Consider the following 55456-nt stretch of genomic DNA (forward strand, 5'->3'; position numbering starts at 1 on the left):
GACGCTGACGCCGCCAAGAAGCACCTGCGTCCAGTGGCACGCCAGCCGCTGGAAGCGGTACGCGCCAAACTGGCTGCTGTCAGTGCCTGGACGCCGGAGAACGTGCATGACGCCATTCAGGGTACCGCTGATGAGCTGGGCGTAGGTATGGGCAAGGTGGGCATGCCGCTGCGCGTAGCGGTCACCGGCGCCGGTCAGTCACCGGGTATGGACGTGACCGTGCATGCTATCGGCCAGGCGCGTTCTTTGCAGCGTATCGACCTGGCGCTGGCCTACATCGCCGGGCGTGAAGCCTAGGCCTGATAGATTGGCTGCGTGTTGCCAGGCTGTCAGCACGCGGCCGGTAGCAAGATGACGCGATAACAGATAAAGCCTTGTGGAGCGATCCGCAGGGCTTTTTTTATTCCTGGCTGATTTTTATCCGCAATGGCGATTTTTTAGCGCTAAACGCGCTGATTTGGCGGCTTTTTCAGCGCTTGATCGACTAATTCAATTTAGCCGTTGACAGTGTTTCGGGGGTTTCATATTATGCGCCCCGTTCACAGGATTTTGTGATTGTGGATTGGGGCTATAGCTCAGCTGGGAGAGCGCTTGCATGGCATGCAAGAGGTCGACGGTTCGATCCCGTCTAGCTCCACCAACCTTTATCTCAGTAAGGTTGGGGATTACCGTAACGCCGGTTAAAGCGTACCACTTTTGTGGGGCTATAGCTCAGCTGGGAGAGCGCTTGCATGGCATGCAAGAGGTCGACGGTTCGATCCCGTCTAGCTCCACCAACCTTTAAAAAGCCGACCTCAGGGTCGGCTTTTTGCTTTCTGTCTTTCCTGCTTTCTACACTGCGGGCAATAAAAAAGGCCGCCGAAGCGACCTTTCCGTTGTTGCCGTTTCGGCTTAGCCCAGAACCAGGCCCGCGATGGACGCAGACAGGAGGCTGACCAGCGTTGAACCGTAAACCAGCTTCAGACCAAAGCGGGAAACTACGTTGCCCTGATTCTCATTCAGCCCTTTAATCGCACCGGCCACAATACCGATGGAAGAGAAGTTGGCGAAGGAAACCAGGAACACCGACAGAATGCCCAGGCTGCGTGGCGACAGTTCGGCAGAGACTTTCTGCAGTTCCATCATGGCCACGAACTCATTGGAGACCAGCTTGGTCGCCATGATGCTGCCCACCTGCAAGGCTTCGTGCTTAGGAATACCCATAATCCAGGCGAATGGATAGAAGAAGTAGCCCAGGATTTCCTGGAAGCTCAGACCGAAGATGGCGCTGAACAGACCGTTGAGCGCAGCGATCAGAGCGATAAAGCCGATCAGCATTGCGGCAACGATAATAGCTACTTTGAAACCTGCCAGAATGTATTCACCCAGCATTTCGAAGAAGCTCTGGCCTTCGTGCAGATTACCCAGATGCAGTTCTTCTTCTTTACTGGTGTCATACGGGTTGACCAATGACAGCACGATAAAGGTGCTGAACATGTTCAGTACCAGCGCCGCAACCACAAACTTGGCGTCCAGCATGGTCATGTAAGCACCCACGATGGACATGGAAACCGTAGACATCGCGGTTGCCGCCATGGTGTACATGCGTTTTTCCGACATCTTGCCCAGGATATCTTTATAGGCAATGAAGTTTTCAGACTGGCCCAGGATCAGCGAGCTGACGGCGTTAAACGACTCCAGCTTGCCCATTCCGTTTACTTTTGACAGCACGGTACCAATAATCCGGATGATAAACGGCAACACTTTGATGTATTGCAGAATACCGATCAGCGCAGAGATGAAGACGATTGGGCACAGTACCTTCAGGAAGAAGAAGGCCAAACCTTTATCGCCCATACCGCCGAATACAAAATCAGTCCCTTGCCCCGCAAACCCGAGCAGCTTGTCGAACAGCGCCGCGAATCCTTTTACAAAGCCTAAACCCGCTTCCGAATGCAGGAAAAAATAGGCCAGCAGTACTTCAATAACCAACAGTTGAATAACGTAGCGAATGCGGATGCTTTTACGATCGCGGCACACTAACAGTGCCAGGATCGCAACCACCACCAACGCTAACGCAAAGTGCGCAATATGGGACATGTTTGCTCCAAACTTGAGGCAGGCTGAATTTCGGATGTCATTTTATGTAACGCCACGTTTAAAAACGAGAGGTCCATTGCAAATATGGAAAGTCGTAATGGGAAATGTCTTAAATTATCAGGTTAAAGCATAAAAAATCAATGGGTTACTGAATCCATATGAAATTCCTATTCTTGTGCTAATTTGATTATCAGGCGTATTTCGTTTGGAATATGCCTCGTTGGAGGGCCGAAAAGTGTCATCTGCACGTTACACCCTTCGTTAAAACCTGAGTTATCCCCGATTACAGAGATAAGTTTTACCGTTACAAATGCGCTTGATAATTATTATCATTTGCATAAGATAACCCTTAGTTTATCAGACGTAAGGGTTCAGGGTATGCCAAACAGTCGCGTGGTTGAGAACACCCGTCGCCCGTCCAGAAAAATCAAACTGTCGCTGATGGGGCCCGCATTTATCGCGGCCATCGGTTATATCGATCCCGGCAATTTCGCCACCAATATCCAGTCCGGCGCCTCTTTGGGTTACAGCCTGCTGTGGGTCGTGGTCTGGGCCAACGTCATGGCCATGCTTATCCAACTGCTGTCCGCCAAACTCGGCATCGCTACCGGCAAAAACCTGGCGGAACACATCCGCGATCGCTTTCCACGCCCGGCCGTATGGGCTTATTGGGTGCAGGCGGAAATCATTGCGATGGCTACCGACCTGGCGGAGTTTATCGGCGCGGCGATAGGTTTCAAACTGCTGTTGGGCGTTACGCTGCTTGAGGGCGCCATCCTGACGGGTATCGCCACCTTCCTGATCCTGATGCTGCAAAAACGCGGGCAAAAACCGCTGGAGAGGGCGATCGGCGGGCTGCTGCTGTTTGTTGCCGCTGCCTATATGGTGGAGCTGGCGTTTTCCCAGCCGCAGCTTGGCCCGTTGTTAAAAGGCATGGCGATCCCGGATCTGCCGAATGGCGATGCGGTATATCTGGCCGCCGGCGTGCTGGGCGCGACCATCATGCCGCACGTGATTTATTTGCATTCATCCTTAACCCAGACTGCCGGCGAGAATTCAAAGGCGGATCGGTATGCGTCCACCAAGGTCGATGTCGCCATTGCCATGACCATCGCCGGTTTTGTTAACCTGGCAATGATGGCAACCGCCGCCGCCACCTTCCACTTCAATGGGCACAGCGGCGTGGCCGATCTTGATCTGGCCTATCTGACGCTGCAGCCGGTGCTGGGCCAGGCGGCGGCGACGCTCTTCGGGCTGAGCCTGGTGGCCGCCGGTCTGTCTTCCACCGTCGTGGGGACGCTGGCGGGGCAGGTGGTGATGCAGGGATTTGTACGCTTTTACATTCCGCTGTGGGTGCGCCGGGTGGTCACTATGCTGCCGTCGTTTATCGTCATTATGCTGGGGATGGATGCCACGCGTATTCTGGTACTGAGTCAGGTGCTGCTGAGCTTCGGCATTGCGTTGGCGCTGGTGCCGCTGCTCACCTTTACCGGTAACCGGGAACTGATGGGGGAGATGGTGAACAGCCGGAGCATACAGACGCTGGGCAAGCTGATTGTGTTGGTGGTCGTCGGCCTGAACGGCTATCTGCTGGTCAGCAGCATGTCGTGATCGAAAAGGCCAGCGTTACGCTGGCCTTTTGGCATCAATCATCGTCGTGATGGCGACGACCGCGATCGTCGTCATGGTGATTTTTCTTCCAATGATGTTTTTCGTGGTGCTTGTAGTAATGCTTATCGAATTTGCGATAGCGGCCATCATGATAGTAATAATTTTTGCGCCAGTAATCGTTATCGCGCCAGCGATAACCATCCCAGTAATAGCCCCGGCGGCTGCGATCGCCCAGGTAGCGGCCCTGATGGCCTTGCCACCAATCGCGGTCGCGCCAGTCGTAGCCGTCCCAATAACGGCCGCGGTTATCTTCCTCGCCAATGCGCAGCGATACGCCCGGCATCAGATTGATACTGAGGCCATCCGCATGCGCCTGCTGGATGGTGGGTACCGTCGACGCCACCAACAAGGCGGCCAATAACAGAGGTTTAAACATGGCTTCTCCTTTCCGCCGTAGCGGGTTGGCCAGTTAATGAAGCGCGTTCATCATTAACCGGCCTTATTATTTTTTTACTGCAATATCGCCATATTAGCGCCTGCGGATAGGGTTGAATCTTAGTGGGATTCTGAAAAGCGGCGATGGGATGAGGATTTAAGATTTGTCTGGCGCTGCGGAGGTTATCGCCGGCCATGCGCCCAGCGATAATTGTAAGCGATTACATTAATATCCGTTCGATATGGGCGATTTCGTCGCTGCTGAAAGTGCGGTTAGCCAGCATGCCGACGGCATCTTCAATCTGGCTGGTCTTGCTGGCGCCAATCAGCACGGAAGTCACGCGATCGCCGCGCAATACCCAGGCCAGCGCCATCTGCGACAGCTTCTGCCCACGCTGTTGCGCCAGGGCGTTAAGCTGGCGCACTTTTTCCAGTTTTGCGTCGGTGAGCTGATCAGGTTGCAGGAACTGGCTGCCGCTGGCTGCGCGTGAATCTTGCGGAATGCCGTGCAGGTAACGATCGGTCAGCAGGCCGCCGGCCAGCGGGGAGAATGCAATGGAGCCGACGCCATGTTCTTCGAGCGTATCCAGCAGCTCCGGCTCAACCCAGCGCTCGAACAGAGAGTACTTAGGCTGATGGATCACGCAAGGCGTGCCTAGCCGGTGCAGAATCTCGAATGCCTGGCGCGCGCGGTCGGCCGGGTAGTTGGACAGCCCGACGTACAGCGCCTTGCCCTGGCGTACCAGCAGATCCAGCGCGCCCATGGTTTCCTCCAGCGGCGTATCCGGATCCGGGCGATGGTGATAGAAGATATCCACATATTCCAGCCCCATGCGTTGCAGGCTTTGATCCAGGCTGGCGACCAGATACTTCTTCGAACCCCAGTCGCCGTAAGGGCCAGGCCACATGGTGTAACCGGCCTTCGAGGCGATGATCAGTTCATCGCGCCAGGGTTTCAGATCTGCGCTGAGGATGCGGCCAAAGTTTTCCTCGGCGGAACCGGGTGGCGGGCCATAGTTATTGGCCAGATCGAAATGGGTAATACCGCGATCGAACGCGCAATGAATCAATTTGCGCGCATTGTCATACAAGGAGGTGTCGCCAAAGTTGTGCCATAAGCCGAGCGAAACCGCGGGCAATTTCAGCCCGCTGCGTCCGCAGCGGCGATATTCCATATTTTGATAACGCGAAGAATCAGCCTGGTAAAGCATACAAACCCTTTTCGGCAGAGGTGAGAGTGAGCTTTAGTGTATGCGCTTTCACTCCCGTTGTCAGAGCCCAGGATCACGCTAAATCACCTTCAATTTTTTAAATGCTGCCCATGAGGCAGGTAAATGATCGTGGCGAGTGCGGTGATGTAACGTAGGGTTTCCATCCGCTTTTTAAACACAATGCTCGACATTTTCATAACATATTTGATACTTAAAACTAACAATTGCAACCTTTTGCAGGTGATGATCATGAGTAAAAGCTATACGGTGGCCGATTACCTACTCGATCGTTTAGCCCAGATCGGCATCCGGCACTTCTTTGGCGTGCCCGGAGACTACAACCTGCAGTTTCTCGACCACGTGATTGCTCACCCGCAGATCGCCTGGGTGGGGTGTGCCAACGAACTCAATGCCGCCTATGCCGCAGACGGTTACGCGCGCTGCAAACCGGCCGCCGCTTTACTGACCACCTTTGGCGTGGGCGAACTGAGCGCGGTAAATGGTATTGCCGGCAGCTACGCCGAATACTTACCGGTGATCCACGTGGTTGGCACCCCGGCGCTGCGCGCGCAGCGGGCCGGCGATTTACTGCACCATTCGCTGGGGGACGGGGATTTTGGCCACTTTGCCCGCATGGCCAAAGAAGTGACCGTCGCCCAGGCGAACCTCACCGCCGCCAACGCCGAGGCGGAAATCGATCGCCTGCTGACCACCGCGCTGTTTGAACGCCGCCCGGTTTACCTGATGTTGCCGAGCGACGTGGCGGAAGCGCCGCTGGCGTCGCGGCCGGCGCCGCTGATGCTGCGACAGGCCCATCTTTCACAGGCGTCGTTGCAGGCGTTTATCGCCGCAGCGCGAGAAATGCTGCTGCCGGCACGGCGGGTTTCTCTGTTGGCCGATTTCCTGGCTGAACGCTTTGGCGCCGAAAGGGTGCTGGAACAGTGGATGAATGAGGTCGACATGCCGCATTCGACGATGCTGCTCGGCAAGAGCGTCTTTGATGAAACCCATGCCTGTTTTACCGGCACCTACGCCGGTGCGGCCAGCGATCCGCAGGTGAAGCAGCTGATTGAGAACGCCGACGTGGTGATTACCGTCGGCGTGCGCTTTACCGATACCATTACTGCCGGTTTCAGCCATCACTTGCCGACGGAGAAGTGTATCGATATCCAGCCTTTTGAAGCGCGGGTCGGGCAGCAGGTATTCAGCCAGATCCCGATGCGTGACGCGGTACAAGCGTTGCACCAGTTGACGTTGCCACTGGCGTTGCAATGGCAGTTGCCGGCGATCAAACGGCCGGCATTGCCGGCGCCGAGCGGCAGCGGTTTGGACCAACACGGCTTCTGGCAACAGATCCAGGACTTCTTGCGCCCGGGCGACATAGTGATCGCCGATCAGGGCACCGCCTGTTTTGGCGCTGCGGTTTTGAGCCTGCCGCAGGGCTGCCGATTTATCGTTCAGTCGCTGTGGGGATCTATCGGCTACACCCTGCCGGCGGCGTTCGGCGCGCAGACGGCGGAGCCGGATCGCCGGGTGCTGCTTTTGATCGGCGACGGAGCGGCGCAACTCACCGCGCAAGAGATTGGCTCGATGCTGCGCGACGGGCTGAAACCGGTGATCTTCCTGCTGAATAATGAGGGGTATACCGTCGAACGGGCGATTCATGGGCCGGAGCAGCGCTACAACGACATCGCCCAGTGGAACTGGACGCAACTGCCGCAGGCGCTGGCCGGCGAGCATCAGGTGAAAACGCTGCGGGTCACCGAACCGGAGCAACTGCGCCAGGCATTGCGCGAAGTGGGCGACAGCCGGCAGTTGGCCTTCGTGGAAGTGGTGCTGCCGAAGATGGACATTCCCGAATTGCTGGATACCGTTTCGCGCGCCATTCAATCACGCAACGCGGCGGCCTGATCTTCCGCGCTTTCCAGCAAGCGCTCCAGCAACCAGTACCCCGCCGGCCCCGGCGGGGACAACTTCGACCACACCGCATCCACGGAAATCAGCTTCGGCCAACCGCGCGGTTTCAGCTCGGCTAATTTGTCGTGGCCGTACTGTTTCACCAGCCAGTTTGGCAACGCGGCCCAGCCAAAACCTTGTTCCGCCATTTCCAGCAGCATCAGATAGCTCGGCGCGGACCATACCAACCCCTGGGGCCGTGCCGCGCTTGCGCCAGTGTAGGTATTCAAATACAGCTGGCGCGTGCTGGATAACTGCTCATGCGTTGGCGAGGCCGTTTGCGCCAGCGGGTGCGAGCGGGCGACGAACAGCCCCATTTCAGTTTGCTCCGGCAGCCGCGCGAAGGCGATATCCGGCGGATAACTGGGCTGAACCTCTACCATGCCAAGGTGCGCGCGGCCGCTTTGCAGCAGATCGAGCACGTCCCCGTCCTCGGCAATCATGCATTCGAGTTCAATATCCTGATAGCGCCGCTCAAAGTGCAGCATCAACCTGTCGTGGTGATTCGGCTGGTAGGTATCGGAAAATACGATGGTTAACCGGGGTTCTGTCTTGTCCGCCAGGCGGATGCTCAGCGCGTCAAGCCGTTCGCTGGCGGCGAGGATCTCCTGCACATGGCCGAGCACTTTACGGCCGGCGGCGGTCAAGACTGGCTGCCGTGCCTGGCGATCGAACAATTGCAAGCCGAGATCTGCCTCCAGGTTAGCGATGGCGGTGCTGATGGTCGATTGGCTTTTGCGCAGCTTGCGCGCGGCGGCAGAAAAAGAACCCAGAGCGGCGGCTTCGACAAATGCCTGCAGGGCTTCAGGTGAATAGCGCATGATGTATCTACTTTATCGATGGAACCTATTTTTAATCTACCCAAAAAATCGATGATAATCACCTGGCTTTAGTGGGGGGCGAATAAATCAGCTCCGATTAATGCGGGGCGGCTTGCCGCTCCCCGACAGATTCATAGGGTAAAAAAACAGGTGATGTATGCAACTGCAAAACAAGTCTTTCGTTGAACGTATCGTCCATGCCGTCGGTTTTGAAGCCATTGCCGTGATGATTTGCGCCCCGTTGGGTGCCTGGCTGCTCAACCGTTCTATGGTACAGATCGGTGCGTTGGCGGTGATGTTGTCGACCGTCGCCATGGTGTGGAACATGATTTATAACACGGTGTTTGACCGCCTGTGGCCGGTGGGCCGCGTGGTGCGCAATCTCAAGGTACGGGGGTTTCACGCCCTGGGCTTTGAGGCCGGGTTTGTCCTGATAGGCGTGCCGATTGCCGCCTGGATGCTGAATATTTCCTTCGCGCAGGCCTTTATGCTGGAGATCGGTTTCTTCCTGTTCTTCCTGCCGTACACCATGATCTATAACTGGGTGTACGACACGCTGCGTCAACGCTGGTTCGAAGCGCGTCAACCGGCCAGTTCCGGCGTGAAATAACGTATCGTCATCGCTGCGATTCTCCGGTAGTGTCGGAGAGATACGGTAACGAGGCGGAGAAAAAACGATGAAAGTGTTGGGTTTGTTGGGCGGTATGAGCTGGGAATCAACCCTCCCTTATTACCGCATGATCAATGAACAGGTGAAGGGGCGTCTTGGCGGCCTGCATTCGGCCAAGATCGTCCTCTACAGCGTCGATTTTCACGAGATTGAACGCCTGCAGCATCAGGGGGATTGGGACGGCGCGGGGCACCTGCTGGCCGCAGCAGCCGTGTCGTTACGAGCCGCAGGTGCGGAGGCCATCGTCATCTGCACCAACACCATGCACAAAGTGGCGGACGCGGTTGAACAGGCCAGCGGCCTACCCCTGATTCACATCGCCGACGCCACGGCGTTGCAGGTGCGGCAACAGGGGATCCGTCGCATCGGGCTGCTCGGCACGCGTTTTACCATGGAGCAGGATTTTTATCGCGGGCGGTTGCAAGAGCGGCACGGCATCGAGGTGGTTACGCCCACGGCGGCCGATCGCGATATCGTGCATCGCATTATTTATGAAGAGCTGTGTCTGGGGACGATCCGCGACGCGTCGCGCGATGAGTATCGCCGCATTATCGCTGATCTGGAACAGCAGGGCGCGCAGGGCATTATTTTCGGCTGTACCGAGATTGGCCTGCTGGTCAGCGCGCAGGATGCTTCGGTGCCGGTGTTCGACACTACCGCTATCCATGCGCGCGCCGCCGCGGAATACGCGCTGGCCTAATCGTCGTGCGGCGGTTGGCGTTTGCCTACCAACATCAAGGGTTTGCCCGCCAGCACCAGCCAGGCGGGCAGCATCACAATGCACAGCACCGGCAGCAGGTGCAGCTCCGGCACCACCGCGACGGCCATAAACAGGCTGAGCCAGCCGTCACGCGTGACCACCAGCACCAGCCCCATAATGGCGCAGGAGACGGTGATGGCCGCCGGCACCGCCGGGACGTGCTGATGCAGCATCAGGCCCAGCGCCACGCCGACGAACACCGCCGGGAAGATACGCCCGCCGCGAAAACCGCTGGCGGCGGCAATCACCAACGCCGCCAGCTTGGTCAGGGTAATCAGCAGTAGTTCCGTGACCGAGAAGTTCTCCCCGGCAGCCAGCCGCTTCATTTCGTCCAACCCTTTAAATAGCGTGATCTCCCCGCCGATCAGCGCCAGTACACCGAGCGCAAAGCCGCCCAGGCCCAGCATCAGCACCGGGTTTTTCAGCGAATGGAACAGGCGATGGAGATGGGGGAAGCTCCACAGCGCTACCATACCCAGCGCGATGGCGATCAGGGCGACGATGGAGCCACTGAAAATATCCGTCAGCCGGGTGGCGGCATAGGCGTCAATTTGCAGCGCGAAGTTCGGTGTGAAAAACAGCTGAGTGGTCACCGCGCCGGCCGCTGCCGCCATCAGCGGGGCAAACAACCGATCCCACAGCGGCACGTCGTTATTGCCGGCCAGCGTTTGCGAAAAGATCAGCGCGGCGGCAACCGGGGTGCCAAACAGCGCGCCGATGGTGCCGGCGGCGGCGAGAATAATCCAGTCCATGCGCGGCACTCTCGGCAACAGCCGCGAACCTACAGCGACCACCAACGCAATATTGATGGCAGTGATGGGGTTTTCCGGCCCCAGGCTCACGCCGCCCGCCAGACCAATGATTAACGCCAGCCCGAGGCCGGGCACGGCAGAAAGCGGCAACGGCATGCCGATCAGCGATTCGGTAGCCGGATCCGGTCCTGCGTGGCCGGGCATATAACGGATAATCAGCCCGACGGCGATACCGGCCAGCGTCAGGATGCTGAGCAGCCACCAGGGCGAGTGGGTATCGATATTCAAGGCTGCGGGTATGTTCACCCAAAGCAGCCGTTGCAGCGCGTCGGCGAATTTCATCACCAGAATAAGCACCAGGCTTGAGGCTGAACCGATAACGAGAGCGGGCAGGGCGAAAGCCAACATGGTATTGGCGCGCGGGTGCAGCATGCAAGGATCCCTTGTCAATGGCCCCCTGTGCGGCAGGGAGAATGGGTGATTGGGTTGTGCCCTGGCTTGCCAGACAAAAAGGGACGTCGGCACGTAAAGCAATAGCCGACAGGCAAAGGGCGCAGGTTGATTAATAGTGCCTCTCTGTTATGACGCTTAACAGCCGCCACGGCACGTTTTTTTGCCGCAATTTGTTTCAAACAGCGGCATAACCGCCAAGCTGAAACGTTTTTTGTGATCTGGATCGCTAATGGATGGCAGCGCGAAGGATGGTGATTGTTGTTTTTGCGGCGGGATTTTACAGTGTGGGCAGCTTTCTATTATTCATTTTGCGGAGAAGATACTGATGACCTATGCCCTCGTAGGTGATGTTGGCGGGACGAATGCCCGCCTGGCGTTGTGCACTGTGGCGACGGGTGAAATTACCCAGGCAAAAACCTATTCCGGCCTGGAGTTTGACAGCCTGGAGGCGGTGATCCGCCAATATCTGAAGGAGCAGGATATTCAGGTGCAGGACGCCTGCATCGCGATTGCCTGCCCGGTCACCGAAGATTGGGTGGCGATGACCAACCACACCTGGGCGTTCTCGATCAAAGAGATGCAAGCCAACCTGGGGCTTAACCATCTGGAAGTGATCAACGACTTTACCGCCGTCTCGATGGCGATCCCGATGTTGACGCCAGACGATGTGTTGCAGTTCGGCGGCGGCAGCGCGCAGAAAGACAAGCCGATTGCGGTGTACGGCGCCGGCACCGGCCTGGGGGTGGCGCACCTGGTGCACGTTAACCGCCGCTGGGTGAGCCTGCCGGGGGAAGGCGGCCACGTTGATTTTGCGCCGAACAGCGAAGAGGAAGATAGCATTCTGGAGGTGCTGCGGGCAGAAGTGGGGCACGTCTCCGCCGAGCGCGTGCTGTCCGGCCCGGGATTGGTCAATCTCTACCGCGCTATCGTCAAGTCCGATCAACGCCTGCCGGAAAAGCTAGAGCCAAAGGACATCACCGAGCGCGCGCTGGCCGACAGCTGCATTGATTGCCGCCGTGCCTTGTCGCTGTTCTGCGTTATTTTAGGACGCTTTGGCGGCAACCTGGCGTTGAATCTCGGCACTTTCGGCGGCGTTTACATCGCCGGCGGCATAGTGCCGCGCTTTATGGAGTTCTTCAAGGCATCCGGTTTCCGCGCGGCGTTTGAAGATAAAGGGCGTTTCAAGGATTACGTGCATGATATCCCGGTCTTTATGATCACCCATGCGCAACCGGGCTTGTTGGGCGCGGGCGCCCATCTGCGCCAGACGTTGGGTATGCATTTGTAATCTGCATCAGCGATAAAAAAGGGGCGCAACCCAATGGGTTGCGCCCCTTTTTGCTATTTAAAAATCAGGCTTTGACCAAGTCTGCCGGCTCGCGGCTCTCTTCTTCCTGCTCCACCGCTTTTGGCGCCTTGATGAACAGGGTAATCAGCAGGGAAGCGATGGACAGTACGCCAATGACCATGAAAGTGGCATGGAAACCGCCGAAGTATTTGGCGACGAACGAGCCGGCCAGCGCGCCCAGACCGAAGCCCTGATAAATGATGCCGTAGTTTTTGCTGTGGTTTTTCAGGCCGAAGAAGTCGCCGACAATCGCCGGGAACACGGTGATGTTGCCACCGAAGCAGAAGGCGACGGCGCCGACGCAGATAAAGAACAGCGTATGGTTCAGGGTGAGGAAGCTCAACGATACAATCGCCAGCACGGTAACCAGCATGGTGAAGCTGATGACGCGCATGCGGCCTACTTTATCCGACAGCGTACCCAGAATGATGCGGCCTGCGGTGTTGAAAATCGCTACGGCGGAAACGGTGTTGGCGGCAGTGGCTAAATCCATCCCGGCCAGCTGTACGCCCATGTCCTTCACGATGCCAATCAGGTACAGGCCACTCATGCAGGCGGCGAAGAAAATGATGAACAACAGGTAAGCCTCTTTGGTCGCCAGCATCTGGCGCACGCTGAAGTCGTTACCCAAAGTACCGGCCTTTTGCTGTGCGGACTGGCTGGCGAGCACCGGCTCTTTCAACAGCAAAGAACCCAGCACAATCAACGCCATCACAATCGCGCCCCAGTAGAAGAAGGCGGCGGACACGCCGACGTCGGCAATCAGCGCGGCGTTAACGTATTTGAACAGCAGGCTGCCGCTGCCAAATGCACCGACGGAGATACCGGAGATCAGCCCTTTATTGGCCGGGAACCACTTGATCAGGTTGGACAGGGTGGAGATGTAGGCGATACCCACCGCGAACCCAACCACGACGCCGGCCAACAGATAGATCATATCCAATGAACTGACGTGGGCGCTGGCGATCAGGCCCAGGCCAACCAGGATACCGGAGCACAGCGTCAGGTTGCGGATGCCGAAGCGTTCCTGCAGCTTGCCGGCGAACAGCGTGGCGAAGGCCAGAAAGAAGCTGGTGATGGAGAAGGTGGTGGCGACGTCACCGAGGCCCCAATGGAATTTGTCGACCAGCGGCTGATTGAACAGGCTCCAGGTATAGATAGTGCCGAGCCCCATCTGGCAGATGATGGTGCCCAGAACGATTAAGCTGCGATTTGCCGGTTTGGTGTTCATGGCCGGTCTCCTTCTCTGTGTGTGCGTTGCCGGGCGGTCAGCCGTTGGCGGAAATTTGCGGAGAACCTCAGAGGCCCCGCGGTATGGGCATAGTATAAGGCTGGTAATACCACTCGACGGCAGATCGGGAATGAGTTGCACGGAGGAAGGAATGAAATGCATCTGGTGGCGCATGAGTTGCCGTTTTAGCGGTTAAAAGGGGATGAAATGCCGCTGGCGCCACGTGATCTACATCAAAGATAGCCACGATTTATTGTCGGCCAGGTGCCCAGGATTGTGCTCAAATTGTGAAGGAAACGTCTGGAATGGGTAAATGGGCATTATTCCTATAGAGCGGCGATAGCGGGGGGCCTATGTTATCGGTGAACGGACAGGTTCCGCTCTGCAGGAGTCACGAGATGAAAAAAACACTGTTGTTGTTGGCCGCGCTGCTGTCGTTGCCGTTGGTCAGCCAGGCGGACGTATCCATTGGCGTGAACGTGCCGGGTATTTCATTGCACATTGGCGACCGCGACGATCGCGGCCATTACTGGGACGGCGACCGCTGGCGCGATCCGCGCTGGTGGTCTGAACACCGCGTTTATGAGCGCCCACGCGAGTATTACTACGGGCCGCCGCCACGCGTGATCTATTACGAGGAGCCGCGACACGAATGGCGCGATCGCCCGCATTATCGTCGCATGCCGCCACCCCCGCCGCCGGGGTATTACTACGGCCCCGGGCCGCGCTGGTAACGCAGGCGGTTATAAACGCATTAATTTGCGGAACTCTTTCACCTTGCTGCGGCTGACCGGCACTTCAAACTCCAGGTCGCTCAGCCGCAGAATATAGGTGTTGTTGAACCAGGGTACGATCTCGCGGATTTTCGACAGATTGACGCAGTAAGACCGGTGGCAGCGGAAGAAATGCTCCTCCGGCAGGCGGCCGTAAAACTCGGTGAGGTTCATCGACATCACAAACTCTTCGCGGCGGGTATAGACCCGCGTCACTTTTTCATCGGCAGCGGCATAATAGATGTCGTTGATATCGGTGACGATAATCCTCTCGTCTTTGATCAGGTTAATGCTGTGGCTGCTGCGGTTTGGCGCGCTGGCTTGTTCCGGGGCGTTAGCGGGCCGGTTATGCAGCGCCTCCAGTTTTTGCAACATGGTGACGATACGCGCTTCGTGATAGGGCTTGAGGATATAGTCAAAGGCTTCGATTTCGAACGCTTCCACCGCATGTTCTTTATAGGCGGTGATGAAAATAATCGAAGGCCGGTGTGCGAACTTGCTGATGTTCTGCGCCAGCAGCACGCCGTCCAGCGACGGAATGTTGATATCGAGAAAAATGGCGTCGACCTGATGATTCTGCAGGTATTTCAGCACGTCCAGCCCGTCTTCGAAGGTGGCTTCGATAACGATGTTGCTGTGTTTTTTGATCAGGTAACTGAGCTCCTCCTGGGCGAGGAATTCGTCTTCAACGATAATGGCTTTCATGATGGCTCCCCGGCCGGCAGTGCGCTGTTTTCCATCTGCAGTTTGCCGCCGTTTTTGCTGATGTAAAAGGCAATTTCGGTGCCCGGCTCCAGCCGACGGATGCGCAACCCTTCGCCATACAACAGCGACACCCGGTGATGCACGTTCAGCAGACCGATATTGTGGCCCGGCATTTCATTGCGCGCCACCCGGTCGATGACCTCCTGATTGATGCCGTTACCGGTGTCTTTTACCGAAATCTTGACCCGAGCGCCCTGATCCTTCACCGCAATCACTACCACACCTTTGCCTTTGCACGGCTGAATGCCGTGTACGATGGCGTTTTCTACCAGCGGTTGGATCAGCAGGCTGGGGATACGCACCGAGATATCGTCGTCGATGTCGTAAATTACCGTCAGTTTGGCACCAAATCGCGCCTGTTCGATGGCGATGTAATCCTGGATTTGGTGCAACTCCTTGCGGATATCGATCAGTTCGTCGTTCAGCTCCAGGTTATAGCGCAGGTAACGTGACAGGTTGATAATCAGCTGGCGCGCGGTGTCCGGATTGATGCGGATCGACGAAGAAATGGCGTTCAGGGCATTGAACAGGAAGTGCGGGTTGATCTTGCTCTGCAGCGCGCGCATTTCGGCTTTGTCCGCCATCTGGCGCAGGTGCTCAATGCGCGAGACTTCCATTTGGGTGGAGATAATCTGCGACAGGCCCACCGCCATGACCTTTAGCGTATTGGTGATCTGATGGGCATGGCAGTAGTAAATTTTCAGTGCACCGGTCACTTCGCCTTTTTCCCACAGCGGGATCACCAACTGCGAGTGAATTTGCGGCGTGGCCGGGTTTTCCAGATTGTTTTTGATGATGATCTTGCCGTGGCGGATGCTTTCACGGGTCACGCGGCTCAACCCTTCGCGGCCAATCGGATAAGCCTCTTCCCCCACGCCGACGTAGGCCATCACCTGGTGAGTATCGGTGATCGCCACCGCGTCGGCCTTGATGTCCTGGCGGATGATGTCGCAGATGGTCGCCAGGGTTTCGCTGTTGATATTGCGAAAGTAGGGCAGGGTTTTACGGGCAATATCCAGTGCCAGCTTGGCCTGCCGGGCGGCGATCACCTCTTTTTCGTCTTCCACGCTTTGCACCAGCAGCACGATCAGGCCGATGCATACCGTGCCGAGGATCATCGGCAGCGCAATCTTGGAGACGATATCCAACCCCAACTCGGTCGGCTTGGCCCACAGGACGATCAGCAGCATGGTCAGGGATTCGCACAGCATGCCGCCGAGGATCCCGGCGCGCCAGCGTTGCTCTTTTTTCACTTTAAGATTGATATAACCGGCGCTGATGCCGGCAATGATGCTGGTGATCAGGCAGGGAACGGAGGTGATGCCATCGATATCAATCAGGTAGCGGTGCACCCCGGCGATGATGCCGGTGATGATACCCACCCAGGGGCCGAACAGGATGCCGCCGGCCATAATGGCAATGACCCGCACGTTGACCAGCGAACCTTCGACGTTGATGCCGGAATAGGTACTGAACAGCGCGAACAGCGAGAAGATCGCCGTGACCATGCCCAGCTCAAGCGGCGTGTGGTCCTCTTTTTGCAGCAGTTGGCGGAACAACCGGGTACGGGTGAGGAAGAACAGGCAGATTAACATCAGTGCGGCGCGATCAAACACCGCTAACAGCATTTCAAAAAAAGGGTGCACGACGGGCTCTCGCTGCGGCGGACAGATGCGCAGGAGTATATCACAGCACAGTGGCCCCGTGGCGGCCGGGCGGCGCACCACGGGGCTCCGGGTTATTTAATGCCGAGCTGTTCCTTGCCGAGTGGTGTCAGCAGATCGACAGTGGCGCGGCCGTTGAAATCCACTTCGAAATCGTCGGGCGCAAAATCCGGCGGCGTTTTACCGGCGATAAAACTGGGCAGTTGGCGTTGCAGATAGGCATCGTTTTTCTCGCAGCCCGGCGCGGCGGCGATGTACATCACGTTGCTGTCGAACTCGCCGTTATGCTCGTTTTCCACCGCGTGAATCACATCACAGTGCCAGAACACCGTGTCGCCCGGTTCTAAATCGGGAATAGGGGAAATCCCACTGATTAAAAGGGGATGCCATTTTTCCGAGATTGACAGCGCGCGCCCTGGGGCGGCATCGCACAAATCGTCTTCGGCGACGTCATCTTGCAATGCGCGCAACAGAACGTAGGCCATGGCGTTGGCTATCGGCACCAGATTCAGCGTGCCGGCATTGGTGCGTTGCGGCGTCAGCGCCGTCCAACCCTGGAAGGTGCGGAACATTGAGCAGACGGCCGGCGAAGCGATTTCGCGCACTTCGGTGCGGCCATCGGCGGCGAACGGATCGTAAGCTTGCCAGTCGCCGGAGAACACGTGGCGGTAGACATAGCGGAAATTTTCATCCAGCCAACGTTCAATAGTGCCGCTGTCCACGTGCGGCGACAGGCCCAGAGAAGACGAGTTCGGCGGGCGACGGCGGGTGCGATCGGCATAGGTGGCGACCCGAGTCGGGTCAAAATGCTGTTTGCCGTTGCTTTCGGTTTCCCACAGGCTGTTGAGAAATACCTGTACGGCGTGCATGCGGGCGTCCTGACGGGCTTCCACCTGCGGTTTTGACCAGTAAATGCCGTAGATTTGCGGTTTGCCGGCGGCCAGTTTGCCGAAATAGTTGTCTTCGGCGGCATTTTTCAGGCGTTCGACAAAGTTGTTGCGCTCAAGATAGCTGCCGATTTCCCGGTTCCAGGCTTCGGCCTTGCTGCGGGGGAACACGCCGCGGATGGCGCAGGCGCCGCGCTGTTTGATCAAGGTTTTTTGCCGCTCGCTGACCCGCTGCTGCAAAATATCCTCCGCATCGATTTGCGGCACCGGGTTTTGGCCGGCGGCCAACTCCTGGCGGATTTGTTCGACCTGTTGGCGAATGTGGTCTTCCAGCGCCAGGAACACCTCGCGGTAGTTGGGCAGAGCCTGACGCAGTTGCTGTTTTACGGTTTTAATGGCGGTGGGGATGTCGTCAATCAGTAATGAAGCCATGGTGTTCTCCTCACGCTGCCTGTGGGCAACGATGGACGGTTGTAGAGGACTGAGTAAGACGTTATGGTTTTGTTGTTTTGACGTTAACGATTATCTGGATTTAATAGAGGAAAATAAAGGGATGTCTTTCATTCGTAACTTCCTTGTTTTCGTTTTTCGGAGATTTGTGCAATGAAATTGGTCACTGAGCGTTTGACCCTGCAGTCGATAACCCCCGACGATTGGCCACTGTTTCTGCGTCTGTATCAGGACCCTGACGTGATTCGCTATATCGCCGACCCGCTGACTGAAGCGGAAATACGCGCGCGCTTTGAGACGCGGTTGCCGGCCTGGGACAAGCATGGGGAACAATGGCTGTGCCTGGTGATGCGCGAAAAGGCGAGTGGCGAGGCGGTGGGCGTCACGGGTTTTCGGCCGATGTGGCTGCCTTGCCAACAGGCGGAAGTGGGATACGGCATTTTGCCGTCCGGACACGGCAAGGGCTATGGCAAGGAGTCGCTGCGGGCGGTGCTGGATTTTGGCTTCCATGCCTGCGGCTTCCACAAGCTGACGGCTACCGTCACCGCGGGCAATACCGCTTCGCGCCGGCTGCTGGAGTCGTGCGGTTTTCAGCTGGAAGGCACATTGCGCGATAATTTCCGCCTGGCAGGGCAGTGGCACGCGGACTGGATGTTCGGGCTGTTGGCGGCGGAGTTTCAGGCGGAAAAATAAAAATATCGCGGCGGGTATCGACAATCCCGTCGCCGCTGCGATATGTTCAATATCCGACCACAAGCTGGTCAGCGTCGCTCGGACGGTCCGGGCGCTAACGTCTCTTCGAGGAATCTATGGCTGATAACAGTCCACAACGCCGTTTTACGCGTATTGAACGTCTTCCCCCTTACGTATTCAACATCACCGCCGAACTGAAGATGGCTGCTCGCCGTCGCGGCGAAGATATTATCGATTTCAGCATGGGTAACCCGGACGGCCCGACGCCGCCGCACATTGTGGAAAAACTCTGTGCCGTTGCGCAGCGTGACGATACCCACGGCTACTCTACCTCGCGCGGCATCCCGCGTTTGCGCCGCGCCATTTCACGCTGGTACGCCGATCGCTACCAGGTGGAGATTGACCCCGAAAGCGAAGCCATTGTCACCATAGGTTCGAAAGAAGGGCTGGCGCACCTGATGCTGGCGACGCTCGATCACGGCGACACCGTGCTGGTGCCGAACCCAAGCTATCCCATCCATATTTACGGTGCGGTGATTGCCGGCGCGCAGGTGCGTTCAGTACCGCTGGTGGACGGCGTGGATTTCTTTGGTGAGCTGGAGCGCGCCATCCGTGAAACCATCCCGCGGCCGAAAATGATGATCCTCGGCTTCCCTTCGAACCCGACCGCCCAATGCGTTGAGTTGGATTTCTTCGAACGGGTGGTGGCGCTGGCCAAACAGTACAACGTGCTGGTGATCCACGATCTGGCCTATGCCGACATCGTGTATGACGGCTGGAAAGCGCCGTCGATTATGCAGGTGCCGGGCGCCAAGGACATCGCGGTGGAGTTTTTCACCCTGTCGAAAAGCTACAACATGGCGGGTTGGCGCATCGGCTTTATGGTCGGTAATGCGGAGCTGGTCAGCGCGCTGGCGCGCATCAAGAGCTATCACGATTACGGCACCTTCACGCCGTTGCAGGTGGCGGCCATCGCCGCGCTGGAAGGCGATCAGCAGTGCGTGCGCGATATCGCAGAGCAGTACCGCCAACGCCGCAATGTGTTGGTGAAAGGGTTGCACGAAGCCGGCTGGATGGTCGATAACCCGAAAGCGGCGATGTACGTATGGGCCAAAATACCTGAGCCTTATGCGCATCTCGGTTCGCTGGAATTCGCCAAACGCCTGTTGGCGGAAGCCAAGGTCTGCGTATCGCCGGGCATTGGTTTTGGCGACTACGGCGACACCCACGTGCGTTTCGCGCTGATAGAAAATCAGGACCGCATTCGTCAGGCGGTACGCGGCATCAAAGCCATGTTCCGTGCCGACGGGCTGATCAAACCGGCCAAGAGCACTGCCCCCGCCGCAAAATAATCGCTTCAGGCCGGCACATTCGCGCCGGCCTTTTTTCTCAACGCTAAGGTTTTCTTCATCATTTCCCCACTATGCTCGATTAATCTTTTTTTAATTAATCGGGAAGAGTGTATGGGCAACCGCTACGCGAGATCGCAAATTATTTTACACTGGCTGACGCTGCTGATGGTGATCCTGACCTATGCGGCGATGCTGTTGAAGGATTCGGTGCCGGATGATATGGCTCCACTGGTGAAAAGTCTGCATTTTAACTTTGGCCTGGCGGTATTTTTGCTGATGTTTATCCGGTTGGGGCTGCGTCATCGTTATGACGCGCCGGCCACCACGCCACCGCTGGAAGAATGGCAAGAGTGGGGGGCCAAAATTTTCCACGTGCTGCTCTATGTGCTGTTTCTGGCGTTGCCGGTGCTGGGAGTACTGACGCTGGCCTACGGGGGAAAGGAGTGGGTGTTGCTGGGCTGGCAGGTGCCGCAATTTGTCACGCCGGACCCGGCGCTGCGCCGCATTATCAAGAGCACGCATGAAACGCTCGCCAATACCGGCTACTTTATCATCGGCGGTCACGCGCTGGCGGCGCTGTATCACCATTATCTGCGCAAGGATGACACCTTGCGCCGCATGATGCCGGGCAAATAACCGCATTCAGAAACAACAAAGGGGCGCTTCTGCGCCCCTTTATCTATGTTCCCGGTCATGCTGAGGGTTATGCAACCATCAGCATAAAGGTGCCAATCCACGCTACCAGCATGAACGAAACGCCCATAACAAAATATTTCATTGAACAACTCCCATCTGGAGTTTCTCGCAAGCCAATGATCCCGATTGTTGTGCTGAGTATTTTGTGGATAACCTGCGGTTTATTGGCGGGTTCTTCAATCAGGAAGAACAACGTCCTTGACCACGGGTTACCCGGTTGTCGTGCTTCAAAGTCCGTGAGGTAAAACATGAACCACGACAGGATCGGCGCTAATGTACTCCCAATGCCAGCCTGATTACAATACTGTGTTTTTGATCACACTTTTTGGCTATTTTTTACCCAGCCTTGACTGTTTTTAAACGATTTTTATTTCTGAAAATGATATTCAGTTTTACTGTAGCAGAGTGATATCCTGCGGCAGGTGATTCTGAAGAGAATGATTTAACATGTTGATATTAAAAAAAATATATCCAATTTTAGCGTTGATTCTGTTATTTCCACCCTTACCGTCATTTGGCAGCAGTGCGTTATGGCGAGTGGTGAATAATCTATGTGTTTTTAATTATCAAAGGCTTGGCACCGCTTTCCCTTGTGAAAGAATTTATCTTGAAGACGGGCGAGCGAAAGGGTATGCGATAGTTCGCGATCCGGAAACTCGTTATCACTATTTGCTGGTGCCGACATTGAAATTGAAAGGTGTTGAAAGCCCTGAACTGCTATCACCTTCGTTGCCGGATTATTTTTCGCTTGCCTGGCAGAACCGTGATGTATTGGATAGCGTTAATGGCAAACCGCTACCGCGTAATGCATTTGCTTTGACGATTAATTCTCAGAGAGGGCGTACTCAAGGGCAGTTACACATTCATATCGCTTGTCTTAAGCCACATATTCGTCTCAGTATCGACAGGCAGCTTCCTCACATAGGTAACGATTGGACAGCGTTGCCTGAAAATCTGGTTGGGCAGCATTACGTAGGAAAACGCATCAGGCAGGACAATTTGGAGGGCGTTTATCCCTTTGTGCAAATTGGCCGCCAATTAGCCAAAAGCAGCGTTGAAATGAAAAACTTTGGTGTGGCGGTTGTGCCGGTGACGTTCGAGGATAAACAACAAGGTTTTGTTCTATTGGCAGATGAAGCCGGACGAGTAAAAAATAACACTGGGCATACGGAAAACATGCTTGATTTTACTTGTAAAGGTTTTGTTAACTAGCATTCCAAATGAACGTCGTGGTGGCCTGGAAAGGCCACCACGCTTAAAAAACTCTCGCTTTGTGGCATCAGTTCACGTACTGCGCCGTTTGAGCTTACTCAATGGCAGTAGTAATTCCGATAGCAATAACAGTCAAAAACAGCGCACAGGATAGCATCATGGCTATCCAAATCTCACGACGACTCCACTGCATTTTACGACCTTTACTGATGTGATTATTGTCCGGTAACAATCACATCGGCCAGCGGCAGAAAAAGTTTAGTTTTATTTAATCCGACAGGATTGCGTTGTTGCCACCGTGGCGCGCACCTCATATCCCAGCAGGTAAAGAGCCTGTTCCAGCGCTTCCACTTTTGAGGCATAGGCAACGTCCAGCAGACGATCCATTTGGCCGCCGTTAAAGCCCAGTTTGCGCGCCAGATCGGCTTTGGACGTGGCGCCGGCCAGCATGATGTTATGCAGCTCGAGCTTAAGTTTCACCAGCACCGGGACGTGGATCTCCAGGTCTTCCGGCTGGGCGCGGGATGGGGGCGGCACCGGGCGGCCTTCTTCCATTTCCGTGGCGATGGCGATCAGCAGGCTTTCCTGCGCTTCCAGTTCGATATCTTCACGTTTATAGCAGGCGGCCTGCTGTTCAGGAAAATCGCGAAAATGAATCTGCCAGGCGTCGCTTTCGTTATCAAAGGCGTAATGGGCGGGGTAGTGGCAAGACATGATATTTCCTGTGCGGTGCGTGGAGTATGCGGCATTGTGACCGCTTGGCCTGCAGATAGCCAGTACCGGGTTTCGCTAGCCGGCCGGCTCGGGCTTGCCTGCCCGGCGGGCAGAAGGCAGCACCAGTGCGCACAGGACGCCAATCAGGCTGATGACGATCAGCCAGCGTTCAACCGGGCCGGGGTGGTAGTTATTCACCACGCTGAGCGCATACAGCGCTAACGCCAGCGGCCAGCCGGGCGTGCCGACGTCATTGAGCCGGTATGCGGTGCGGGCGACAAACCACAGCGTCAGGCCGATCCAACACAGCGACCACAGAATGATGCACAGCAGGTAGAGGAATACCGAAAAAAACGCGGCGATGTCGCTGTGCGCGTAGGCGCGGAACAGGTTTTTATCCAGATAGGGGGACAGGAATGACAGTAATGTCAGGCCGGTGGCGAAAATAGCCAGGGAGAAAACATAGTTTTTACGCGTAATGCGGCGTTTAAAGACGTTTCTAGCGATCTGTCCGAGGGAGTCCAAAGTAACATTCCGTTGTAGCAAGTAGCTCTGGCCGGGTCGTCAGCCAAGGGGGGCGTATTTTAGTGGCATTCGACAGTGAGTCAATATGATAATTTTTCTCATTTAGTTAAGGTTTAGGCTCCTGCCTTCTTACCCTAAGTGGTTTCGGTTTTCTGGGTGATGTATCACGATTTCTGAATTTTTAGCTACCCGCCCGGCCATGAGCGGCATAATCCAGTTTGTTCGCACCGGACAATGGATTAACATAACGCTCACTTATCACTGGCCTGGCTTATATGGATATCCGATGCGTCATTTAGTTGCTCTTCTCCCTCTGCTTACCTTACTTACAGCCTGTAGCAGCGGGCCGAAGCCTACCCCAGCAGCTCCTCAGGCTAACGCCGTAAAAGGCGGTTTCCTGCTGACGCCGGCGCATAGCGGCCAGCCGTTGGGCGGTGATTTTGCCAATAATCCAAACACTGCCCGCTTTATCGATAAAATGGTGCAGGAACACGGATTCGATCGTCAGCAATTGCATGACGTGCTGGCCCAGGCAAAACGGCTGGATTCGGTGCTGCGGTTGATGGATCGTCAGGCGCCGACCCCCACCACTCAGGCGCCGTCCGTGCCGAACGGATCCTGGCTGCGCTATCGCAACAAGTTCATCACGCCGGATAACGTGCAAAACGGCGTGCAGTTCTGGAATCAGTATCAGGAAGCCCTGCAGCGCGCCCAGCAGGTATACGGCGTGCCGCCGGAGATCATTGTCGGCATTATCGGCGTTGAAACCCGCTGGGGCCGTGTGATGGGGAAAACCCGCATTATCGATGCCTTGTCCACGCTGGCCTTCGACTATCCGCGCCGCGCCGATTACTTTGCCGGCGAGCTGGAAACCTTCCTGTTGATGTCGCGCGCCGAAGGGGATGACCCGCTGGATCTGCGCGGCTCCTTTGCCGGCGCCATGGGCTATGGCCAGTTTATGCCTTCTTCGTTCAAGAGCTACGCGGTTGATTTTAACGGTGACGGCCACATCAACCTGTGGGATCCGGTGGATGCGATCGGCAGCGTCGCCAACTACTTTAAAGAACATGGCTGGATCAGCGGCGAGGCCGTGGCGGTACCGGCCAGCGGCCAGGCGCCGGGGCTGGATAATGGCTTTAAAACTCGCTACTCGCTTGACACCCTCGCGGCAGCCGGGCTGACCCCGCAAGGCTCGCTCGGCACTGAGCAGGAAGCCAGCCTGCTGCGGCTGGATATGGGCACCAGCTACCAATATTGGTACGGGTTGCCGAACTTCTACGCCATTACCCGTTACAACCACAGCACCCATTACGCCATGGCGGTGTGGCAGTTGGGCGAAGCGGTGGGGCGCTCGGCGCGCGGCGGGTTCTGATGCGCGGATAACAATGAAAAAGGCCGTGAAAACGGCCTTTTTTACGTCTATACCAATCAGAAATCGTAGCGCAAGCGCACCAACGTCATATCACCGAGGTTATCGGTACTTGAAGTCAGCACGTGTTCCACATCGACTCGGAAACCGTAATCAAACTGCACCGTAACGCCCAGGCCGTTATCGATACGCTGATAGTTGCGGCCGCTTACGTACTCCAGACGATCGCCCATAAAGTAAGGCATTACGGATTTCACCGCATATTGGCCCACCGGCACGGTGTAACCGGCCAGATACTCGATACCCCAGGCGTCGCCGGCGAAGTAGTTGTCAACGTCGGCTTTTTTGGTGGTCAGGAAGTTGTTGTACCAACCGCCGCCAAAGGTCAGGGTCCAGCTGTCCGGCTTCCAGCTCAGCGCGGTGCCCACAATGTTCTGATCGTAGTCTTTCGAGCCGCTGGTAGAAGGGTTACGCATCTCGGCGCGGGTATAGTTCCACGCGGTGCCCCAGGTCAGATCCGGCGTCAGGTGGTAATCCACGCCCAGCGAACCGCCGCCTTTACGCTTGTAGCGCAGGCCATTGCCCGGCAGATAGTCGTTATCGCTGAACAGGTAAGAGACGTAAACATCCGCATCGCCAAAGGTATTTTTGTACTTCAGCATTTTGCGCGAGCGGTAAGAGCCGTCGTAGTCGCCGTTGATGCCGTTGCCCGGTGCCTGGGCCAGCATGTCGTAATCCCAGATATCGGTTTTGGCGCCCACCACGTCGTAATACACGCTGTTTTGCTGACCAAAGGTCAGTTGACCCCAGGTTTTGCTTTTCAGGCCGGTGTACAACATGCGGCGGCTGGTGTTATTGGCGCCGTCGGCATAGTGGTGATCCCAGTCGAACAGGGCAGGGATATTCACCCCCAGCTCGTAGTAGCTGATCCAACTGATGTCGTCGAACAGATAGTAGTCCGCGGCAAAGCGGAAACGGGTGCCGCCGTCGAAGCCGTTGCGTTTATAGGAGCCTTTATCGCCATCGCCGGTCATGTTGTTGAACTGCGGGCGGATGCTGCCGCCGACGGTAAAGTTGAGGCGGCTCAGCGGATCGCCCGCCTGAGGATCCTGCTTGAGAAGGGTGATTTCAGCCTGGGCAGCGAAAGAGGCGGTGCCTATCACCAGCCCTAAAGCGACCGCTTGAGTCAATGTGCGCAATGTGAAAGTCATGTGTTTTTATCCCTGTTATTGATTGCCAACATCACCGACGCACCGGCATCGGTGATTTGCTCAGGTTTTTTCTGAGCGTTTTCATTGTTTTTTGGCGTGGTTGAAGCGAAGCGCATATGTAACACGATGTGCGTCACAAAAAGTTACTTTTCTTGCTAATTATTTTATTGGGTATTAATCGTTGGCGGGAGAGGGCGGCGTAGCCTGACGTGGGGTTATGCTCAATGTAGTGGCTAAGCCATGACAACAATATTCGGATGAACTCAGCTAACGCATAGCCTTATATTTTTCACTTGTCAGTGAATGGCGGATACCGTGTAATTTAATCGACATGAGAGCATTAAATAAGCCGACGGGTAGAGGAATTAATTTTGCCGATATCGGTTAGACGGATTGCATTAATAAGGAGTCTGGAGATGACTATGAAAGCTTTTTTGGCGTTATTTATTGGTTTGTTTTCATTGCCGTTGATGGCGGCGGAGTCGCACGTGTGCCAGTCTCAAGCTTATGATTATGCTAGTATTGGCAAGCTCAGGCTGAGTGACGACACGGTATTTACCTGCCGTGATGTTGGCCGTGTCACTATTCCTGATTTGGCGAAACGGGGTTGGAAGGTTATTCATGTGGCGCAACAAACTGAATATACCGGCGACACCGATAGCGATAATGAAGTCATTAAGATGTACCAGGAAATAGTGGTTTATAAAGAGTAGTCTTTTAGATATTCCTGCGATTTTATTCTCTATCACCGCTCTTATTCGCGGCGAGGGATCATTGTATTTTGAGCAGAGCGGTTTGCGGGAGGTATGATGATTTCCAGAAACAACATAGACAGCAAAGCGGCTACCGCCATGACGCTGATATGCGCCATATGGGGGCTGCAACAGGTCGCGATCAAGGCGGCCGAGCCGGATATCTCCGCCGTACTGCAAATCGCCGTCAGGTCAGGCATAGCCGCTTTGGCGGTCTACCTTTTGGCGCGTTACAAAAGGGAAAGATTCGTATTCGATCGCCCCACGCTGTTGGCCGGTTTGGGCGTTGGCTTATTGTTCGCGTTAGAGTTCTTTTTCGTCTCTGAAGGTTTACGTTATACCAGCGCGTCGCATATGGCGGTCTTCTTGTACACCGCTCCCTTATTCTCCGCCATAGGGCTGCATTTTTTTATCCGGCACGAGCGCTTGTCGGCCGTGCAGTGGGCCGGTATTACTCTGGCCTTTGGCGGCGTGGTGCTCGCCATCTCGGCGATGGGCGACAGCTCGGGCGGTGAGGCGCAGCTCCGTGGCGATATTTATGGTCTGTTGGCAGGCATGTCCTGGGGCGGCTCGACGATAGTCATTCGCACCACGCGCCTGGCGAACTGTTCGTCCAAACAGACGCTGTTGTTCCAGCTTACAGGGGCCTGTCTGCTGTTATCTCTGCTGGCGATGACGATGGAGAACCTTCATTTCAACCTGAGTTCTGTGGCCTGGACCAGCCTGATATTCCAAACGATTATCGTCTCTTTTCTCAGCTATCTGATTTGGTTTTCTCTGCTGCGTAATTATCAGGCCTCTTCGTTGGGCATTCTGACCTTTATGACCCCCATTTTTGGCATTTTAGCCGGCGTGGTGATTTTGGGTGAGCCGCTGCAAATTGAATTTGTACTGGGTTCTGTACTGATCGTCTTCGGGCTTATTGTCGTAAGCTGTTCTTATTTATTTTATGTCAATAGAGGAGTTGCACCAAAAATATAATCCATGGATGTTAATGTTCATAACTACCAAATAAGCTGTGAAAGCCAATTCACCCTCACCGTACAAATATCCAGGTATGCCTGGGGGTATCCTTTGATAACGCTCTACGATAATGGTGATTTTTCCGTGGTGAAAAGCACCAGACGGATGCGGTTATCCAACCAGATGCCGGTTGAAGTCATCACCTTTGCTAATAACTATGCTGTGGCCTGGGATAATAGCCGCAAGCATATTTATTATTCAAAGGCTGGAAGGTTATATAACTGCGCGCTGGATTTCTCTTATACTCCAAAGAAATGGCGCTGATTTTAAGAAAACCTGCCAATGCCTCCGGCCATCAGGCCAGAGGAGCTATCTTCATCAACCACTCTTTGAAAGCGAGGATCTTCGGCCACTGGCGTTCGGAGATGGTCGACATAAAATAGCAGTGTTCGCAAGGCAAGGTCATGTTGCTGAACGGGATAATCAGTTCGCCGCTTTTGATCCAGTCTTGCACCAGATTAAGCCGCCCCATGGCGACGCCGAGGTGTTTGGTCGCCGCCAGCACGGCCAGATCCGAGCGATCGAACTCCATGCTTTTGCTTGCTGTATCCAGCGCCAAATCAAAATGTTGCGACCAGGTCAACCATTCGTCTTCGCCGGAGTTGTACCTGTCATGCAGCAGCGTGCAGCCTGCCAGGTTTTCCGGTGCGTCGTAGAGGTTATGTGCCTTGGCGTACTGCGGAGTACAGATCGGGACTATAGATTCCTGCATAAAAGCTTCGTCTATTTGTTTCCCGGACGGCAGCTTGCCAAAGTACATGGCTAAATCAACGCCCCGATTGGCCAGGCTGATGATCTCCTGCCCGGTGACTATGCTCAAATGAATGGTGGGGTGCTGGGCAATAAAATCGCCGATCCGCGGTATCAGCAAGCACTGCACGATGGAAGGGTGCGAATAAATAGTCAGGTTGCCCGTCAACTCACGATTTTTAATATCAAGAATTTCCTGATTCAGCGTATCGAAGGAGCGGCTTAATGCCCATTGCATGCGCTCGCCTTCCGGTGTTAGCGTAATTCTGCGATGGAAGCGTTGAAATAAAAGAAAACCCAACTCTTTTTCCAACAGATTAATTCTGTGGCTCACGGCGCTGGGTGTAATAGACAGTTCTTCCGCCGCCAGTGAAAAGGATAAGTTGCGGGCGACGCATTCAAAAGTATGCAGGCGTGAAAATTGATAGCTGGTCAGCGGGCTTGCGCGTTGAAAATATTTTTTGTCGGGGAACATGTCATGCCTCCATGCTTATAATTAAACAATTTTAGCATTTAATTTTACGGGGCTGAAACGCGATTTCTCTTATTTACAAATAACGGTTGAGATTAATATGTTATCTGGCTGACCGAGCGGGTCATTAGGCTGGGGTTCAGGATTCGCTATTAAATATGGGCCAGGTGTCTTGCTGAGTACCGAGGGAAAGGTGCGCTGTCGTATAGGTGTTTTTTGCGTGGTGATGGTGTCTGGATTGGATTTAAAATTAATGATATATGATAATGTCAATGAGATAGTTCTGTGTTTTCAGTGAATTGATAACGAATAGTGACTATTAATATATATTGGTAACCGCAATGTGGAAAAAAAGAATAAATAAGTCAATACTTTCTGAATGGGTAATTAGAAGTTCTCTGTATTGGATGAGCGCATACACGCGCTGGAAGTTAGATGAAGATGAGCTGAACTGGATTATCACATTTGACGTTTTTAGCGAGGAGAACCAGTTCGAGTTTGAGCGGTTGCTGAATGACTATAAGCTCAGGGAGTCCCTTCAAAGACAAACGGGCCAAGTTAGGGCATCGATCATCGATAACGTATTGAGTAGTATCGACAAGAGGTTAGCGGAATGAAGCTCATGCCGTTCAACTTCGACCGGATAAACGATGATACTGTTTTCTTAAGTAACCTGGCTGGGTTTCATCAGCTCATCTCTGAGGAAAATTTTTCGCAGCTTGTCGAACACTCGCTTCCAGATGATCAGACTCTTGCTGATGCTCTTGAGAGCAAGCTCTTCATCTCTGGGGATGATGAACTGGTGTTCACTGCTTCTGTTTTGAGTTCAGGCTTTGCAAAGCGGATTATGAGTGATTTGGCAGTAAATCCAATCTTTATGATTGTTCCAACATTAAGGTGTGATCACACTTGCAAGTACTGTCAGGTAAGTCGTGCAGCTGTTGGGGCAAAGGACTATGATCTCGATCCTACTCTTATCCCCGTAATCGTAAATCAGATCAAAAAACTATCAGAGCCACCGTACAAAATTGAAGTGCAAGGTGGTGAGCCTCTCCTACGCTTTGACCTCGTGAAACTACTCTATGAGCAGTGTGAAGATATCTTGGGAGCCGATGCGTTTGAGATGGTGATTGCCACAAGCTTATCGTTGCTGGAATCATCGATTCTCACTTGGGTGAAAGAGCGCAACATTACCTTTTCGGTGTCATTGGATGGCAGCGAAACTATCCATAATAAGAACCGTCTCCTTACCAATAACAGATCGCACTCAAAAGCTGCAGATGGGATTCAGTGGATTAAGGAGTATTTGGGAAAAAGTCGTGTTTCTACGGTAACCACCGTAACGAAAGAACTGATTAAAAGCCCATCCTCTATCATCGAGGCACACTTGGCGTTGGGATTGACCGATCTTTTTGTCAGGCCTGTCAGTCCGTATGGTTTTGCGCATAAAGACAATTTTTCATTTTCTATGGATGAGTACTATGGCTTTTATGAAAAACTCATAGAAGACATTGTAGAACATAACAAAAATGGAGTACCCGTTGTTGAACATTCGGCAGCGATACACCTGAAACGGATCTTCAATCCAGGTTTTAGCGGTTATGCTGATCTGAAATCCCCTAGTGGCGTTGTTCTGAACTGCATCCTCTTTAACTATGACGGCCGAGTATATGGCAGTGATGAAAGCCGTATGCTGCAGAAAGTGAACAGCGATGTTGATTTCAGTGCAGGGGAGGTCGCTAACATGGCATTTTCGACAAGCGACTACTATCGAACAGTTTTGGCTTCGTCATTCAATTTCGCATTACCGGGATGCGATACCTGTGCTTATCAGCCTTTCTGCGGCTCAGATCCTTGCCAAAACATCAGTATGCAAGGAGAACCTGTTGGAGACAGGAGTAAATCAACGTTTTGCCAATACCACAAAGGGATGTTCCGATTCCTGATAGACAAACTGGCTAAAGGGGGGGAAGTGGCTGATGTATTGAAAGGGTGGGCTTATGTCTGACGTTATCAGGAACGATATTTTCAGGTATGAAAGCGAAGATGAGGTCCCATCAGGCTTCTATCGGTTATGTAAACAAAAGCCAGTGAATCCACAGTTTTATCTCCCTAACTTATTGGTAAGGGAAAAATTTCAGGAAGAGAGCATACTTCCTTGCTATAGCGCTTGCATTGAAAGTCGAGGCCTTTTCAACGCAATTGAAGATGGTGACATTGCCATTGTGAACAACGGCAACATGCTCAGAGTGATCCTGTCTCGTCGGGCTAATCATAATACTGTCTTGGTGACGGAAAGGTGCAATAACCTTTGCTTATTCTGTTCACAGCCCCCTAAAAGAGCGAATGATGATTGGCTGTTGACTCAATCCGCGTTAGCGATTGCGGCATTCAATCTTGATGGTGTTGTAGGCGTTAGTGGCGGTGAGCCATTGCTATATGGTGATGATTTTTTGGCTTTTCTTGATTTCATCGCTGAAAACTCACCTGAAACATCACTACACGTACTCACTAATGGTAGAGCATTTGCAGATGGCGATTTTGCCAGGCAAGTGAAACAACGATGTAATCAATTGAAAATTACGTTCGGTATTCCTTTGTATTCTTCTAGACAATCCATCCATGACCAGCTTGTAGGGAGTGATGGAGCCTTCAAAGAAACAGTTTGCGGGTTGATTAATGCGGGAAATTTGGGTATCAATATTGAATTGCGAATAATACCAACAAAAGCGAATTATCGAGATCTGTCTCACATAATTGAATATGTAAGTCGTGTTTTTTCCAATATAAATCAGATTTCAATTATGGGGTTAGAATCAATCGGGTGGGCAAGAAAGAACTGGACGGAAATCACCATTGATCACAGTGAGCATGCTAATTATTTATCTGAGGCTGTAAGGGTAGCATCCCGATCTGGGCTTGATGTCTTGATATTTAATTATCCTCTATGCCATCTACCCAACGCTTTATGGCATTACTCAGTACAATCGATTTCTGATTGGAAAAACTATTACCCTGAAGAATGCAATACATGCAGTAAAAAACACATTTGTGCCGGATATTTCAGTTCTTCAAAAGGAAAATTTCATCAAGTTCCGAGACCAATACTATGAAAAAATTTAATTTTTCAGCATTACTTCCTGGGTTTTTAGCTCTAAACAATTCTGTGTGGGCAAGCGATTCAGCTATGGATATAGGGGACATCTCCAATATGTCTCTGAAAGATCATGATCTTGTCTTGGCTCCACTCAATACAGATATCCCGTTCTACATTGCTGGGCATCGCAGTCATAGCTCCCACAGAAGTCACAGTTCACATCGTTCGTCTTCTGGTGGCGGCTACTATAGCTCACCATATTACCCAAAGACGACAAGCTCACCATCAACGACTCGCAGCGGAACTTCTTCGTCATCAAATTCGAATTCAGGAACATCTTCATCTATACGCTCATTCAGTTCAAGTAATGAAGCGTCAAACGTTGGAACCTCTAGAACAACAGGTACAACATCAGCAATGGGCGCGGTATCTACTGATAAGGAGAAGCGGCGTAGGCTGATAATGCGAGTTCAGTTCGCATTGTTCGATAAAGGTTACTATGACGGTGTAATCGATGGGGTTATGGGACCTGCTACTAGATCTTCAATAAGAAGCTACAGAATGGCCTATGGATTACCACTTCCGGCATCTGAAACGTTAGATACACAACTTTTAAATTCTTTGAATGTGTTAGCTAGGTAACGATTTCTATGTGAAGGGAGGGGGTTATGAAAGTTCGTCTTTCGATTTATTTAGCAAAGAAGATAGTAACAGAAGTTGGTCAGCTGCTTAATCTTGAAAAAGTTAAAGCCCCTATAGAACTCCCTTTAATGGATGCTCGTGTTAATTTATTCATTAAACAAGATTTTGATCCTCAAATACCTGAGTGGGCAACATTGTTTTTTTCAGCCAAGCCTGATTTAGACCCTGGGGTTTTTGGTAGAAACAGTAGTACAGGTGCTGTTTTGCTTATTGATTATAAGGGGGAAAGATTCGTTATTCCCTTTGGTACTGGACACCACTTAATCAATGACAACTATATTGTTAAAGAGTTTGGTCTTAAGGCTACGTTGACAGCCATATCTCAAAACAAAATAAGGAGTTTAGATAAAGGGAATCATAATGAAACGAATTTACTAACTAGAAGTCAGAGTACTAAGGAAGTAAATATACAAAATTTAAATATTGACTCTGAGTTGGACATTTTAACAACCTTGACCGGAATGTGTACGGAAGATTTGTTGGGAGACAAAGTTACGGGGAGAGATGCCCTTGTCATAACACCTGATATCTCATTTAATGAGATTACTGAATTACTAGACAAAATAATTGAGGTTTATCAAAGGCCGTTGCCTAATGAATTCGAGTGGGTAAATAATATAAAGCAAGCTGATGATGAAGAAGTAGAGATCCTTGATCTGGAGTTAGTCGATATTATTAATTCTGGAGATTTCACTGATATAGTTCTTGGTGAGCCGGAGATTGTAGATTGGGAGCAGCAGAGGGGGTATTGTTTTGAGCGTAGATCAAATAGCCCTATATATCCGGTAATAGCTTTGGAACACTTTATTGAGCATTGTAGTATTAAAAAAATAGAGATCACTTTAGAAGTGATGAAAAATAAGAGCATTTATACTCTCAATGAACAGAACGAGTCTATAAAGTCATGGTCAATTTATCGCTGTTTATATGCTGAAATCAAGAATAGAGATCGGAACTACGTTCTTAGAAATGGGGTATGGTATTGTGCGGACACCGACTTCTTGACTACTATTGATCATGCAATAAGCCAGATAGAAATCTATGAGGATTATACTTCTCTTCCTCTTTACTCTTTTGAACGTGAAGAAGATTACATCCAGAATTTATGTGTTAAGGATAAGTCATTTACTTTGATGGATCAAAATTTCATTTATCATGGCGGGGGGCGTAGTAAAGTAGAGTTTTGTGATATTATTAAAGATAATAATATTTTCATACATATAAAATACTATACTGGTTCGCAAAGCATGAGCCATCTTTTTTCGCAAGGCTATATCAGCGGTGAGTTATTTGTCGGGGATAAGGAGTTCCGTAGAAAGCTAAATGCTAGGCTTCCTGAACAATTACGTATTGATTCCGACCCTAGGCCAAATACTGGTGATTATAATATAGTATTTGCGATAGCATCTAAAATTGATTTTCCTAGAGGGTTGCCTATTTTTTCTAAAATAAATTTGAAGAATTTCTATAGACAGCTTACCAATCTCGGTTATAACGTGAGAATATGTAAAATACCTGTCGACGAAACTATACTTAAGAAGAAGAAATACAGATTAAAAGAATAAAATAATTTATTATTCTATTCGTGATTTTTAAATATATTAAATAATTACTTTTCCACCTGAGCGTGGAGGACTATAAAAACTCACCTATTAAGTTAAGAGGTGAAATTTTGTAATTTTAAATTAAGTAATAAAAAATCCTATTATGTAATCTCTGAATTAATCCTTATTTTTATCAAAATAAAAGTAGGGAGGTTATTTATTTCATGTTTTCTTATAGAGTAATCACAATTATCTATTGTATTTTTAATGTTTTGATTGAAAGTTTTTCAAAAAATAAATTATTTATGAACCTCTCATCCGTGATTAAAATATGGCGATGTTAGTTGTTACTGTTTCTGAGACTTAAACGCCTGTAACGATGATATTTTTCAGCCATGAGAGAAAAGCAGACTTTGAAATTTCAGTTACCTTGTCCGCTTTTTCCTTACTCAACCAACCAACCAACCAACCAACCAACCAACCAACCAACCAACCGGGCACATGACCCGTCTAGCGGTAATCTTTTTCGTTTAACCATTCAATTGAATCAGTTGCAGAATTATAGTGTACGAAAATTATGCCAGAAGGAGGTCTATTTCCTTCAAATACACAACCGATAGATTCTAAGGTTTTAATCCCCAAATGGTAGTCAGAAAGAAACTCCATAAATCTATTCGCAATTAAACCATAATTGGCATCGCTGATTGATTTCGGTATTAGTAGTTTGAATGTGTATCCATCCTCAGCTTCAGCGAGAATTGAAAATGCAAGAGAAAACGAATTATGACTACTGATTTTCCCCTGAGAGCCAAACAGTGTTGGCTCAATTCTTGGTGTTTTCATTATTTTTGTTGTTAAATTTGACAAACTTTCTTTCGCAGATTGATAGTGTTCTTTTCCCATTTCTTTCAGGAAGCCATCAAAGTAGCTTTTACCGATAAATGCGAAAACAACAGGAAGTATAAACCATTCTGAACAAGCCATTGGGCCTGTTGGTTCTCTGGACTCAACAACCAGATTCAAACCCTCTGCTTTTACGCTGTTTTCAAAATCCTCAAAAAATTCACTGGGAATATTTTTTTCGAAAATCACACCAATATCTGGTTTCTTCATATTATCTCCAACGGTATATTATATTGTAATCCATAATAATTTTTGTTGGCAATATAGTCAAACTACGGAAGTAATGCTTATTTTCCCATAAGAAGCAGCTTCGACATGCTTTTCTCATCAAGTTATCATCTCGCTACGTTGTCATACCAACTTTTGTACCAACAAGTAAGCGTCGCTGCGGGTAGAATTCGGTAGAAAACACTAGATAAAGTGAGTTGGTTAACTCATTGAGTTTAGAATGAAAAGGGGATTTTGATAGACGTCGATAGACAAAAAAATGGTGTCCCCGACTGGAATCGAACCAGTAACTAGCCCTTAGGAGGGGCTTGTTATATCCGTTTAACTACGGGGACCCTGCGGGCCGGCAACCTGAGCTGCCGGGGCAGTATACCTTTTTTTACCCGCAGAATAAGCGCTTAGCGGTGCGTTTGCTCATTCCCTCGCCAATATGCGGTGAATTTTGTACGTAGCCCCGGCTGCGATCACGGTTTTTTCGCCTTGGCAGCCCCTTTTTCCGCCTCCAGCTTCGCCGCCTTGTTTTTAACGCTCATATCGTTACGGATCTGCGCGTGGCTGATGAGCGCGAAGATAAAGGTGCCGCCGATAATGTTGCCCGCCAGCGTCGGAATGGCGAATGGATAGAAAAATTCCTGCCAGGGGAGAGCGCCGCTAAACACCAGATACAGGATCTCGACCGAGCCGACCACAATGTGGGTCAGGTCGCAGATCGCCACCAGATAGGTCATCAGCACAATGATCCAAATCTTGGCCGCCCCGGCGGAGGGGAACATCCACACCATGGTGGCGATGATCCAGCCCGCCAGAATGCCGTTGGCGAACATTTCTGACGGCGAGTTTTTCATCACCTCTTCCGACAGGCTGACGAAGGCGCTGCGGGTATTGTCGTCGAAAATCGGCATATGGATAAACGCCAGCGACGCCAGCCCGGTGCCAATCAGGTTACCGAGCAGCACCACGCCCCACAGGCGGAACAGGATCAGGAAGTTTCTCGGCGTCGGTTTGTGCATGATCGGCAACACGGCGGTGACGGTGTTTTCGGTAAACAGCTGTTGGCGGGCCATAATCACAATGATAAAGCCGAAGGTGTAGCCAATATTCTCGATAAAGAAACGGCTGGGATCGTCCGGCAAGCGGGCGTGAAAAATGCCTTTCGCCACCAGTGACGCGCCCATCGACAGCCCGGCGGCCACGGCGGACCACAGCAACGCTACCCAGTCGCGTTCCAGCTCTTTTTCGCCTTCCATACGGATAAGCTCATGCACCGCCGCCGCGCGGGAGGGTAGGTTCTCTTCTTTTACCTCGATTTCTGATTTGCCCTGTTCGTGCTCTTTGCTTTCTACTTTTAGAGGATCATCGGCATTCGCTGTTGTGCGGGGTTGTTCGTCGCTCATGATTAACTTTCTCCGTCAGAGGTCGCCAAGGCTATTTATCAAGCGTAGTTGGCACACGGGCGGCGCGACAGAAATGCGGAAAATGGCGGAAAAAAGTAACAAGAGTTTAACGCCGTCGGTTTTTCCTACGCATTATTGATCTGGGCCGTCATATTACCCCTATTGGAGTAGCCGAGCGGCCGGTGGCAGGCTGTGTGCCGCAGGCGCCTTATGCTATGATTCGCTATCCCAAAGAAAAATATGAGTTCTCCCGATGCTGGAAGCTAAAAGTCTGAGCTGCGTCCGTGATGAACGCATCCTGTTTAGCGAGTTAAGCTTTACGGTGAAGCCGGGCGAGATTATTCAGGTGGAAGGGCCGAACGGCGCGGGCAAGACCAGCCTGTTGCGCATTCTGGCCGGGTTGGCGCAGCCGGAAAGCGGCGAAGTGTGCTGGCATGGGCAAAATACGCTGCGCCACCGTGAGAATTATCATCAGGATCTGCTGTTCCTCGGCCATCAGCCGGGGATTAAAACCATGCTGACGCCCTTCGAGAACCTGCAATTTTACCAGGCGGTACGCGCTGCGCCCGATCGTCAGGCCATCTGGCGGGCACTGGAGCAGGTGGGGTTGGTCGGTTACGAGGATTTGCCGGTGGCGCAGCTTTCCGCCGGCCAGCAGCGCCGGGTCGCGCTGGCGCGTTTATGGTTAAGTGAGTGCCCACTGTGGATCCTGGATGAACCGTTGACGGCAATAGATAAACAAGGCGTGGCTGAATTGATTAGCCTTTTTGAGCAACATGCGCAGCAAGGCGGCATGGTATTGTTGACTACGCACCAGGATCTGGCCGGCACGACGCAGGCGGTAGGTAAAATCAGCCTGGCGGAGACTCTCTGATGTTTTTGACGGTATTGCGCCGCGAGCTGAAAATTGCCTTTCGCAAAGGGTCGGAAATCGTTAATCCGCTGTGGTTCTTCCTGATCGTTATCACGTTGTTTCCGTTGGGCATTGGGCCTGAACCGCAGTTGCTGGCGCGCATTGCGCCGGGGATTATCTGGGTGGCGGCGTTGCTGGCTTCGCTGTTGTCGCTGGAGCGTTTGTTTCGCGACGATTTTCTCGATGGCTCGCTGGAGCAACTGCTGCTGTTGCCGACGCCGCTGCCGATGACGGTGTTAGGCAAAGTGTGTGCTCACTGGGTCGTGACTGGGTTGCCGCTGTTAATCCTGTCGCCGTTGGTGGCGCTGCTGCTGTCGTTGGATATGCAGACCTGGCTGGCGGTGGCGTTTACGCTGCTGCTGGGCACCCCGACGCTGAGCCTGGTCGGTGCCATCGGCGTGGCACTGACCGTCGGGTTGCGTAAAGGCGGCGTGCTGCTCAGCCTGCTGGTGCTGCCGCTGTATATTCCGGTGCTGATATTTTCCACCGCCGCTATCGACGCCGCTTCCATGGGCATGCCGATAGCGGGGTATCTGGCGATTCTGGGCGCCATGCTGGCGGGCAGCATAACGCTGGCCCCCTTTGCCACCGCCGCCGCTCTGCGAGTGAGCGTGCACTAGCATCACTGATTAACATGCGGGTTAACGCCGTTAAGAGCGTGTTCCACCGCGAAAGCTATTTTCGTCGCCCCACGATAGGGGGGCCACCTTAAAACATTTACCGTGAGCAATGACGACAATGTGGAAATGGTTACATCAATTCGCCCAGCCTGAACGGCTGTATCGTGTCTGCGGCCGTTTTGTCCCGTGGCTGGGGCTGGCCGGCGCCCTCTGCCTGGCGATCGGCTGGGTATGGGGCTTTGGTTTTGCGCCGAAGGATTATCAACAGGGCGACAGCTTCCGCATCATGTATATCCACGTGCCGGCTGCCATGTGGTCAATGGGCATCTACGCTTCGATGGCGGTGGCGGCGTTTATCGGCCTGGTGTGGCAGATGAAAATGTCCGATTCCGTGGTGGCGGCGATGGCGCCGGTCGGCGCGGTGTTTACCTTTATCGCGCTGGTCACGGGGGCCGCCTGGGGCAAACCTATGTGGGGCACCTGGTGGGTGTGGGACGCGCGTCTGACCTCTGAACTGGTGCTGCTGTTCCTTTATATGGGCATTATTGCGCTGTATAACGCCTTTGAAGACCGTCGCCTGGCCGGCCGCGCCGCCGGCATTCTGGTGCTGGTAGGGGTGGTGAACATCCCGATTATTCATTTCTCTGTCGAATGGTGGAACACGCTGCATCAGGGTTCCACCAATATGCAACAGAGCATCGCGCCAAGCATGCGCACCCCGCTGCGCTGGGCGATCCTCGGCTATCTGCTGTTCTTCATTACGCTGACCCTGATGCGGTTGCGCAATCTGATCCTGGCCCAGGAGCGTCAGCGCCCGTGGGTTGCCGGGTTGGTCAACAAGGAGCGCCAACCATGAATGCCGCATTTACCTCCTGGTCGGCGTTTTTCGCCATGGGCGGCTACGCCTTTTACGTTTGGCTGGCGGTGGCCGTCACGCTGTTGTCGTTGCTGGGCCTGGTGGCTCACACCTGCTGGCAGCGCAGGCAACTGCTGGATGAAGTCAGCCGCCGCCAGGCGCGCGAACGACGCATTCGTCAGTCGCAGCAGTCGAAACAAAAATCCGCTGATCCGCGGGAGAAATCATTGTGAATCCACGTCGTAAAAGCCGCCTGTATCTGGCGATTGTCGTGCTGATCGGCGTGGCGCTGACCGCTACCCTGACGCTGTACGCGCTGCGCTCCAACATCGATCTGTTTTATACCCCGAGTGAAATTCTGCAGGGCAAGGGAGAGGATCACGAAAAACCGGAGGTGGGCCAACGCCTGCGCATTGGCGGCATGGTGATGCCCGGCTCGGTGAAGCGTGATCAGAAAACGCTGCAGGTCAACTTCAAGATTTATGATGCGCGCGGCGTGATTGACGTCACCTATACCGGCATTCTGCCGGATCTGTTCCGTGAAGGGCAGGGCGTGGTGGCGCAAGGCGTGCTGGGCGAAGGCAACGTGGTTAACGCGCGTGAAGTGCTGGCCAAACATGACGAAAAATACACCCCGCCGGAAGTGGCAGACGCAATGAAAGAAAATCATAAGGGGCCAGCTTCGGCCTACACCGCCCCGCAAAATGAGGGCGGCAAGTCATGATGCCTGAAACGGGAAGTTTTCTGCTGTGCCTGGCATTGGCGATTTCGCTGCTGCTGAGCATTTATCCACAGTGGGGCGCGGCGCGTCAGGATCGCCGCATGATGGCGGTGGCGCGCCCGCTGACCTACGGCATGTTCGCCGCCATTGCACTGGCGTTCATCTGCCTGGTGCACGCCTTTGTCGTGAATGATTTTACCGTGGCTTATGTGGCCGCCAACTCCAACAGCCAACTGCCGGTGTATTACCGCATCGCCGCCACCTGGGGCGCGCATGAGGGATCGCTGCTGCTGTGGGTGCTGTTGCTCAGTTGCTGGTCATTGGCGGTGGCGCTGTGCAGCCGTTCAATGCCGCAGGATGCGGTGGCGCGCGTGCTGTCGGTGATGGGCATGATCACCGCTGGTTTCCTGCTGTTTATCATCATGACCTCCAACCCGTTCACCCGCACGCTGCCGAACTTCCCGATCGACGGCAGCGACCTCAATCCGCTGCTGCAGGATATCGGCCTGATCTTCCATCCGCCGCTGTTGTACATGGGGTATGTCGGCTTCTCGGTGGCGTTTGCCTTCGCCATCGCCTCACTGATGGCCGGCCGTCTGGATACCGCCTGGGCGCGCTGGTCGCGGCCCTGGACCACGGCGGCCTGGGTGTTCCTCACTATGGGGATCGTGCTGGGTTCCGCCTGGGCCTATTACGAACTGGGTTGGGGCGGCTGGTGGTTCTGGGATCCAGTGGAAAACGCGTCCTTTATGCCTTGGCTGGCCGGTACGGCGCTGATGCACTCGCTGGCGGTGACCGAAAAACGCGGCACCTTCAAGGCCTGGACGGTGCTGCTGGCCATTACCGCCTTCTCGCTGTGCCTGCTGGGCACCTTCCTGGTGCGCTCCGGCGTGCTGGTTTCGGTGCACTCTTTTGCCTCCGACCCGGCGCGCGGCATGTTTATCCTCGCCTATCTGGTGATCGTGATCGGCGGTTCTCTGCTGCTTTACGCGGTCAAGGGCGGGCAGGTACGCAGCCGGGTGCAGCATGAAACCTTCTCGCGCGAAACCTTCCTGCTGGGCAATAACGTGCTGTTGATTGCCGCCATGCTGGTTGTGCTGCTGGGCACGTTGCTGCCGCTGGTGCACAAACAGCTGGGCCTGGGCAGCATTTCTATCGGCGAACCCTTCTTCAATACCATGTTCACCTGGCTGATGGCGCCGATGGCGCTGCTGATGGGCATCGGCCCGCTGGTGCGCTGGCGTCGCGATGAACCGACCAAGCTGTGGCGTCGTTTGAGCGTGGCGCTGGCGATCACGCTGGTGCTGTCGATCTTGCTGCCGTGGCTGTTACAAGACAGCATCGCCGGCATGACGGTGGTCGGGCTGATCATGGCGGTGTGGGTGATTATTCTGACGCTGATGGAGTTGCATGAGCGCGCTACCCATCGCCACGGTTTCTGGCGCGGCCTGAGCCACCTTTCCCGCAGCCACTGGGGCATGGTGTTGGGCCACCTCGGGGTCGCGGTGACGGTGATCGGCATTGCGTTCAGCCAGAACTACAGCGTGGAACGCGATGTGCGCATGAAGGCCGGCGACAGCGTGGACATTCACAGCTACCACTTTGTGTTCCGCGACGTGCACGATATTCGCGGCCCGAACTACAGCGGCGGCGTCGGCATTATCGACGTCACGCGCAACGGCAAGCCGGAAGCCACGTTGCTCGCGGAGAAACGTTACTACAGCGTGGCGCGCAGCATGATGACCGAAGCGGCTATCGACGGCGGTTTCAGCCGCGATCTGTATGCGGCGCTGGGGGAGGAACTGGACGACGGCTCCTGGGCGGTGCGGCTGTATTACAAACCCTTCGTGCGCTGGATCTGGTTCGGCGGGGTATTTATGGCGATTGGCGGCATCTTGTGCATTCTCGATCCGCGCTATCGGATGAACAAAAAACTCAAGCGTGAAGGTAAGCTGGAGGAGCAGGCATGAACCGTAAGTTGCTGTTTATCCCGTTAATCCTGTTCCTGTTGCTGGTGGCGGCCTTTATGGTGCAATTGACGCGCAATGCCGGCGGCGAGGATCCGACTATGCTGGAGTCTGCGCTGATCGGCAAACCGGTGCCGACTTTTAAGCTGGAGTCGCTCGACCAACCCGGAAAAACGTTCGATCAGGCGGTGCTGCGTACCGGCAAGCCGATGTTGTTGAACGTTTGGGCGACCTGGTGCCCAACCTGCCGTGCCGAGCATCAATACCTCAATACCCTGGCTGCGCGCGGCATTCGCGTGGTGGGGCTGAACTATAAGGACGACCGCAGCAAAGCGGTCACCTGGCTGAATTCATTGGGCAATCCCTATGCGCTCAGCCTGTATGACGGCGATGGCATGCTGGGATTGGATCTTGGCGTGTATGGCGCGCCGGAAACTTTCCTGATCGACGGGCAGGGCATTATTCGTTACCGCCATGCCGGGGATATGAACGAACGCGTCTGGCAGCAGGAAGTGTTGCCGCTGTACAAAAAGTACGGGGGTGAAGCATGAGGCTGATTGCCCTGATGTTTGCCGCATTGTTGAGCTGGAGCGCGGCGGCGGCTATCGATACCTATAAATTCAATTCGGTTGAGCAGGAACAGCAATACCGTGAGCTGACGGAACAGTTGCGCTGCCCGAAATGCCAGAACAACAGCATCGCAGATTCCAACGCCATCATCGCCGCGGACATGCGCACCAAGGTGTACGAGCTGATGATGCAGGGGCAGAACAAACAGCAGATCATTGATTATATGGTGGCGCGCTACGGCAATTTCGTCACCTATGAACCGCCGGTGACCCCGGCGACGCTGATCCTGTGGGTTGGCCCGTTGCTGTTTGTGCTGATCGGCGGTGCGGTGGTGATACTGCGCACTCGCCGCCGCCGTGCCGGCGCTGCTAACGATGAATTCTCCGAACAGGAGCAACAGCGCTTGGCGGCGCTGCTGAAAGAGACTGACAGGAAGAAACCCTAATGGCTTTTTGGCTGATTATTATTGTGCTGTTGGCCGGCGCTGCGGCGCTGCTGGTGGTGCCTGCGATGCGCCAGGGCAAGCAGGGCGCGGCCACCAGCCGCGACGCATTGAATAAGGCGCTTTATCAGGATCGCCTGCACGAGCTGGAGCAGGATGAAGCGCAGGGCGTGGTTGCCGAGCGCCCGGTGCTGGTAAAAGAACTGCAACAGAACCTGCTGAACGACATTCCCGGCCAACAAGATGTGCAGACGAAACCGATCACCCGTTGGGCGCTGGTGCCTGGCGTGTTGCTGCTGGTGGTGGTTACCTTGGGGTTCTATCTGAAAACCGGTGGGTTGGCGCAGGTGATGGACTGGCAGCAGGTGCAAGCCCAAATGCCGGAGTTGCGTGCGCGCGTCGCCAATGAGCGTGCTCAGCCGCTGAGCATGGAAGAGATTGCTCGCCTTGGGCTGGGGCTGCGCACCGCACTCCAACAAGACGATCGCAACATCAACGATTGGATGATGCTGGGCCGCGTCGGCATGGCGCTGAATAACGCCACAACGGCGACGCAGGCATTTGCTCATGCTTATCAATTGGATCCGAATAATCTGGAAGTGCGTCTCGGCTATGCGGAAGTGTTGACGCGATCCAACGATCCGGAGGATAACAAGCAAGCCACGCAGATGCTGCGCAAGATGATCGCCGACGATCATACCAATCTGCGCGTCTTGAGCTTGCTGGCGTTCAATGCCTTCGAACAGGGTGATTTCAAACAGGCGATCGGCGCCTGGCAGGTGATGTTGAAACTGCTGCCGGCCAACGATCAGCGCACCGAGGTGTTAAAGCGCAGTATTGCACAAGCAAAATCACAGGCGGGCGAAGAAACTGTTAAACTGAATGTAAACGTGACGTTATCGCCCGAGGCGACTAACGCTTTACCACAGCAGGGGACGCTGGTCATTTCGGTGACCGATGGTGCCAACCCGGTGCCTGTTGCGGTAAAACAACTGCCCTTAAGCCGTTTCCCACTGTCATTCTCTTTGGATGACAGCAACGCCATGATGCCTGAACGCCTGCTTTCGGCGCTGCATCAGGTGAAGGTGCGGGTACGGATTTCTCACGACGGTCTGGCCACGCCGCAGGCGGGCGACTGGTTTGGTGAGAGTGAGCTGCAGAATTTCAGCGGTAAAGAGCAGGTTAGCGTTCAGATTAACAAGCAGGTTCCCTGAATAAAAAGACCGAACGTATTTTCATGGAGAAAAATATGAACTTTCGCCTGACTGGGCTGGCTTTCGCAACTGTGCTATTGGTGGGCTGTGCCAGCGCGCCGCAAGATGAACCACAAGGGCGATCCGATCCTCTGGAAGGATTTAACCGGACGATGTTCGACTTTAACTATAACGTCCTGGATCCGTACGTATTGCGCCCGGTGGCCGTGGCCTGGCGCGACTATGTGCCCATGCCGGCGCGTAACGGTTTAAGTAACTTCACGTCGAACCTGGAAGAGCCTGCCAGCATGGTCAACGCCTTCCTGAAGGGCGACCCGTATCGCGGGATGATTCACTTCAACCGCTTCTTCCTCAACACGCTGTTGGGGATGGGCGGTCTGATCGACGTGGCGGGGATGGCGAACCCGAAACTGGCGCGCGAAGAACCGAACCGTTTCGGCAGCACGCTGGGGCATTACAATGTCGGCTACGGCCCTTATGTGATGTTACCTGCCTATGGCAGCTTCACCTTGCGTGAAGATGGCGGCGATTGGGCGGATACGGTCTATCCGGTGCTGAGCTACCTGACCTTCTGGATGTCGGCGGGTAAATGGGTGGTTGAGGGGATTGAAACCCGCGCCCAATTGCTGGATTCCGACGGGCTGCTGCATAACTCTTCCGATCCTTACGTGATGGTGCGTGAAGCCTACTTCCAGCGTCACGACTTCCTGGCGAGCGGCGGTTCACTGAAGGCGGAAGAAAACCCGAACGCCAAGGCGATCCAGGGCGATCTGGACGAAATCGATTCAGCGAAATAATTCCTCGCCAAGAGAATATGAAAACCCGCCGCCAGGCGGGTTTTTTGTTATAAAACGGCAACAAAAAAGCGCCCCGCAGGGCGCTTAAGCGTTTTGAACGACCGCTTTAGAAACGGTAGTTGAAGTTGGCGCCGTACAACCAGGCCTTGCCCACCGATTCGAAGGTGTAAGGGCCTTCTTTGACGGTGACTTTCTGGCCGTGCATGTAGGAAACACCGACGTCAACCGAAGCGTCTTTGTTGAACGCATAGGTGGTACCGGCGCTCAGCCAGAAACGGTCCTGATCCGGGATTGAAATAGAGCGGTTCTGGGCAGGTACCGGGCTGTCATCGAATGCGATACCGGTGCGGAAGGTCCAGTTATCATCGTAGAAGTAAGTGGTACCCAGCGCGATGCGGTAGGCGTCTCTGAAGCCTTCATGCTTCTCGAACAGCGTCTGGCCGTTGTTGCCGGTGGCTTTCAGCTCCTGGAACTGGCTCCAGCTGGTATAAGCCAGGCTGTAGTGGACAGCCCATTGCGGCGCAACCTTGTTGTAGCCCGAGATTTCCCACATTTCCGGCAGGTTCAGGGTCAGCGAGCCTGGAATGGTATTGCCATCAGTACCCCATGGCAGACCGGTTCTGCCCTGCAATGGGTTCAGACGAGATGGGATGCTACTTTTGTAGTCGCCGTCGAAGTCAACTTTCACTTCTGAGCGGTAAGTTAAGCCATAGCGGTTGTTTTCGTCCACTTCATACAGGATGCCGGCGTTCCAGCCGTAGCCCCATTCGTCACCCTTCAGGTGGGAGATTTGAGTATCAGCGGGCATGCCGAGGGCTGCACCGCTTTCGCCTGCATAACGCTCAAGTTTGGCTTTAGCGTAAACCGCGTCAAAGCCCAGACCGAAGCTGAAGTGCTGGTTCAGGCGATAGGCGCCGCTCAGATTGAGGTTCACCGTGGTCAGGTCGGTTTTGCCGCCGTAAGCGCCTGCGGTGTAACCGTCGTTGAATTCGGTGGCCAGACCATAGTTACTGGTGACCGAGCCGCCTACGGCAAATTGATCGTTAATCGGGTGAACATAGTGCAGGTTCGGCACCCAGGCGGTTGGCGCGATGTTTTTGGAATCCAGGCTGGCGCCTGAAGGGGACTTGCCGGTGATGTCTACATCCGGATCGATAAATACCGCACCGATCGAGAATTCCGGTCGGGTGTACATCATCAAAAGGGCAGGGTTGCGGCTGGCGGATGCTGCAGTATCCGCGATGGCGCCTTCACCAGAATACGAACGTCCTAAACCCGCTGATGAGAACTCATTCAGCTGGAATCCTGCGGCAGACACGTTTGAAGAAATAATTGCCACTGCAGCTGCGAGAGCTGATTTAGTAAATAGGTTTTTCTGGCTCATGACCAAAACCTCATTATGTGTTTATTATTTAAACTATGTTACACAAGGTAACAAGGAGCGCGGGATTGTAGGGTCCGTTATCATTCAGACAAATCAGACCAGTGGCTGAATTATAGGTCCGACCTGTTAGGATGTTGCAACTTTGTTTTTGAGATATTTCAGAATTGGTATCAAAAAAGAGATCTGCTTAACAAAAAACCAGCAGTGAATAACAAACTTCTTACCATTCCTTAGCAGACGTCGATTTTTATTTGTGATTTCCATCACTTAAAACACCTATAAAAAGTAAGTGCTAGCGATGGGTTTCGCTGCGGGGTAAAATAAACGCAGAATCTTGCGTCTTTGCGCCAGAAAGTTAATGGCAGTTTGGACTCGCGTAATGGCGGTCCCTGAGGAGAATTAATCATGTCCGATGCAATTAATAAATGCAGCGCCCAGGAAACCGCAGCTTGTTGCTGTGTTGATGTCGGTACCGTGATGGACAACACCGATTGCACTGCATCCTACAGCCAGGTGTTTGCCAATCAACCAGATGCCGAGAAAACGCTGGCGGCGCTGACGGAAAAAGCCCGTGGCGTGGAGTCTGACCCTTGTGACATCAGCAGTAGCATTAAACCGGTTGACGGTGGTGTGCAACTCACTGCGGACTTCACCTTTGCCTGCCAGGCGGAAACACTGATTTTCCAGCTCGGCCTGCGTTAATTCCCGCCCAAAACGGTGCGGGGTAAACCCGCGCCGCTGCCTCGCTGTTTTCCCCCCAATAGAAAGTTGCTCCTGCTCTCAGTTTTCACTTCTGACGGTTTGCCAAATGTAAACATTTGGTTAACAATGACCTCATCAGGTCAGACCTCTTTTTGCCCGTTGCGCTGACGTTATTTTTTTCAGGAGCGTTTATGAGTAAGGCACTGCCGTTGGTGACCCGTTACGGTGACCGTATCGCGATTGTAAATGGACTGCGTACCCCTTTTGCCAAGCAGGCAACCGCTTATCACGGCATTCCGGCGGTGGATCTGGGGAAAATGGCGGTGAGCGAACTCTTGGCCCGCAGCGGCATAGATCCGGCGCTTATCGAACAACTGGTATTCGGCCAGGTAGTGCAAATGCCCGAAGCGCCGAATATCGCGCGTGAAATTGTCCTCGGCACCGGCATGAGCGTACACACCGATGCGTACAGCGTGTCGCGCGCCTGCGCCACCAGTTTCCAGGCGATTGCCAACGTGGCGGAAAGCATCATGGCGGGCAGCATCAGTATCGGCATTGCCGGCGGCGCCGATTCCTCCTCGGTGTTGCCGATCGGCGTCAGCAAAGCGCTGGCGCGTACGTTGGTGGACGTCAACAAGGCGCGCACCCTGTCGCAACGCCTCAAACTGTTTAGCCGGTTAAAGTTCCGCGATCTGCTGCCGGTGCCGCCGGCGGTGGCGGAATACTCGACTGGCCTGCGCATGGGCGATACCGCCGAACAGATGGCGAAAAGCCACGGCATCACCCGCGAAGAGCAGGATGCGCTGGCGCACCGCTCTCACCAACTGGCGGCCAAAGCCTGGGAACAGGGGCTACTGCGCGATGAAGTCATGACCGCTTACGTGCCGCCGTACCGCGCGCAAATCAGCGAAGACAACAATGTTCGCAAAGACTCCAGCCTGGCGTCATACGCTAAACTGAAACCGGCATTTGACCGCAAACATGGCAGCGTCACTGCGGCCAACAGTACGCCGCTGACCGACGGCGCGGCGGCGGTGCTGATGATGAGCGAATCGCGAGCGAAAGAACTGGGGCTGCAACCGCTGGGCTACCTGCGTAGTTTTGCTTTTTCCGCCATCGACGTGTGGGAAGACATGCTGCTGGGGCCATCCTACGCCACGCCGTTGGCGCTGGATCGCGCCGGTATTGGCCTGGCCGACCTGACGCTGATTGACATGCACGAAGCTTTCGCCGCGCAGACGTTGGCAAACCTGAAGATGTTCGCCAGCGATGAATTCGCCCAACAAAAGCTGGGGCGCAGCAGGGCGATTGGCACAGTGGATATGGATAAATTTAACGTCTTGGGTGGCTCGATCGCCTATGGCCACCCGTTTGCCGCTACCGGCGCGCGCATGATCACCCAAACGTTGCACGAGCTGAAACGCCGTGGCGGCGGATTGGGGCTGACCACCGCCTGCGCGGCCGGAGGGTTAGGGGCCGCAATGATTGTAGAGGTGGAATGATGAGCTTTGAAAACGCATTGCATGAACAGCGGGCCAAACCCTCGGCTTTTCAACTGACGCTGCGCCCGGACAACATCGGCGTGATTACCATCGACGTCCCGGGTGACAAGGTCAATACGCTGAAAGCCGAGTTCGTCGAGCAGGTGAATGACGTACTGATCCGCGCGCAACAGCATACTGCGCTGGAAGGGCTGGTGATTATTTCCGGCAAGCCGGATTCGTTTATCGCCGGGGCGGACATCACCATGATCGCCGCCTGCACCAGCGCCAAAGAGGCCGAAACGCTGGCGAAAAAAGGGCAAAGTACGCTGGCGCAGATCGCCGCTTTCCCGGTGCCGGTGGTGGCGGCTATTCACGGCGCTTGCCTGGGGGGCGGGCTGGAACTGGCTCTGGCCTGCCATGGTCGCGTTTGTTCGCTGGATGACAAAACCGCTCTCGGCTTGCCGGAAGTTCAGCTTGGCCTGCTGCCAGGCTCCGGCGGCACCCAGCGCTTGCCACGGTTGATCGGCGCCAGCAAGGCGCTGGACATGATGCTGACCGGCAAGCATATCCGTGCGCGTCAGGCGTTGCGGATGGGATTGGTGGACGATGCGGTGCCGCAGGCGATTTTGTTGCAGGCCGCCATTGAACGGGTCAAGCAGGGGTGGCAGAGCCGGCGTGCACTGCCGTGGCAGGAGCGCTTGCTCAACGGCCCTCTGGGGAAAAGCCTGTTGTTCAGCATTGTGCGCAAAAAAACGCTGGAGAAAACCCACGGCAACTATCCGGCGGCGGAAAAAATCATTCAGGTGGTGCGTACCGGCCTGGACAGCGGCAGCACCAGCGGTTATGAAGCCGAAGCGCGGGCCTTCGGCGAACTGGCCATGACGCCGCAGTCGGCGGCGTTGCGCAGCCTGTTCTTTGCCTCTACCGCCTTGAAGAAAGAGCGCGGCGGCAATGCCCAACCTCATGCTCTGCATCGCGTCGGCATTCTGGGCGGTGGCCTGATGGGCGGCGGGATTGCCTGCGTAACCGCCACGCGCGGCGGCCTGCCGGTACGAATTAAAGACGTGAATGAAACCGGCATCACCCACGCGCTGAAATACAGCTGGGATGTGCTTGGCAAGCGGGTGCGCAGCAAACGCATGCGTCCGGCGGAACGGCAAAAACAGATGACGCTGATCTCCGGCTCGACCGATTACACCGGCTTTGAACGGGTGGATATCGTGGTGGAGGCGGTGTTTGAGGATCTGGCCCTGAAGCAGAACATGGTGGCCGAGATTGAACAGCACGCCGCGCCGCATACCATTTTCGCCTCCAATACCTCGTCATTGCCGATTGGCCAGATTGCCGCCAAAGCGCAGCGGCCGCAGCAGGTGATCGGCCTGCATTATTTCAGCCCGGTCGACAAAATGCCGTTGGTAGAGGTGATCCCTCATGCTTCTACCAGCGAGGAAACCATTGCCACCACCGTGGCGCTGGCGCACAAACAGGGCAAGACGGCCATCGTGGTCGCCGATCGCGCCGGTTTTTACGTCAACCGCATTCTGGCTCCTTATATAAATGAAGCGGCGCGCTGTCTGCTGGAAGGCGAACCGATCGAATCGCTGGACAAGGCGCTGGTGGATTTCGGTTTCCCGGTGGGGCCGATTACCCTGCTCGATGAAGTGGGCATTGATGTAGGCACCAAGATTATCCCGGTGTTGGTGGAACAGCTAGGGCCGCGTTTCGCCGCGCCGGCCGCCTTCGATGCGGTACTGAAAGACGGGCGCAAAGGGCGTAAAAACGGCCGGGGTTTCTACCTGTATCCGAGCGAAGGTCAGCAACGTCAGCGGGGCAAGCGCGCCGATACTTCGGTATATCTTCTGCTGGGTATCACGCCGAAGTCGCATTTGCAGCCGGCGGTCATCGCCCAGCGCTGCGTAATGATGATGTTGAATGAAGCGGCGCGTTGCCTGGAAGAAGGCGTGATTCGCAGCGCACGCGATGGGGATATCGGCGCGGTCTTCGGTATCGGTTTTCCGCCGTTCCTCGGGGGGCCGTTCCGTTATATGGACGAGCTCGGCGCAGAGAAGGTGGTTAAAACGCTGCAATATCTGCAGCAGCAATACGGCGAAAACTTTGCCCCCTGCGAACGCTTGCAGCGCATGGCGCAGCAGGGCGAACGCTTTTATCCGCAAGGGGAGTGAGCGGCGCGGCGCCCTGATTTGTACTAGAGTTGGATCAGGGCGCAGTGTGATCGTTATCACTCCTTGAAATACCTGCAATCCTGGGCGCTATACAGGGAGATAGCGAGGGGGTAACGTAACCGGATAGCGACGAAAGACTGATCGCCATCAATAAGTTTCATGATGGAAAGGTTAAAATTTAACCCGTTGAATTGGTTGTTATGTGAGCGCCATATTCATGTCAGGACGATGTTGATGTAAAAAACAGCGTTTTCTTTACGTGAACTTTCAGGCAAAATGCCCGGCCGCCATAAAAGAGACGGCGCGTTATCGTTTCAAAGCTTTTGCTTTGGGGTTGTAAAACTCGGCGATACAGCACGCTCGGCGTTTCTGTATAGCGTTATTTTGTCAACAACAGCGGTGCAATATGCAAGTTTTGATTATGCGTCACGGAGAGGCGGCACTTGATGCGGCCAGCGATTCGGTAAGACCTCTTACCCTTTGTGGCCGTGATGAGTCACGTCAGATGGCGGCCTGGTTAAACACCAAGTCTGTGGATATTGAACGAGTACTGGTCAGCCCCTACCTGCGGGCCGAACAGACGCTGGAAACGGTGCGCGAAGCCTTGGCGCTGCCGGAAAGCGAAGAAGTGCTGCCTGAGCTGACGCCGGGCGGTGATGCCGGTCTGGTGGGGAGTTATCTACAGGCGCTGGCACAGCAGGGGGTCAGCTCCGTGTTGATCGTCTCCCACTTGCCGCTGGTGGGTTATCTGGTTGCCGAACTCTGTCCGGGCGAATGCCCGCCGATGTTTGCGACCTCCGCGATCGCCAATGTCGATCTGGCGGCCGACGGCAGCTACGGCAAGTTTGAATGGCAGGTCAGCCCGTCGCAGGTGATGGCTAAAGTGTAGGACGCCGTGTCTTGGGTCCCACCAGAAAAGGGCGATGTTTAACATCGCCCTTTGTCATTTTTGCCGTTTACTCGGCCAGTTCGACCAGCAACAAAATCGCCGCGTTGCCGCCCCATTCCTTGGGAGCCTGGTGGAACGCCAGTACGTCAGGGTGCTGCGCCAGCCACAGCGGCGTCTGCTGTTTGAGAATGTGCTTGCCGTGGCCATGCATGACGCAGGCGCAGTGCACATGTTCACGCTTGCAGGCGGCAATCAGTGCGCCCAGCTCCTGCTTGGCCTGCATTTGGGTCAGGCCGTGCAGATCGAGAAACAGGTCTGGTGAATAATCGCCGCGCCGCAGTTTTTTTAGCTCAAACGCGCTGTAGCCGGGACGCACGTAGCGTGTCGGTCCTTCCTCTTCCAACTGCGGTTGGTATTCATCCGAGAAATAATAGCTGGCATCCACCTGTTCCTGCAGCAGGCGCTGCGGCGCCATTTGCCGGGTTTTTGGCCTGGGTTTGGGGTGGACAACGGTATCCTGACGCAGTTTTTTTGCGCTTGCTATCGACTCTCTGAAGAGCTGCAATTCATCTTTGCTCAGAGGGTGCTTGTTCTTCATTTTTTATTCACCGGAAATCATTTATCACGATAGTTTACCGTGTCGCGGGTATCTGTCGACGCAAAACTCCCGTCCGAATGAAAATGAGAATGTCTTAACGCGACTATTGCTGCTGATTTGTCGCGGGCTTCATGGCAAACTATGCGGCTAAATCATGAATCACAGTGCCTGCCGGAGGGCAAATTGGACAAAATTTTCGTCGACGAAGCAGTGAATGAACTGCACACCATTCAGGATATGCTGCGCTGGGCGGTGAGCCGCTTCAATGCCGCCAATATCTACTATGGTCACGGAACTGATAATCCGTGGGACGAAGCGGTGCAATTGGTGCTGCCAACCCTGTTCCTGCCGCTGGACATTCCAGAGGACATGCACACCGCACGTTTGACCTCCAGCGAGCGCCATCGCATCGTTGAACGCGTGATTCGCCGCGTCAACGAGCGCATTCCGGTAGCTTACCTGACCAATAAAGCCTGGTTCTGCGGCATGGAGTTCTATGTCGATGAACGTGTGCTGGTGCCGCGTTCGCCGATTGGCGAACTGATCAACGATCACTTCAGCGCGCTGATCCCGCACCCACCGCGCCACATTCTGGACATGTGCACCGGCAGCGGCTGCATCGCCATCGCCTGCGGTTACGCTTTCCCGGAAGCGGAAGTGGATGCGGTGGATATCTCCAGCGACGTGCTGGCGGTGACCGAGCGCAATATTCAGGCGCATGGCGTCGAGCATCAGGTTATCCCGATCCGCTCCGATCTGTTCCGCGACGTTCCCGCGATCCAGTACGATCTGATCGTCACCAACCCACCGTATGTGGATGCGGAAGACATGTCCGATCTGCCGCAGGAGTTCCGCTTTGAACCGGAACTGGGCCTGGCGGCGGGCAGCGACGGCCTGAAGCTGGTGCGCCGCATTCTGGCCTGCGCGCCGGATTACCTGAGCGACGACGGCGTGCTGATTTGTGAAGTGGGCAACAGCATGGTACATCTGATGGAACAATATCCGGATATTCCGTTCACCTGGCTGGAGTTTGACAACGGCGGTGACGGCGTATTCATGCTGACCAAACAGCAACTGGTCGATTGCAAAGAACACTTCAGCATCTACCGCAGCTAAGACTTCTTCGGGCCTGTTCTGACGGGCCCACAAAGATAATCATTAACGGTAAGGAGCCGTGATGGCAGGAAACAGTATTGGGCAGATTTTCCGCGTCACCACATTTGGTGAATCTCACGGTGTGGCGCTGGGATGTATCGTAGACGGTGTACCGCCGGGTATCCCGCTTACCGAAGCCGATTTGCAGCACGATCTGGACCGCCGCCGTCCGGGGACTTCGCGCTATACCACTCAACGCCGCGAACCGGATCAGGTGCGCATTCTTTCCGGCGTGTTCGAAGGCGTGACGACCGGTACCAGCATCGGGCTGATGATTGAAAACACCGACCAGCGTTCGCAGGACTACGGCGCCATCAAAGATGTGTTCCGTCCGGGCCATGCAGATTACACCTACGAGCAGAAATACGGCGTACGCGATTACCGTGGCGGCGGCCGTTCTTCGGCGCGTGAAACCGCGATGCGCGTAGCGGCCGGGGCGATAGCCAAGAAATACCTGCAGCAGAAATTCGGCGTACAGGTGCGCGGCTATCTGGCGCAGATCGGCGACGTGGTCTGTGAACTGAAAGATTGGGATCAGGTCGAACAGAACCCGTTCTTCTGCCCGGATCCGGACAAGCTGGAAGCGCTGGACGAACTGATGCGCGCGCTGAAAAAAGAGGGCGACTCGATCGGTGCCAAGGTCAGCGTAGTTGCCGAAAATGTGCCGGTGGGCCTCGGTGAACCGGTGTTTGACCGCCTGGACGCCGATCTGGCGCATGCGTTAATGAGCATCAACGCGGTAAAAGGCGTGGAAATCGGCGACGGTTTTGCCGTGGTGACCAAGCGCGGTAGCGAAAACCGCGACGAAATTACGCCTGAAGGTTTCCAGAGCAACCATGCGGGCGGCATTCTCGGCGGTATCAGCAGCGGCCAACCGGTGGTCGCTCATCTGGCGTTGAAACCGACCTCCAGCATCATGGTGCCGGGCCGTACCATCAATCGCCAGGGCGAAGCGGTAGAAATGGTTACCCGTGGCCGTCACGATCCCTGCGTAGGCATTCGCGCGGTTCCGATCGCCGAAGCGATGATGGCGATTGTGCTGATGGATCACCTGCTGCGCCAGCGTGCGCAAAACGGTGATGTGGTTTCTAACGTTCCGCGCTGGTAATTGCGATGAAAAACTGGATGTTAGGCATCGTTGCCTTGATGGCGTCAGGTTCTGCCATGGCGTTGACGCCGTGGCAGAAAATCGGGAGCCCGGTGGCCGGTGCGCCACAGGCGATTGGCGGTTTTGCCAATGGTTGTATCGTCGGTGCCCAGCCGTTGCCGCTGAACTCACCGGATTATCAGGTGATGCGCCCCGATCAGCGCCGCTATTTCGGCCACCCCGATCTGCTGGCGTTCATTCAGCGCCTGAGCAGCAAAGCCAACCAAAAAGCGCTGGGCACGGTGCTGATCGGCGATATGGCGATGCCGGCCGGCGGGCGCTTTAGCAGCGGTCACGCCAGCCATCAGTCCGGGTTGGATGTCGACATCTGGCTGCAACTGCCGCGCCAGCGCTGGAGCGCGCAGCAACTGCTAAAACCGCAGCCGATCGATCTGGTTTCCGGCGACGGCAAACAGGTCGTGGCGCGTCAATGGCAACCGCAGATTGAATCTCTGATCAAAATGGCGGCGCAGGATGCGGAAGTGACGCGCATCTTCGTCAACCCGGCGATCAAGCAACGCCTGTGTCTGGATGCCGGCGCCGACCGCGACTGGTTGCACAAGGTGCGGCCGTGGTTCGGCCACCGCGCGCACATGCACGTGCGTCTGCGTTGTCCGGCAGGCAGCCTAGAGTGTCAAGAACAAGATACCCCGCCGCCGGGCGATGGTTGTGGGGCGGAGCTGGCGAGCTGGTTCGTGCCGCATCAACCCAGCGCCAAACCGGGCAAGCCGGTCCCACCGCCATTGCCGCCTTCCTGTCAGGCTTTGTTGGATAACCATTTCGCTGCGGAATAATAAATGGATTGGTTCGTCGTTGGCCCCGAGATGCTCGGGGTTTTGTTCGTGGTGGCGTTGCTGGCGGGTTTTATCGATTCCATTGCCGGAGGCGGCGGCTTGCTGACCGTGCCGGCACTGCTGGCGGTGGGTGTTTCCCCGGCGCAGGCGCTGGCAACCAACAAGTTGCAGTCGGTGGGCGGTTCGTTTTCCGCCAGCCTGTACTTTATCCGCCGGCGGGCGGTGGATCTTAACGATCAGAAACTGACGATCCTGCTGGCGCTGATCGGCTCCATCGCCGGGGCGATTCTGGTGCAGCATATGCGCGCCGATCTGCTGCGACAAATGCTGCCGCTGCTGGTGATTGGCATCGGCCTGTACTTTTTGCTGACCCCGCGTCTGGGGGAAAACGATCGGCAGCGCCGCCTGAGCGCGTTGCCGTTCGGGCTGGTGGCCGGTGGCTGCGTCGGTTTTTATGACGGCTTCTTCGGTCCTGGCGCCGGTTCGTTCTATGCGTTGGCCTACGTGACCTTGTGCG

General features: G+C 54.4%; 56 protein-coding genes and 3 tRNA genes (2 of these 59 running past the window's edge). 40 read left to right on the forward strand and 19 right to left on the reverse strand.

The annotated features are described in order from the left end of the window. The 3 genes from gltX to ACUTSW_RS12735 form a co-directional block, all read left to right on the forward strand. On the forward strand, nt 1-297 hold the 3' portion of the coding sequence (gene gltX / locus ACUTSW_RS12725) for a glutamate--tRNA ligase (RefSeq protein WP_063201373.1). It extends 1113 nt beyond the left edge of the window; 297 of the gene's 1410 nt are visible here — the last part of the coding sequence; the start codon falls outside the window, past its left edge; its stop codon occupies nt 295-297. 267 nt (nt 298-564) lie between these two features. Continuing rightward, nucleotides 565-640: transfer RNA gene (locus tag ACUTSW_RS12730), tRNA-Ala, on the forward strand. A gap of 60 nt (nt 641-700) precedes the next feature. Further along, a tRNA-Ala gene (locus ACUTSW_RS12735) sits at nt 701-776 on the forward strand. 115 nt (nt 777-891) lie between these two features. On the opposite strand, the gene ACUTSW_RS12740 is transcribed toward ACUTSW_RS12735, so the two are convergent. Beyond that, a complete protein-coding gene (locus tag ACUTSW_RS12740; RefSeq protein ID WP_004947602.1) occupies nt 892-2079 on the reverse strand; it encodes a NupC/NupG family nucleoside CNT transporter in 1188 nt (395 codons plus the stop codon). A gap of 378 nt (nt 2080-2457) precedes the next feature. Here ACUTSW_RS12740 and ACUTSW_RS12745 point away from each other — a divergent pair, with 378 nt between their 5' ends. Further along, nucleotides 2458-3690 (forward strand): Nramp family divalent metal transporter, encoded by a 1233-nt coding sequence (locus ACUTSW_RS12745; RefSeq protein ID WP_062868168.1) that lies wholly within the window; start codon nt 2458-2460, stop codon nt 3688-3690. A 34-nt stretch (nt 3691-3724) separates the two neighbouring features. Here the strand turns inward: ACUTSW_RS12745 and ACUTSW_RS12750 are convergent, their stop codons facing one another. Then, nucleotides 3725-4126 (reverse strand): DUF2502 domain-containing protein, encoded by a 402-nt coding sequence (locus ACUTSW_RS12750; protein ID WP_445584578.1) that lies wholly within the window; start codon nt 4124-4126, stop codon nt 3725-3727. Nucleotides 4127-4346: 220 nt separating this feature from the next. Then, nucleotides 4347-5336: an L-glyceraldehyde 3-phosphate reductase gene (gene mgrA, locus ACUTSW_RS12755; RefSeq protein ID WP_445584579.1), complete on the reverse strand. Its 990-nt coding sequence runs from the start codon at nt 5334-5336 to the stop codon at nt 4347-4349. 249 nt (nt 5337-5585) lie between these two features. Here mgrA and ACUTSW_RS12760 point away from each other — a divergent pair, with 249 nt between their 5' ends. Next, nucleotides 5586-7247 carry an alpha-keto acid decarboxylase family protein gene (locus tag ACUTSW_RS12760; protein ID WP_445584580.1) on the forward strand — a complete coding sequence of 554 codons (1662 nt, stop codon included), beginning with the start codon at nt 5586-5588 and terminating at the stop codon, nt 7245-7247. On the opposite strand, the gene ACUTSW_RS12765 is transcribed toward ACUTSW_RS12760, so the two are convergent. Next, nucleotides 7223-8113: a LysR family transcriptional regulator gene (locus ACUTSW_RS12765; RefSeq protein WP_062868165.1), complete on the reverse strand. Its 891-nt coding sequence runs from the start codon at nt 8111-8113 to the stop codon at nt 7223-7225. The genes ACUTSW_RS12760 and ACUTSW_RS12765 overlap by 25 nt on opposite strands. 157 nt (nt 8114-8270) lie before the next feature. On the opposite strand from ACUTSW_RS12765, the gene ACUTSW_RS12770 reads away from it, so the two are divergent. Both ACUTSW_RS12770 and ACUTSW_RS12775 read left to right on the forward strand, forming a co-directional pair. Next, the gene (locus ACUTSW_RS12770) at nt 8271-8723 is read left to right on the forward strand and encodes a multidrug/biocide efflux PACE transporter (RefSeq protein ID WP_062868164.1); all 453 of its coding nucleotides are present in this window, start codon (nt 8271-8273) and stop codon (nt 8721-8723) included. 67 nt (nt 8724-8790) lie between these two features. Beyond that, the gene (locus ACUTSW_RS12775) at nt 8791-9483 is read left to right on the forward strand and encodes an aspartate/glutamate racemase family protein (protein ID WP_241921891.1); all 693 of its coding nucleotides are present in this window, start codon (nt 8791-8793) and stop codon (nt 9481-9483) included. Here ACUTSW_RS12775 and ACUTSW_RS12780 read toward each other — a convergent pair. Then, nucleotides 9480-10727 (reverse strand): ion channel protein, encoded by a 1248-nt coding sequence (locus ACUTSW_RS12780; protein WP_013813973.1) that lies wholly within the window; start codon nt 10725-10727, stop codon nt 9480-9482. The two genes, ACUTSW_RS12775 and ACUTSW_RS12780, sit on opposite strands and share 4 nt — an antisense overlap. 343 nt (nt 10728-11070) lie before the next feature. On the opposite strand from ACUTSW_RS12780, the gene glk reads away from it, so the two are divergent. Then, nucleotides 11071-12036, forward strand: coding sequence for a glucokinase (gene glk / locus ACUTSW_RS12785; protein ID WP_303621171.1), 966 nt, complete (start codon nt 11071-11073; stop codon nt 12034-12036). Nucleotides 12037-12100: 64 nt separating this feature from the next. Here glk and ACUTSW_RS12790 read toward each other — a convergent pair whose 3' ends face one another. Further along, nucleotides 12101-13327 (reverse strand): L-lactate MFS transporter, encoded by a 1227-nt coding sequence (locus ACUTSW_RS12790; RefSeq protein WP_063201345.1) that lies wholly within the window; start codon nt 13325-13327, stop codon nt 12101-12103. 398 nt (nt 13328-13725) lie between these two features. On the opposite strand from ACUTSW_RS12790, the gene ACUTSW_RS12795 reads away from it, so the two are divergent. Further along, nucleotides 13726-14061, forward strand: a complete 336-nt coding sequence (locus ACUTSW_RS12795) for a DUF2502 domain-containing protein (protein WP_004947571.1) — start codon at nt 13726-13728, stop codon at nt 14059-14061. A 9-nt stretch (nt 14062-14070) separates the two neighbouring features. Here the strand turns inward: ACUTSW_RS12795 and ACUTSW_RS12800 are convergent, their stop codons facing one another. From ACUTSW_RS12800 to ACUTSW_RS12810, 3 genes are all read right to left on the reverse strand, one after another. Beyond that, a complete protein-coding gene (locus tag ACUTSW_RS12800) occupies nt 14071-14805 on the reverse strand; it encodes a LytR/AlgR family response regulator transcription factor (protein ID WP_445584581.1) in 735 nt (244 codons plus the stop codon). Further along, nucleotides 14802-16493 carry a sensor histidine kinase gene (locus ACUTSW_RS12805; RefSeq protein ID WP_004947566.1) on the reverse strand — a complete coding sequence of 564 codons (1692 nt, stop codon included), beginning with the start codon at nt 16491-16493 and terminating at the stop codon, nt 14802-14804. Before ACUTSW_RS12805 ends, ACUTSW_RS12800 begins: the two co-directional genes overlap by 4 nt. 110 nt (nt 16494-16603) lie before the next feature. Continuing rightward, nucleotides 16604-17848: a DUF1479 domain-containing protein gene (locus tag ACUTSW_RS12810; protein ID WP_062868159.1), complete on the reverse strand. Its 1245-nt coding sequence runs from the start codon at nt 17846-17848 to the stop codon at nt 16604-16606. 171 nt (nt 17849-18019) lie between these two features. Here ACUTSW_RS12810 and ACUTSW_RS12815 point away from each other — a divergent pair, with 171 nt between their 5' ends. From ACUTSW_RS12815 to ACUTSW_RS12825, 3 genes are all read left to right on the forward strand, one after another. Continuing rightward, nucleotides 18020-18559, forward strand: coding sequence for a GNAT family N-acetyltransferase (locus ACUTSW_RS12815; protein ID WP_445584582.1), 540 nt, complete (start codon nt 18020-18022; stop codon nt 18557-18559). A gap of 116 nt (nt 18560-18675) precedes the next feature. Beyond that, complete coding sequence (alaC, locus tag ACUTSW_RS12820) at nt 18676-19911, forward strand: alanine transaminase (RefSeq protein WP_445584583.1); 1236 nt, start codon at nt 18676-18678, stop codon at nt 19909-19911. Between the two features lie 111 nt (nt 19912-20022). Next, the gene (locus ACUTSW_RS12825; RefSeq protein WP_445584584.1) at nt 20023-20547 is read left to right on the forward strand and encodes a cytochrome b; all 525 of its coding nucleotides are present in this window, start codon (nt 20023-20025) and stop codon (nt 20545-20547) included. A gap of 67 nt (nt 20548-20614) precedes the next feature. Here the strand turns inward: ACUTSW_RS12825 and ypdK are convergent, their stop codons facing one another. Then, nucleotides 20615-20689 carry a membrane protein YpdK gene (gene ypdK / locus ACUTSW_RS12830; protein WP_086012885.1) on the reverse strand — a complete coding sequence of 25 codons (75 nt, stop codon included), beginning with the start codon at nt 20687-20689 and terminating at the stop codon, nt 20615-20617. A gap of 365 nt (nt 20690-21054) precedes the next feature. Between ypdK and ACUTSW_RS12835 the strand changes: the two genes are divergently transcribed. Continuing rightward, on the forward strand, nt 21055-21819 hold the full coding sequence (locus ACUTSW_RS12835) for a CDP-diacylglycerol diphosphatase (RefSeq protein ID WP_434460980.1): 765 nt from the start codon (nt 21055-21057) through the stop codon (nt 21817-21819). A 264-nt stretch (nt 21820-22083) separates the two neighbouring features. Here the strand turns inward: ACUTSW_RS12835 and ACUTSW_RS12840 are convergent, their stop codons facing one another. Then, nucleotides 22084-22533, reverse strand: a complete 450-nt coding sequence (locus ACUTSW_RS12840) for an antitoxin HicB (protein ID WP_006326998.1) — start codon at nt 22531-22533, stop codon at nt 22084-22086. A gap of 75 nt (nt 22534-22608) precedes the next feature. Beyond that, nucleotides 22609-23058: a DUF805 domain-containing protein gene (locus ACUTSW_RS12845; protein ID WP_445584585.1), complete on the reverse strand. Its 450-nt coding sequence runs from the start codon at nt 23056-23058 to the stop codon at nt 22609-22611. Nucleotides 23059-23344: 286 nt separating this feature from the next. Here ACUTSW_RS12845 and mltB point away from each other — a divergent pair, with 286 nt between their 5' ends. Then, entirely contained in the window at nt 23345-24430 is a 1086-nt protein-coding gene (mltB, locus tag ACUTSW_RS12850) for a lytic murein transglycosylase B (RefSeq protein WP_064799070.1), read from the forward strand. 56 nt (nt 24431-24486) lie between these two features. Here mltB and ACUTSW_RS12855 read toward each other — a convergent pair whose 3' ends face one another. Continuing rightward, nucleotides 24487-25638, reverse strand: coding sequence for a porin (locus tag ACUTSW_RS12855; RefSeq protein ID WP_445584586.1), 1152 nt, complete (start codon nt 25636-25638; stop codon nt 24487-24489). A 422-nt stretch (nt 25639-26060) separates the two neighbouring features. Between ACUTSW_RS12855 and ACUTSW_RS12860 the strand changes: the two genes are divergently transcribed. From ACUTSW_RS12860 to ACUTSW_RS12870, 3 genes are all read left to right on the forward strand, one after another. Beyond that, entirely contained in the window at nt 26061-26351 is a 291-nt protein-coding gene (locus tag ACUTSW_RS12860) for a hypothetical protein (protein ID WP_062869705.1), read from the forward strand. Between the two features lie 96 nt (nt 26352-26447). Further along, nucleotides 26448-27371, forward strand: coding sequence for a DMT family transporter (locus tag ACUTSW_RS12865; protein ID WP_445584751.1), 924 nt, complete (start codon nt 26448-26450; stop codon nt 27369-27371). A 3-nt stretch (nt 27372-27374) separates the two neighbouring features. Next, complete coding sequence (locus ACUTSW_RS12870; protein WP_166728610.1) at nt 27375-27677, forward strand: hypothetical protein; 303 nt, start codon at nt 27375-27377, stop codon at nt 27675-27677. 31 nt (nt 27678-27708) lie between these two features. Here ACUTSW_RS12870 and dsdC read toward each other — a convergent pair whose 3' ends face one another. Next, complete coding sequence (dsdC, locus tag ACUTSW_RS12875; RefSeq protein ID WP_445584587.1) at nt 27709-28638, reverse strand: DNA-binding transcriptional regulator DsdC; 930 nt, start codon at nt 28636-28638, stop codon at nt 27709-27711. A 338-nt stretch (nt 28639-28976) separates the two neighbouring features. Here dsdC and hxsD point away from each other — a divergent pair, with 338 nt between their 5' ends. Genes hxsD through ACUTSW_RS12900 form a run of 5 tightly spaced genes read left to right on the forward strand, consistent with a single transcriptional unit; the run spans nt 28977 to nt 33999 of the window. Continuing rightward, nucleotides 28977-29252 (forward strand): His-Xaa-Ser system protein HxsD, encoded by a 276-nt coding sequence (gene hxsD, locus ACUTSW_RS12880; protein WP_062868149.1) that lies wholly within the window; start codon nt 28977-28979, stop codon nt 29250-29252. After that, the gene (hxsB, locus tag ACUTSW_RS12885) at nt 29249-30643 is read left to right on the forward strand and encodes a His-Xaa-Ser system radical SAM maturase HxsB (protein WP_445584588.1); all 1395 of its coding nucleotides are present in this window, start codon (nt 29249-29251) and stop codon (nt 30641-30643) included. The genes hxsD and hxsB overlap by 4 nt, the downstream gene beginning before the upstream one ends. Further along, nucleotides 30636-31748, forward strand: a complete 1113-nt coding sequence (gene hxsC, locus ACUTSW_RS12890; protein ID WP_445584589.1) for a His-Xaa-Ser system radical SAM maturase HxsC — start codon at nt 30636-30638, stop codon at nt 31746-31748. Before hxsB ends, hxsC begins: the two co-directional genes overlap by 8 nt. Further along, complete coding sequence (gene hxsA, locus ACUTSW_RS12895) at nt 31745-32374, forward strand: His-Xaa-Ser repeat protein HxsA (RefSeq protein ID WP_445584590.1); 630 nt, start codon at nt 31745-31747, stop codon at nt 32372-32374. The genes hxsC and hxsA overlap by 4 nt, the downstream gene beginning before the upstream one ends. Nucleotides 32375-32400: 26 nt before the next feature. Further along, complete coding sequence (locus ACUTSW_RS12900) at nt 32401-33999, forward strand: TIGR04141 family sporadically distributed protein (RefSeq protein ID WP_241921898.1); 1599 nt, start codon at nt 32401-32403, stop codon at nt 33997-33999. 489 nt (nt 34000-34488) lie between these two features. Here the strand turns inward: ACUTSW_RS12900 and ACUTSW_RS12905 are convergent, their stop codons facing one another. From ACUTSW_RS12905 to ACUTSW_RS12915, 3 genes are all read right to left on the reverse strand, one after another. Next, the gene (locus tag ACUTSW_RS12905; RefSeq protein ID WP_445584591.1) at nt 34489-35091 is read right to left on the reverse strand and encodes a hypothetical protein; all 603 of its coding nucleotides are present in this window, start codon (nt 35089-35091) and stop codon (nt 34489-34491) included. Between the two features lie 278 nt (nt 35092-35369). Further along, a tRNA-Arg gene (locus ACUTSW_RS12910) sits at nt 35370-35444 on the reverse strand. A gap of 129 nt (nt 35445-35573) precedes the next feature. Beyond that, nucleotides 35574-36503 carry a formate/nitrite transporter family protein gene (locus ACUTSW_RS12915; RefSeq protein ID WP_013813956.1) on the reverse strand — a complete coding sequence of 310 codons (930 nt, stop codon included), beginning with the start codon at nt 36501-36503 and terminating at the stop codon, nt 35574-35576. A 253-nt stretch (nt 36504-36756) separates the two neighbouring features. Here ACUTSW_RS12915 and ccmA point away from each other — a divergent pair, with 253 nt between their 5' ends. From ccmA to mlaA, 10 genes are all read left to right on the forward strand, one after another. Continuing rightward, complete coding sequence (ccmA, locus tag ACUTSW_RS12920) at nt 36757-37377, forward strand: cytochrome c biogenesis heme-transporting ATPase CcmA (protein WP_445584592.1); 621 nt, start codon at nt 36757-36759, stop codon at nt 37375-37377. Further along, nucleotides 37377-38036: a heme exporter protein CcmB gene (gene ccmB, locus ACUTSW_RS12925; protein ID WP_004947525.1), complete on the forward strand. Its 660-nt coding sequence runs from the start codon at nt 37377-37379 to the stop codon at nt 38034-38036. Before ccmA ends, ccmB begins: the two co-directional genes overlap by 1 nt. Nucleotides 38037-38154: 118 nt before the next feature. Next, complete coding sequence (locus tag ACUTSW_RS12930; RefSeq protein ID WP_013813954.1) at nt 38155-38892, forward strand: heme ABC transporter permease; 738 nt, start codon at nt 38155-38157, stop codon at nt 38890-38892. Next, on the forward strand, nt 38889-39125 hold the full coding sequence (gene ccmD / locus ACUTSW_RS12935; RefSeq protein WP_004947521.1) for a heme exporter protein CcmD: 237 nt from the start codon (nt 38889-38891) through the stop codon (nt 39123-39125). The genes ACUTSW_RS12930 and ccmD overlap by 4 nt, the downstream gene beginning before the upstream one ends. Continuing rightward, nucleotides 39122-39616: a cytochrome c maturation protein CcmE gene (gene ccmE, locus ACUTSW_RS12940; RefSeq protein ID WP_004947520.1), complete on the forward strand. Its 495-nt coding sequence runs from the start codon at nt 39122-39124 to the stop codon at nt 39614-39616. The genes ccmD and ccmE overlap by 4 nt, the downstream gene beginning before the upstream one ends. Then, on the forward strand, nt 39613-41583 hold the full coding sequence (locus tag ACUTSW_RS12945) for a heme lyase CcmF/NrfE family subunit (protein ID WP_445584593.1): 1971 nt from the start codon (nt 39613-39615) through the stop codon (nt 41581-41583). Before ccmE ends, ACUTSW_RS12945 begins: the two co-directional genes overlap by 4 nt. After that, the gene (locus ACUTSW_RS12950) at nt 41580-42131 is read left to right on the forward strand and encodes a DsbE family thiol:disulfide interchange protein (RefSeq protein ID WP_013813951.1); all 552 of its coding nucleotides are present in this window, start codon (nt 41580-41582) and stop codon (nt 42129-42131) included. Before ACUTSW_RS12945 ends, ACUTSW_RS12950 begins: the two co-directional genes overlap by 4 nt. Continuing rightward, nucleotides 42128-42595, forward strand: coding sequence for a cytochrome c-type biogenesis protein (locus ACUTSW_RS12955; RefSeq protein WP_006326986.1), 468 nt, complete (start codon nt 42128-42130; stop codon nt 42593-42595). The genes ACUTSW_RS12950 and ACUTSW_RS12955 overlap by 4 nt, the downstream gene beginning before the upstream one ends. Then, complete coding sequence (gene ccmI / locus ACUTSW_RS12960) at nt 42595-43806, forward strand: c-type cytochrome biogenesis protein CcmI (RefSeq protein WP_062868140.1); 1212 nt, start codon at nt 42595-42597, stop codon at nt 43804-43806. The genes ACUTSW_RS12955 and ccmI overlap by 1 nt, the downstream gene beginning before the upstream one ends. A gap of 35 nt (nt 43807-43841) precedes the next feature. Further along, entirely contained in the window at nt 43842-44603 is a 762-nt protein-coding gene (gene mlaA / locus ACUTSW_RS12965) for a phospholipid-binding lipoprotein MlaA (protein ID WP_004947508.1), read from the forward strand. A 106-nt stretch (nt 44604-44709) separates the two neighbouring features. Here mlaA and fadL read toward each other — a convergent pair whose 3' ends face one another. After that, nucleotides 44710-45987, reverse strand: coding sequence for a long-chain fatty acid transporter FadL (gene fadL / locus ACUTSW_RS12970; RefSeq protein ID WP_445584594.1), 1278 nt, complete (start codon nt 45985-45987; stop codon nt 44710-44712). Between the two features lie 405 nt (nt 45988-46392). On the opposite strand from fadL, the gene ACUTSW_RS12975 reads away from it, so the two are divergent. The 4 genes from ACUTSW_RS12975 (at nt 46393) to sixA (ending at nt 51245) form a co-directional block, all read left to right on the forward strand. Next, on the forward strand, nt 46393-46689 hold the full coding sequence (locus ACUTSW_RS12975; RefSeq protein ID WP_004947502.1) for a YfcZ/YiiS family protein: 297 nt from the start codon (nt 46393-46395) through the stop codon (nt 46687-46689). A 191-nt stretch (nt 46690-46880) separates the two neighbouring features. After that, nucleotides 46881-48191, forward strand: a complete 1311-nt coding sequence (gene fadI / locus ACUTSW_RS12980) for an acetyl-CoA C-acyltransferase FadI (protein ID WP_445584595.1) — start codon at nt 46881-46883, stop codon at nt 48189-48191. Further along, entirely contained in the window at nt 48191-50356 is a 2166-nt protein-coding gene (gene fadJ, locus ACUTSW_RS12985; RefSeq protein WP_241922261.1) for a fatty acid oxidation complex subunit alpha FadJ, read from the forward strand. The genes fadI and fadJ overlap by 1 nt, the downstream gene beginning before the upstream one ends. A 406-nt stretch (nt 50357-50762) precedes the next feature. After that, entirely contained in the window at nt 50763-51245 is a 483-nt protein-coding gene (gene sixA / locus ACUTSW_RS12990; RefSeq protein WP_004947495.1) for a phosphohistidine phosphatase SixA, read from the forward strand. A gap of 67 nt (nt 51246-51312) precedes the next feature. Here the strand turns inward: sixA and smrB are convergent, their stop codons facing one another. Beyond that, nucleotides 51313-51843 carry an endonuclease SmrB gene (gene smrB / locus ACUTSW_RS12995; protein WP_006326965.1) on the reverse strand — a complete coding sequence of 177 codons (531 nt, stop codon included), beginning with the start codon at nt 51841-51843 and terminating at the stop codon, nt 51313-51315. Nucleotides 51844-52026: 183 nt separating this feature from the next. Between smrB and prmB the strand changes: the two genes are divergently transcribed. The 4 genes from prmB to ACUTSW_RS13015 all read left to right on the forward strand — a co-directional run. Further along, complete coding sequence (prmB, locus tag ACUTSW_RS13000; RefSeq protein WP_006326964.1) at nt 52027-52959, forward strand: 50S ribosomal protein L3 N(5)-glutamine methyltransferase; 933 nt, start codon at nt 52027-52029, stop codon at nt 52957-52959. 61 nt (nt 52960-53020) lie between these two features. After that, entirely contained in the window at nt 53021-54106 is a 1086-nt protein-coding gene (aroC, locus tag ACUTSW_RS13005; protein ID WP_062868136.1) for a chorismate synthase, read from the forward strand. A 5-nt stretch (nt 54107-54111) separates the two neighbouring features. After that, complete coding sequence (gene mepA / locus ACUTSW_RS13010; protein WP_445584596.1) at nt 54112-54939, forward strand: penicillin-insensitive murein endopeptidase; 828 nt, start codon at nt 54112-54114, stop codon at nt 54937-54939. Between the two features lie 3 nt (nt 54940-54942). Next, nucleotides 54943-55456: the 5' portion of a sulfite exporter TauE/SafE family protein gene (locus ACUTSW_RS13015; protein WP_330761017.1), read on the forward strand. Its footprint extends 287 nt past the window's final position; the window shows 514 of its 801 coding nt (coding positions 1-514); it begins with the start codon at nt 54943-54945; its stop codon lies off the right edge, out of view.

This window comes from Serratia sp. TSA_198.1, assembly GCF_052686505.1.

Coding starts and splice junctions, on each gene's coding strand:
- ACUTSW_RS12740 (WP_004947602.1), bottom strand. CDS start 2,079: ATGTCCCATATTGCGCACTTTGCGTTAGCGTTGGTGGTGGTTGCGATC.
- ACUTSW_RS12745 (WP_062868168.1), top strand. CDS start 2,458: ATGCCAAACAGTCGCGTGGTTGAGAACACCCGTCGCCCGTCCAGAAAA.
- ACUTSW_RS12750 (WP_445584578.1), bottom strand. CDS start 4,126: ATGTTTAAACCTCTGTTATTGGCCGCCTTGTTGGTGGCGTCGACGGTA.
- mgrA (WP_445584579.1), bottom strand. CDS start 5,336: ATGCTTTACCAGGCTGATTCTTCGCGTTATCAAAATATGGAATATCGC.
- ACUTSW_RS12760 (WP_445584580.1), top strand. CDS start 5,586: ATGAGTAAAAGCTATACGGTGGCCGATTACCTACTCGATCGTTTAGCC.
- ACUTSW_RS12765 (WP_062868165.1), bottom strand. CDS start 8,113: ATGCGCTATTCACCTGAAGCCCTGCAGGCATTTGTCGAAGCCGCCGCT.
- ACUTSW_RS12770 (WP_062868164.1), top strand. CDS start 8,271: ATGCAACTGCAAAACAAGTCTTTCGTTGAACGTATCGTCCATGCCGTC.
- ACUTSW_RS12775 (WP_241921891.1), top strand. CDS start 8,791: ATGAAAGTGTTGGGTTTGTTGGGCGGTATGAGCTGGGAATCAACCCTC.
- ACUTSW_RS12780 (WP_013813973.1), bottom strand. CDS start 10,727: ATGCTGCACCCGCGCGCCAATACCATGTTGGCTTTCGCCCTGCCCGCT.
- ACUTSW_RS12790 (WP_063201345.1), bottom strand. CDS start 13,327: ATGAACACCAAACCGGCAAATCGCAGCTTAATCGTTCTGGGCACCATC.
- ACUTSW_RS12795 (WP_004947571.1), top strand. CDS start 13,726: ATGAAAAAAACACTGTTGTTGTTGGCCGCGCTGCTGTCGTTGCCGTTG.
- ACUTSW_RS12800 (WP_445584581.1), bottom strand. CDS start 14,805: ATGAAAGCCATTATCGTTGAAGACGAATTCCTCGCCCAGGAGGAGCTC.
- ACUTSW_RS12805 (WP_004947566.1), bottom strand. CDS start 16,493: ATGCTGTTAGCGGTGTTTGATCGCGCCGCACTGATGTTAATCTGCCTG.
- ACUTSW_RS12810 (WP_062868159.1), bottom strand. CDS start 17,848: ATGGCTTCATTACTGATTGACGACATCCCCACCGCCATTAAAACCGTA.
- ACUTSW_RS12815 (WP_445584582.1), top strand. CDS start 18,020: ATGAAATTGGTCACTGAGCGTTTGACCCTGCAGTCGATAACCCCCGAC.
- alaC (WP_445584583.1), top strand. CDS start 18,676: ATGGCTGATAACAGTCCACAACGCCGTTTTACGCGTATTGAACGTCTT.
- ACUTSW_RS12825 (WP_445584584.1), top strand. CDS start 20,023: ATGGGCAACCGCTACGCGAGATCGCAAATTATTTTACACTGGCTGACG.
- ACUTSW_RS12835 (WP_434460980.1), top strand. CDS start 21,055: ATGTTGATATTAAAAAAAATATATCCAATTTTAGCGTTGATTCTGTTA.
- ACUTSW_RS12840 (WP_006326998.1), bottom strand. CDS start 22,533: ATGTCTTGCCACTACCCCGCCCATTACGCCTTTGATAACGAAAGCGAC.
- mltB (WP_064799070.1), top strand. CDS start 23,345: ATGCGTCATTTAGTTGCTCTTCTCCCTCTGCTTACCTTACTTACAGCC.
- ACUTSW_RS12855 (WP_445584586.1), bottom strand. CDS start 25,638: ATGACTTTCACATTGCGCACATTGACTCAAGCGGTCGCTTTAGGGCTG.
- ACUTSW_RS12860 (WP_062869705.1), top strand. CDS start 26,061: ATGAAAGCTTTTTTGGCGTTATTTATTGGTTTGTTTTCATTGCCGTTG.
- ACUTSW_RS12865 (WP_445584751.1), top strand. CDS start 26,448: ATGATTTCCAGAAACAACATAGACAGCAAAGCGGCTACCGCCATGACG.
- ACUTSW_RS12870 (WP_166728610.1), top strand. CDS start 27,375: ATGGATGTTAATGTTCATAACTACCAAATAAGCTGTGAAAGCCAATTC.
- dsdC (WP_445584587.1), bottom strand. CDS start 28,638: ATGTTCCCCGACAAAAAATATTTTCAACGCGCAAGCCCGCTGACCAGC.
- hxsD (WP_062868149.1), top strand. CDS start 28,977: ATGTGGAAAAAAAGAATAAATAAGTCAATACTTTCTGAATGGGTAATT.
- hxsB (WP_445584588.1), top strand. CDS start 29,249: ATGAAGCTCATGCCGTTCAACTTCGACCGGATAAACGATGATACTGTT.
- hxsC (WP_445584589.1), top strand. CDS start 30,636: ATGTCTGACGTTATCAGGAACGATATTTTCAGGTATGAAAGCGAAGAT.
- hxsA (WP_445584590.1), top strand. CDS start 31,745: ATGAAAAAATTTAATTTTTCAGCATTACTTCCTGGGTTTTTAGCTCTA.
- ACUTSW_RS12900 (WP_241921898.1), top strand. CDS start 32,401: ATGAAAGTTCGTCTTTCGATTTATTTAGCAAAGAAGATAGTAACAGAA.
- ACUTSW_RS12905 (WP_445584591.1), bottom strand. CDS start 35,091: ATGAAGAAACCAGATATTGGTGTGATTTTCGAAAAAAATATTCCCAGT.
- ACUTSW_RS12915 (WP_013813956.1), bottom strand. CDS start 36,503: ATGAGCGACGAACAACCCCGCACAACAGCGAATGCCGATGATCCTCTA.
- ccmA (WP_445584592.1), top strand. CDS start 36,757: ATGCTGGAAGCTAAAAGTCTGAGCTGCGTCCGTGATGAACGCATCCTG.
- ccmB (WP_004947525.1), top strand. CDS start 37,377: ATGTTTTTGACGGTATTGCGCCGCGAGCTGAAAATTGCCTTTCGCAAA.
- ACUTSW_RS12930 (WP_013813954.1), top strand. CDS start 38,155: ATGTGGAAATGGTTACATCAATTCGCCCAGCCTGAACGGCTGTATCGT.
- ccmD (WP_004947521.1), top strand. CDS start 38,889: ATGAATGCCGCATTTACCTCCTGGTCGGCGTTTTTCGCCATGGGCGGC.
- ACUTSW_RS12945 (WP_445584593.1), top strand. CDS start 39,613: ATGATGCCTGAAACGGGAAGTTTTCTGCTGTGCCTGGCATTGGCGATT.
- ACUTSW_RS12950 (WP_013813951.1), top strand. CDS start 41,580: ATGAACCGTAAGTTGCTGTTTATCCCGTTAATCCTGTTCCTGTTGCTG.
- ACUTSW_RS12955 (WP_006326986.1), top strand. CDS start 42,128: ATGAGGCTGATTGCCCTGATGTTTGCCGCATTGTTGAGCTGGAGCGCG.
- ccmI (WP_062868140.1), top strand. CDS start 42,595: ATGGCTTTTTGGCTGATTATTATTGTGCTGTTGGCCGGCGCTGCGGCG.
- mlaA (WP_004947508.1), top strand. CDS start 43,842: ATGAACTTTCGCCTGACTGGGCTGGCTTTCGCAACTGTGCTATTGGTG.
- fadL (WP_445584594.1), bottom strand. CDS start 45,987: ATGAGCCAGAAAAACCTATTTACTAAATCAGCTCTCGCAGCTGCAGTG.
- ACUTSW_RS12975 (WP_004947502.1), top strand. CDS start 46,393: ATGTCCGATGCAATTAATAAATGCAGCGCCCAGGAAACCGCAGCTTGT.
- fadI (WP_445584595.1), top strand. CDS start 46,881: ATGAGTAAGGCACTGCCGTTGGTGACCCGTTACGGTGACCGTATCGCG.
- fadJ (WP_241922261.1), top strand. CDS start 48,191: ATGAGCTTTGAAAACGCATTGCATGAACAGCGGGCCAAACCCTCGGCT.
- sixA (WP_004947495.1), top strand. CDS start 50,763: ATGCAAGTTTTGATTATGCGTCACGGAGAGGCGGCACTTGATGCGGCC.
- smrB (WP_006326965.1), bottom strand. CDS start 51,843: ATGAAGAACAAGCACCCTCTGAGCAAAGATGAATTGCAGCTCTTCAGA.
- aroC (WP_062868136.1), top strand. CDS start 53,021: ATGGCAGGAAACAGTATTGGGCAGATTTTCCGCGTCACCACATTTGGT.
- mepA (WP_445584596.1), top strand. CDS start 54,112: ATGAAAAACTGGATGTTAGGCATCGTTGCCTTGATGGCGTCAGGTTCT.